The organism is Streptacidiphilus sp. EB103A (assembly GCF_041261405.1).
Taxonomy (GTDB): domain Bacteria; phylum Actinomycetota; class Actinomycetes; order Streptomycetales; family Streptomycetaceae; genus Streptacidiphilus.
In genome coordinates, this window is the sequence record NZ_JBGCAQ010000009.1 from 54,028 (window position 1) to 108,328 (window position 54,301).

The 54,301-nt window shown below is 70.6% G+C and carries 61 protein-coding genes (2 of these 61 running past the window's edge); 26 read left to right on the forward strand and 35 right to left on the reverse strand.

The genetic code is table 11. The annotated features are described in order from the left end of the window. The 3 genes from ABH941_RS16245 to ABH941_RS16255 all read right to left on the reverse strand — a co-directional run. Positions 1–1,060: the 5' portion of a glutamate synthase subunit beta gene (locus ABH941_RS16245; protein ID WP_370129903.1), read on the reverse strand. 416 nt of this gene lie to the left of the window's left edge; 1,060 of the gene's 1,476 nt are visible here — the first part of the coding sequence; it begins with the start codon at positions 1,058–1,060; the stop codon falls past the left edge of the window. A gap of 15 nt (positions 1,061–1,075) precedes the next feature. Further along, positions 1,076–1,372 carry a hypothetical protein gene (locus tag ABH941_RS16250; protein WP_133995497.1) on the reverse strand — a complete coding sequence of 99 codons (297 nt, stop codon included), beginning with the start codon at positions 1,370–1,372 and terminating at the stop codon, positions 1,076–1,078. 204 nt (positions 1,373–1,576) lie between these two features. Next, complete coding sequence (locus ABH941_RS16255; protein ID WP_370129904.1) at positions 1,577–1,855, reverse strand: dsRBD fold-containing protein; 279 nt, start codon at positions 1,853–1,855, stop codon at positions 1,577–1,579. A gap of 137 nt (positions 1,856–1,992) precedes the next feature. Here ABH941_RS16255 and ABH941_RS16260 point away from each other — a divergent pair, with 137 nt between their 5' ends. Then, a complete protein-coding gene (locus ABH941_RS16260; RefSeq protein ID WP_370129905.1) occupies positions 1,993–2,202 on the forward strand; it encodes a GNAT family N-acetyltransferase in 210 nt (69 codons plus the stop codon). Positions 2,203–2,261: 59 nt separating this feature from the next. Here the strand turns inward: ABH941_RS16260 and ABH941_RS16265 are convergent, their stop codons facing one another. From ABH941_RS16265 to ABH941_RS16280, 4 genes are all read right to left on the reverse strand, one after another. Then, complete coding sequence (locus ABH941_RS16265; protein ID WP_370129906.1) at positions 2,262–3,473, reverse strand: cytochrome P450; 1,212 nt, start codon at positions 3,471–3,473, stop codon at positions 2,262–2,264. Between the two features lie 106 nt (positions 3,474–3,579). After that, the gene (locus ABH941_RS16270; RefSeq protein ID WP_370129907.1) at positions 3,580–3,975 is read right to left on the reverse strand and encodes a VOC family protein; all 396 of its coding nucleotides are present in this window, start codon (positions 3,973–3,975) and stop codon (positions 3,580–3,582) included. 22 nt (positions 3,976–3,997) lie between these two features. Continuing rightward, positions 3,998–4,120: a hypothetical protein gene (locus ABH941_RS16275; protein ID WP_370129908.1), complete on the reverse strand. Its 123-nt coding sequence runs from the start codon at positions 4,118–4,120 to the stop codon at positions 3,998–4,000. Positions 4,121–4,258: 138 nt separating this feature from the next. After that, on the reverse strand, positions 4,259–4,465 hold the full coding sequence (locus ABH941_RS16280) for a hypothetical protein (RefSeq protein WP_370129909.1): 207 nt from the start codon (positions 4,463–4,465) through the stop codon (positions 4,259–4,261). A 129-nt stretch (positions 4,466–4,594) separates the two neighbouring features. Here ABH941_RS16280 and ABH941_RS16285 point away from each other — a divergent pair, with 129 nt between their 5' ends. From ABH941_RS16285 to ABH941_RS16305, 5 genes are all read left to right on the forward strand, one after another. Further along, entirely contained in the window at positions 4,595–5,248 is a 654-nt protein-coding gene (locus ABH941_RS16285) for a class I SAM-dependent methyltransferase (protein WP_370129910.1), read from the forward strand. A gap of 116 nt (positions 5,249–5,364) precedes the next feature. Continuing rightward, positions 5,365–6,165, forward strand: a complete 801-nt coding sequence (locus tag ABH941_RS16290) for an alpha/beta hydrolase family protein (protein ID WP_370129911.1) — start codon at positions 5,365–5,367, stop codon at positions 6,163–6,165. 111 nt (positions 6,166–6,276) lie between these two features. Then, the gene (locus ABH941_RS16295) at positions 6,277–7,308 is read left to right on the forward strand and encodes an LLM class flavin-dependent oxidoreductase (protein WP_370129912.1); all 1,032 of its coding nucleotides are present in this window, start codon (positions 6,277–6,279) and stop codon (positions 7,306–7,308) included. A gap of 4 nt (positions 7,309–7,312) precedes the next feature. Further along, positions 7,313–7,996, forward strand: coding sequence for an NADPH-dependent F420 reductase (locus tag ABH941_RS16300; RefSeq protein ID WP_370129913.1), 684 nt, complete (start codon positions 7,313–7,315; stop codon positions 7,994–7,996). A 72-nt stretch (positions 7,997–8,068) separates the two neighbouring features. After that, a complete protein-coding gene (locus ABH941_RS16305) occupies positions 8,069–8,761 on the forward strand; it encodes a TetR/AcrR family transcriptional regulator (protein ID WP_370129914.1) in 693 nt (230 codons plus the stop codon). Between the two features lie 12 nt (positions 8,762–8,773). On the opposite strand, the gene ABH941_RS16310 is transcribed toward ABH941_RS16305, so the two are convergent. After that, a complete protein-coding gene (locus tag ABH941_RS16310) occupies positions 8,774–9,589 on the reverse strand; it encodes a patatin-like phospholipase family protein (protein WP_370129916.1) in 816 nt (271 codons plus the stop codon). A gap of 530 nt (positions 9,590–10,119) precedes the next feature. Here ABH941_RS16310 and ABH941_RS16315 point away from each other — a divergent pair. The 4 genes from ABH941_RS16315 (at position 10,120) to ABH941_RS16330 (ending at position 15,070) form a co-directional block, all read left to right on the forward strand. Next, positions 10,120–10,638 (forward strand): hypothetical protein, encoded by a 519-nt coding sequence (locus ABH941_RS16315; RefSeq protein ID WP_370129917.1) that lies wholly within the window; start codon positions 10,120–10,122, stop codon positions 10,636–10,638. A 93-nt stretch (positions 10,639–10,731) separates the two neighbouring features. Continuing rightward, on the forward strand, positions 10,732–13,110 hold the full coding sequence (locus ABH941_RS16320) for an ATP-binding protein (protein ID WP_370129918.1): 2,379 nt from the start codon (positions 10,732–10,734) through the stop codon (positions 13,108–13,110). Positions 13,111–13,157: 47 nt separating this feature from the next. Next, the gene (locus tag ABH941_RS16325) at positions 13,158–14,405 is read left to right on the forward strand and encodes a hypothetical protein (RefSeq protein WP_370129919.1); all 1,248 of its coding nucleotides are present in this window, start codon (positions 13,158–13,160) and stop codon (positions 14,403–14,405) included. Further along, entirely contained in the window at positions 14,402–15,070 is a 669-nt protein-coding gene (locus ABH941_RS16330) for a LuxR C-terminal-related transcriptional regulator (RefSeq protein WP_370129920.1), read from the forward strand. Before ABH941_RS16325 ends, ABH941_RS16330 begins: the two co-directional genes overlap by 4 nt. An 85-nt stretch (positions 15,071–15,155) precedes the next feature. Here the strand turns inward: ABH941_RS16330 and ABH941_RS16335 are convergent, their stop codons facing one another. From ABH941_RS16335 to ABH941_RS16350, 4 genes are all read right to left on the reverse strand, one after another. Further along, positions 15,156–16,940 (reverse strand): CHRD domain-containing protein, encoded by a 1,785-nt coding sequence (locus tag ABH941_RS16335; protein WP_370129922.1) that lies wholly within the window; start codon positions 16,938–16,940, stop codon positions 15,156–15,158. A 209-nt stretch (positions 16,941–17,149) separates the two neighbouring features. Then, complete coding sequence (locus ABH941_RS16340; protein ID WP_370129924.1) at positions 17,150–17,971, reverse strand: SAM-dependent methyltransferase; 822 nt, start codon at positions 17,969–17,971, stop codon at positions 17,150–17,152. Positions 17,972–18,036: 65 nt separating this feature from the next. Beyond that, positions 18,037–18,282, reverse strand: coding sequence for a DUF397 domain-containing protein (locus ABH941_RS16345; RefSeq protein WP_370129925.1), 246 nt, complete (start codon positions 18,280–18,282; stop codon positions 18,037–18,039). A 1-nt stretch (position 18,283) separates the two neighbouring features. After that, positions 18,284–19,138: a DUF5753 domain-containing protein gene (locus ABH941_RS16350; protein WP_370129926.1), complete on the reverse strand. Its 855-nt coding sequence runs from the start codon at positions 19,136–19,138 to the stop codon at positions 18,284–18,286. 259 nt (positions 19,139–19,397) lie between these two features. On the opposite strand from ABH941_RS16350, the gene ABH941_RS16355 reads away from it, so the two are divergent. Next, positions 19,398–19,841 carry an ATP-binding protein gene (locus ABH941_RS16355; RefSeq protein WP_370129928.1) on the forward strand — a complete coding sequence of 148 codons (444 nt, stop codon included), beginning with the start codon at positions 19,398–19,400 and terminating at the stop codon, positions 19,839–19,841. Positions 19,842–19,916: 75 nt separating this feature from the next. Here ABH941_RS16355 and ABH941_RS16360 read toward each other — a convergent pair whose 3' ends face one another. The 8 genes from ABH941_RS16360 to ABH941_RS16395 form a co-directional block, all read right to left on the reverse strand. Next, entirely contained in the window at positions 19,917–20,579 is a 663-nt protein-coding gene (locus tag ABH941_RS16360; protein ID WP_370129929.1) for a class I SAM-dependent methyltransferase, read from the reverse strand. Positions 20,580–20,692: 113 nt separating this feature from the next. Further along, entirely contained in the window at positions 20,693–20,962 is a 270-nt protein-coding gene (locus tag ABH941_RS16365) for a WhiB family transcriptional regulator (protein ID WP_370129930.1), read from the reverse strand. Between the two features lie 26 nt (positions 20,963–20,988). Then, the gene (locus ABH941_RS16370) at positions 20,989–21,528 is read right to left on the reverse strand and encodes an HdeD family acid-resistance protein (protein WP_370129931.1); all 540 of its coding nucleotides are present in this window, start codon (positions 21,526–21,528) and stop codon (positions 20,989–20,991) included. 224 nt (positions 21,529–21,752) lie between these two features. Then, positions 21,753–24,419: a LuxR C-terminal-related transcriptional regulator gene (locus tag ABH941_RS16375; RefSeq protein ID WP_370129932.1), complete on the reverse strand. Its 2,667-nt coding sequence runs from the start codon at positions 24,417–24,419 to the stop codon at positions 21,753–21,755. Between the two features lie 89 nt (positions 24,420–24,508). Next, on the reverse strand, positions 24,509–25,072 hold the full coding sequence (locus ABH941_RS16380; protein ID WP_370129933.1) for a TetR/AcrR family transcriptional regulator: 564 nt from the start codon (positions 25,070–25,072) through the stop codon (positions 24,509–24,511). 119 nt (positions 25,073–25,191) lie between these two features. Beyond that, the gene (locus tag ABH941_RS16385; protein WP_370129934.1) at positions 25,192–25,353 is read right to left on the reverse strand and encodes a hypothetical protein; all 162 of its coding nucleotides are present in this window, start codon (positions 25,351–25,353) and stop codon (positions 25,192–25,194) included. A gap of 145 nt (positions 25,354–25,498) precedes the next feature. Then, positions 25,499–25,966, reverse strand: coding sequence for a nuclear transport factor 2 family protein (locus ABH941_RS16390; RefSeq protein ID WP_370129935.1), 468 nt, complete (start codon positions 25,964–25,966; stop codon positions 25,499–25,501). A 149-nt stretch (positions 25,967–26,115) separates the two neighbouring features. Next, a complete protein-coding gene (locus tag ABH941_RS16395) occupies positions 26,116–27,327 on the reverse strand; it encodes an FAD-dependent monooxygenase (RefSeq protein WP_370129936.1) in 1,212 nt (403 codons plus the stop codon). 238 nt (positions 27,328–27,565) lie between these two features. Between ABH941_RS16395 and ABH941_RS16400 the strand changes: the two genes are divergently transcribed. The 3 genes from ABH941_RS16400 to ABH941_RS16410 all read left to right on the forward strand — a co-directional run bounded on the left by ABH941_RS16400 (position 27,566) and on the right by ABH941_RS16410 (position 30,242). Next, the gene (locus tag ABH941_RS16400) at positions 27,566–27,970 is read left to right on the forward strand and encodes a VOC family protein (protein WP_370129937.1); all 405 of its coding nucleotides are present in this window, start codon (positions 27,566–27,568) and stop codon (positions 27,968–27,970) included. A 43-nt stretch (positions 27,971–28,013) separates the two neighbouring features. Then, positions 28,014–29,240, forward strand: a complete 1,227-nt coding sequence (locus tag ABH941_RS16405) for an MFS transporter (protein ID WP_370129938.1) — start codon at positions 28,014–28,016, stop codon at positions 29,238–29,240. A gap of 243 nt (positions 29,241–29,483) precedes the next feature. After that, complete coding sequence (locus ABH941_RS16410; RefSeq protein WP_370129939.1) at positions 29,484–30,242, forward strand: DeoR/GlpR family DNA-binding transcription regulator; 759 nt, start codon at positions 29,484–29,486, stop codon at positions 30,240–30,242. Between the two features lie 9 nt (positions 30,243–30,251). On the opposite strand, the gene ABH941_RS16415 is transcribed toward ABH941_RS16410, so the two are convergent. Then, on the reverse strand, positions 30,252–30,716 hold the full coding sequence (locus ABH941_RS16415; RefSeq protein WP_370129940.1) for a hypothetical protein: 465 nt from the start codon (positions 30,714–30,716) through the stop codon (positions 30,252–30,254). Between the two features lie 172 nt (positions 30,717–30,888). Between ABH941_RS16415 and ABH941_RS16420 the strand changes: the two genes are divergently transcribed. Then, positions 30,889–31,518, forward strand: coding sequence for a DedA family protein (locus tag ABH941_RS16420; protein WP_370129941.1), 630 nt, complete (start codon positions 30,889–30,891; stop codon positions 31,516–31,518). A 12-nt stretch (positions 31,519–31,530) separates the two neighbouring features. Here ABH941_RS16420 and ABH941_RS16425 read toward each other — a convergent pair whose 3' ends face one another. After that, positions 31,531–32,352, reverse strand: coding sequence for an alpha/beta fold hydrolase (locus ABH941_RS16425; RefSeq protein ID WP_370129942.1), 822 nt, complete (start codon positions 32,350–32,352; stop codon positions 31,531–31,533). Positions 32,353–32,470: 118 nt separating this feature from the next. Here ABH941_RS16425 and ABH941_RS16430 point away from each other — a divergent pair, with 118 nt between their 5' ends. Next, positions 32,471–33,337: an N-acetyltransferase family protein gene (locus tag ABH941_RS16430; RefSeq protein WP_370129943.1), complete on the forward strand. Its 867-nt coding sequence runs from the start codon at positions 32,471–32,473 to the stop codon at positions 33,335–33,337. Between the two features lie 125 nt (positions 33,338–33,462). Here ABH941_RS16430 and ABH941_RS16435 read toward each other — a convergent pair whose 3' ends face one another. Both ABH941_RS16435 and ABH941_RS16440 read right to left on the reverse strand, forming a co-directional pair. Further along, on the reverse strand, positions 33,463–34,434 hold the full coding sequence (locus tag ABH941_RS16435) for an aldo/keto reductase (RefSeq protein ID WP_370129944.1): 972 nt from the start codon (positions 34,432–34,434) through the stop codon (positions 33,463–33,465). Between the two features lie 45 nt (positions 34,435–34,479). Beyond that, the gene (locus ABH941_RS16440) at positions 34,480–35,514 is read right to left on the reverse strand and encodes a zinc-dependent alcohol dehydrogenase family protein (RefSeq protein ID WP_370129945.1); all 1,035 of its coding nucleotides are present in this window, start codon (positions 35,512–35,514) and stop codon (positions 34,480–34,482) included. 218 nt (positions 35,515–35,732) lie between these two features. On the opposite strand from ABH941_RS16440, the gene ABH941_RS16445 reads away from it, so the two are divergent. Beyond that, entirely contained in the window at positions 35,733–36,623 is an 891-nt protein-coding gene (locus ABH941_RS16445) for a helix-turn-helix transcriptional regulator (protein WP_370129946.1), read from the forward strand. Between the two features lie 36 nt (positions 36,624–36,659). Here ABH941_RS16445 and ABH941_RS16450 read toward each other — a convergent pair whose 3' ends face one another. Together ABH941_RS16450 and ABH941_RS16455 are read right to left on the reverse strand one after the other, a co-directional pair. Then, on the reverse strand, positions 36,660–37,367 hold the full coding sequence (locus ABH941_RS16450) for a TetR/AcrR family transcriptional regulator (RefSeq protein WP_370129947.1): 708 nt from the start codon (positions 37,365–37,367) through the stop codon (positions 36,660–36,662). Positions 37,368–37,532: 165 nt separating this feature from the next. Further along, positions 37,533–38,711: an aminotransferase class V-fold PLP-dependent enzyme gene (locus ABH941_RS16455; protein WP_370129948.1), complete on the reverse strand. Its 1,179-nt coding sequence runs from the start codon at positions 38,709–38,711 to the stop codon at positions 37,533–37,535. 86 nt (positions 38,712–38,797) lie between these two features. On the opposite strand from ABH941_RS16455, the gene ABH941_RS16460 reads away from it, so the two are divergent. Next, complete coding sequence (locus ABH941_RS16460) at positions 38,798–39,667, forward strand: LysR family transcriptional regulator (RefSeq protein ID WP_370129949.1); 870 nt, start codon at positions 38,798–38,800, stop codon at positions 39,665–39,667. A gap of 18 nt (positions 39,668–39,685) precedes the next feature. On the opposite strand, the gene ABH941_RS16465 is transcribed toward ABH941_RS16460, so the two are convergent. From ABH941_RS16465 to ABH941_RS16480, 4 genes are all read right to left on the reverse strand, one after another. Continuing rightward, positions 39,686–40,732 carry a medium chain dehydrogenase/reductase family protein gene (locus ABH941_RS16465; RefSeq protein WP_370129950.1) on the reverse strand — a complete coding sequence of 349 codons (1,047 nt, stop codon included), beginning with the start codon at positions 40,730–40,732 and terminating at the stop codon, positions 39,686–39,688. Between the two features lie 184 nt (positions 40,733–40,916). Further along, positions 40,917–41,231 (reverse strand): putative quinol monooxygenase, encoded by a 315-nt coding sequence (locus tag ABH941_RS16470; protein ID WP_370129951.1) that lies wholly within the window; start codon positions 41,229–41,231, stop codon positions 40,917–40,919. Between the two features lie 138 nt (positions 41,232–41,369). Then, entirely contained in the window at positions 41,370–42,008 is a 639-nt protein-coding gene (locus tag ABH941_RS16475) for an L-threonylcarbamoyladenylate synthase (RefSeq protein WP_370129953.1), read from the reverse strand. Positions 42,009–42,067: 59 nt separating this feature from the next. Beyond that, positions 42,068–42,454 (reverse strand): hypothetical protein, encoded by a 387-nt coding sequence (locus tag ABH941_RS16480; RefSeq protein ID WP_370129954.1) that lies wholly within the window; start codon positions 42,452–42,454, stop codon positions 42,068–42,070. A 234-nt stretch (positions 42,455–42,688) separates the two neighbouring features. Here ABH941_RS16480 and ABH941_RS16485 point away from each other — a divergent pair, with 234 nt between their 5' ends. Together ABH941_RS16485 and ABH941_RS16490 are read left to right on the forward strand one after the other, a co-directional pair. Next, positions 42,689–44,062, forward strand: coding sequence for a ferric reductase-like transmembrane domain-containing protein (locus ABH941_RS16485; protein WP_370129956.1), 1,374 nt, complete (start codon positions 42,689–42,691; stop codon positions 44,060–44,062). Positions 44,063–44,098: 36 nt separating this feature from the next. Next, a complete protein-coding gene (locus ABH941_RS16490) occupies positions 44,099–44,593 on the forward strand; it encodes an FMN-binding protein (RefSeq protein ID WP_370129958.1) in 495 nt (164 codons plus the stop codon). A 16-nt stretch (positions 44,594–44,609) separates the two neighbouring features. Here the strand turns inward: ABH941_RS16490 and ABH941_RS16495 are convergent, their stop codons facing one another. Then, positions 44,610–45,974: an ATP-binding protein gene (locus ABH941_RS16495; protein ID WP_370129960.1), complete on the reverse strand. Its 1,365-nt coding sequence runs from the start codon at positions 45,972–45,974 to the stop codon at positions 44,610–44,612. Next, positions 45,971–46,693 carry a response regulator transcription factor gene (locus ABH941_RS16500; protein WP_370129962.1) on the reverse strand — a complete coding sequence of 241 codons (723 nt, stop codon included), beginning with the start codon at positions 46,691–46,693 and terminating at the stop codon, positions 45,971–45,973. Before ABH941_RS16500 ends, ABH941_RS16495 begins: the two co-directional genes overlap by 4 nt. 114 nt (positions 46,694–46,807) lie before the next feature. On the opposite strand from ABH941_RS16500, the gene ABH941_RS16505 reads away from it, so the two are divergent. Both ABH941_RS16505 and ABH941_RS16510 read left to right on the forward strand, forming a co-directional pair. Further along, complete coding sequence (locus ABH941_RS16505) at positions 46,808–47,371, forward strand: hypothetical protein (RefSeq protein ID WP_370129964.1); 564 nt, start codon at positions 46,808–46,810, stop codon at positions 47,369–47,371. A gap of 146 nt (positions 47,372–47,517) precedes the next feature. Beyond that, positions 47,518–48,357 (forward strand): CAP domain-containing protein, encoded by an 840-nt coding sequence (locus tag ABH941_RS16510; protein WP_370129966.1) that lies wholly within the window; start codon positions 47,518–47,520, stop codon positions 48,355–48,357. A 33-nt stretch (positions 48,358–48,390) separates the two neighbouring features. Here the strand turns inward: ABH941_RS16510 and ABH941_RS16515 are convergent, their stop codons facing one another. From ABH941_RS16515 to ABH941_RS16525, 3 genes are read right to left on the reverse strand one after another with little or no spacing between them, the layout of a single operon-like run. After that, a complete protein-coding gene (locus ABH941_RS16515) occupies positions 48,391–49,326 on the reverse strand; it encodes a LysR family transcriptional regulator (RefSeq protein WP_370129968.1) in 936 nt (311 codons plus the stop codon). Between the two features lie 15 nt (positions 49,327–49,341). After that, positions 49,342–50,142, reverse strand: a complete 801-nt coding sequence (locus ABH941_RS16520) for a GntR family transcriptional regulator (RefSeq protein WP_370129970.1) — start codon at positions 50,140–50,142, stop codon at positions 49,342–49,344. A 55-nt stretch (positions 50,143–50,197) separates the two neighbouring features. Then, complete coding sequence (locus tag ABH941_RS16525) at positions 50,198–50,944, reverse strand: GntR family transcriptional regulator (protein ID WP_370129972.1); 747 nt, start codon at positions 50,942–50,944, stop codon at positions 50,198–50,200. A gap of 215 nt (positions 50,945–51,159) precedes the next feature. On the opposite strand from ABH941_RS16525, the gene iolC reads away from it, so the two are divergent. From iolC to iolD, 4 genes are all read left to right on the forward strand, one after another. Next, entirely contained in the window at positions 51,160–52,116 is a 957-nt protein-coding gene (iolC, locus tag ABH941_RS16530; protein ID WP_370129974.1) for a 5-dehydro-2-deoxygluconokinase, read from the forward strand. Then, complete coding sequence (locus ABH941_RS16535) at positions 52,106–52,981, forward strand: aldolase (RefSeq protein ID WP_370129976.1); 876 nt, start codon at positions 52,106–52,108, stop codon at positions 52,979–52,981. Before iolC ends, ABH941_RS16535 begins: the two co-directional genes overlap by 11 nt. A gap of 26 nt (positions 52,982–53,007) precedes the next feature. Beyond that, positions 53,008–53,922 (forward strand): 5-deoxy-glucuronate isomerase, encoded by a 915-nt coding sequence (gene iolB / locus ABH941_RS16540; protein WP_370129978.1) that lies wholly within the window; start codon positions 53,008–53,010, stop codon positions 53,920–53,922. A gap of 143 nt (positions 53,923–54,065) precedes the next feature. Next, positions 54,066–54,301, forward strand: partial view of a 3D-(3,5/4)-trihydroxycyclohexane-1,2-dione acylhydrolase (decyclizing) gene (iolD, locus tag ABH941_RS16545; protein ID WP_370130212.1) — the beginning only. It continues 1,606 nt past the right edge of the window; the window shows 236 of its 1,842 coding nt (coding positions 1–236); the start codon lies at positions 54,066–54,068; its stop codon lies off the right edge, out of view.

Below are 54,301 nucleotides of genomic sequence, written 5' to 3' on the forward strand. Positions count from 1 at the left end.
GCACGTCCCGGCCGCACTCGTGCTGCCGGCCCTCCTCGTGAGCAGGCGAGACCTGGTAGATCCGGGGGTGGACCGGCCAGGGCTCGTTCGGGGAGCGGTCGGCGCCCGGCTCGGGCTTGATGTCCAGTTGCACCACGGAGGCCACGTTCTGCCGCAGCGCGGTGCCCAGGCAGTCGGCGCCGGTGTCCCCGCCGCCGACGATCACGACGGCTTTGCCCTCGGCGGATAGCGGCGACCGGGAGAGGTCGCCCTGCTGGACCCGGTTGGCGTCCACCAGGTACTCCATCGCCTGGTGGATCCCCGCGAGCTCGCGTCCGGGGACCGGGAGCTCGCGCATGGCGGCGGCACCGACCGCGAGCAGCATGGCGTCGTGGCGCCCCAGCAGGTCGGCGGCGTCGACGTCGGTGCCGACCTCGACGCCGGTGTGGAAGACCGTCCCCTCGGCGCGCATCTGGTCCAGGCGCCGGTCCAGCTGGAATTTCTCCATCTTGAAGGAGGGGATGCCGTACCGCAGCAGCCCTCCTGGCCGGTCGGCGCGCTCGTACACGGACACCGTGTGGCCGGCCCGGGTGAGCTGCTGGGCGCCGGCCAGCCCGGCGGGGCCGGAGCCGATGACCGCGACGGTCCTGCCGGAATGCCGTTCGGGGGGCAGCGGTCGCACCCACCCGTGCTCCCAGGCCTGGTCCGCGATAGCCGCCTCGATGTTCTTGATGGTCACCGGGTCCGCATTGATCGCCAGGACGCAGCCGCTCTCGCAGGGGGCCGGGCACAGGTATCCGGTGAACTCCGGAAAGTTGTTGGTGGCGTGCAGGCGCTCGCTCGCCGCCTCCCAGTCCTCCAGCGCGACCAGGGTGTTCCAGTCCGGGATCAGGTTGCCGAGCGGGCAGCTGAGGTGGCAGAACGGGATCCCGCAGTCCATGCAGCGACCGGCCTGCGCGCTGACGATGGGCAGCAGTCCGCCCGGCAGGTGGACCTCGCGCCAGTCCGCGACCCGTTCCGGGACCGGGCGCAGCGGCCAGCTGCGGCGGGGAGTGTTGAGAAAACCCCACGGATCGGCCATGCCGGGCTCCAGGTGCTACATCTTCTGGTCGCGCACCACGTCCAGGTTCATGAATCTGGGGGCGCCGCTGCAGAGCTGCTGCATACGGCCGGAGATCTGCTGGGTCTCGGGGAGTTCGCTGTTGCGCATCGCCTCCGCGTAGGAGGGGAACTCGACGATGTTGACGAGGTGGGTGGGATTGTCGCGGTCCTTCGTCATCATGCCGTGGACGGCGGTGCGCTTGCCGTCCGTGGCCGCGAGCCACTCCTCCATGAGCTGGTCCATCTCGTCCGCATGGGTCGTCTCGAATTCGATGATCTGCACGAATGTCATCGCATCCCGCCTTCTTTCCACGGCCGAAGGGGTACAGGCCGCGCCCGGGACTGAGCCTGATAGCGGGCCACCTCCAGAATGGCGCGCCGGACAATACACCACAAGACGGTCACAAGTGATCGGGGCGATGCGCAGCGTCACCGAGGCCACCGGGCAACCGGGCACGGCACGGCCTACCGCACTCCCGGCTGTCCTGAAACTCCTTCACCAGCCTCCAGGTCGCTCCCCCGCGGCCGAGGAATCAACTGTTCCCGCGCGCAGAAGCTGGCGCCCCAGGTCCAGAAGGGCGCGCCCCGCCGCGAAGTCGTCCCCGATCTCCGGGTTCGGCGCGTCGTGTGGATTACGTTGGGCCACGGTATGGCTCTCCAACGTGCCGGCGTCGCCACGGAGAACGGCGTGGACCGTGGTGTCGTCGCCCTGTTCGAGTATGTCGAGATCGATGGTCCAGTGCTTGGTCCGGGTTGCTGCGATGTCACTCGTCATGGCAGGCGTCCTTCCAGGGGTGGGCGGAACCCGGTCCTGACGACCGGTCCTCTCCTCCAGGCTGTTGCTGTTCACGCCCCGGCGCACATCGAGGGCGGCTTGCGCTCGTGTCCGTGGCCGCCCGGGTCAGCGGAAGGATGTCCAGCAGCGCCGCGCGCAGACCCGCCAGGCCCGCGACGGCGAAATGTCACTGCCGCGCCGACAACCACCGCAGCGCCGCAGTCGCCGAACGCCTGGGCATGACCCTGGAGGGAGTGCGGCGCCAGGCATGGCCCTACGGGGGAACGCGGTACGACAAGCAGGTGTGGGCCGTCCTGGCCCCGGAGTGGGCATCGCCGAAGCCCTGACGCGGCCCGGCGCGAGGCCGCCTGCCACGTGGTGCCCGTGGCACGGCAATCCGTGGACCTCAGAGGCGCACAGGCAGCGAGCGCAGTCCGCGGGCGCGCATCGAGGGACGCCATTGCAGTTCCTCCGGCCGCACGTCCAGGGCCAGCCGCGGGAAGCGGGCGAGCAGCGCGGTCAGCGCGACCTCGCTCTCCAGTCGGGCCAGTGGTGCCCCGAGGCAGTAGTGGATGCCGTGGCCCAGGCCGAGTTGCCCGGTGGCGTCGCGGGCGAGGTCCAGCCGGTCGGGGTCCACGAAGCGGGCCGGGTCGCGGTTGGCCGAAGCCAGCGACAGCAGCACGGTCTCACCGGCGGGTATGGTGACGCCGCCGATGGCCACCTCGCGTGTCGGAAAGCGGCGGATCGCCAGCGGCGCGGGCCCGTCGAACCGGGTCAGTTCCTCCACCGCGCCGGGTATCAGGCCGGGATCGGCACGCAGCGCCGTGAGTTGGTCGGGGTTGGTGAGCAGCGCGACGACGGCGTTGCCGAGCAGTTGCACGGTGTTCTCGTAGCCGGCGAACAGGATCAGGAACGCGAGCGAGAGCAGTTCGTCTTCGCTGAGCCGGTCCCCTTCGTCGCGGGCGGCGGTCATCGCGGACAGCAGGTCGTCGGCAGGGTTCGCCCGCTTGTGGGCGATCAGGTCGGTGAGGTAGCTGAGCATGCCGCCGATCGCGGCCCTGGCCTGGCCCGGTCGGTCGGGGGCGGGGGCGGTCAGGGTGTCGGTCCAGGCACGGAAGTCGTGGCGGTCGCGTGCCGGGACGCCGAGGAGGTCGCAGATGACGGTGATCGGCAGCGGCCCGGTGTAGGCGGCGACCAGATCGGCCCGGCCGTCGTCGGCGATCGCGTCCAGCAGCGCCTCGGCGGTGTGCCGCACCGGTTCGCGCAGTTGCTCGATCCGGCGCGGGGTGAACGCCTGCGCCACCAGTCGCCGGATCCGGGTGTGATCCGGCGGGTCCATGTTCAGCAGGTTGGCGTCCAGCGCCGGCGGCAGCGCCAGGCCCTGGTAGTTGCCGGGAAGTGCCCGTCGCTTGTCGAGGGAGAACACCGGATCGCCGAGCACCCGCCTCACGTCCTCGTAGCGGGTGACCAGCCACGCAGGCCGACCGTCGGTGCCGACCGTCCGGTGCACCGGACCCGAGGCGCGCAACCGTGCGTACTCGGCGTGCGGATCGCGCGCCAGCGCGTCCGAGTCGACGTCAGAAGTCGGCGATGGCACGCCTGGCAGGGAGGTCGGCATAGCAGCGACCCTACGGGCTGTCCGGCAGGGTTCCAAAGCCGGCAGCCCTGGGCGGCCCGTGCTCCCGGATCGCCGACCCGCACCGCCCCGGGTGTCCGTTCGCGGCCTAGTTCTGCGGTGCCAGGGTGCGCAGGACGCAGAACTCGTTGCCCTCGGGGTCTGCCATGACCACCCAGCTTCGGTCCGAGCCCTGACCCACATCCGCCCTGGCAGCGCCGAGGTCCAGCAATCTGGTCACCTCGTCCTCAGTGCTGCCGTCGATCGGGCTGACGTCGAGGTGCAGCCGGTTCTTCACGGCCTTGCCCTCGGGCACCGGGATGAACAGCAGGGTGGGCGGCATCTGGCGGGCCCGGACCTCCTCAGCGGTCGGCACCCAGGAGCCGATCTCGACCATGCCCTTGCTCCGGTCGATCACCTTGAAGTCCAGGACCTCGCACCAGAACGCCGCGAGCCGCTCCGGATCGTGGCAGTCAACGACCAGCTCGGTGAACCTGCTTGCCATGACTCTCCCGGATAGTGAGCCCTCACTGGTCGAGGTACTCGTACAGGGTCACGATCGAGTCGCCGAAGTACGGCGAGAGGATGCCGTTGTGGTCCTTCGGACTGGGCCACGTGCTGATCACCCCGTCGACCCAGCCCTTGGGCACGGACCGACTGTACTCGTCGAACCATGGGCCGCCGCTGGACCCCTTGATGTAGCCCCGGCAGTCCATGCGGATGCGGTCGTCGGGCGGCGGGAGGAAGAGCCGGGTGTCGCCGACGCATTCGTCCGGACCGTTGAGGCCCTAGTAGCCCCACACGGTTCGCGGGTTGACGTAGCCCTGGTTGGCCTCCATGCCGTACTCCCCCACGACGTTGCCGACCTGATGTCCGTGCGCGTCGGGGTCCAGCGCCACGAACCCGAAGTCGTCCCGGTAGTCCCCGTTCTCCCCCCAGCCGTGATTGACCCAGGCGTCGCCCGTCCGGGCAGGTGGAACATCGACATCGTTCAACACAAGCAGTCCGTCGTGTCCGGGGCCCACCCGGACTCGACATGTCGACCGAGCCCCACCCGCACGGCGCAACGAACGTGTCACACGGCGGGATGATGTCAGGAATCTGCAGGTCGGTACTCTTCGGCCATGAGTGATCGATTCAGCGCCGACGGGGGCAGCACAGGCCAGGCCAGGGGAACCGCTGGGTATGCGCGGGCAGCGGACATACTGGCAGTCCAGTACGAGGAGGTCACTTTCGGCGAAGTCCACCGTGACGTGCTGAGCCTGTTGCCCGCCGGGCCGGCCCGGATCCTCGACATCGGCGCAGGAACAGGGCGCGATGCCGCCGCGTTGGCAGCCCTGGGGCACACCGTCGTGGCTGTCGAGCCGACGGCGGAGCTGCGGGTGCACGGACAGCGAATCCATGCAGGCGGCGCAGTCGAGTGGGTTGACGATGTTCTTCCCGCCCTTGCGCTTCGCCAGTGCCCGGGGCAGTTCGATGCGGTCTTCGCCACTGCGGTGTGGATGCATCTGAACGCCGAGGAACGCGGGCAGGCAATGGCCAGGATCGCCGCCTTGTTGACCCCTGGCGGCCGGTTCTTCGTCAGCCTCCGCCACGGTCCCGTGCCCGACGGTCGTCACATGTTCGACGTGTCTGCTGCTGAGACGGTCGAGCTGGGTGCAGCACACGGCCTGCGGACGGTCCTGAGCAGCGAGCGTTCCGATCTCCACGGCAGGGACAGTGTCCGGTGGAGTTCTCTCGTGCTCCAGGCCCAGGACGCCCGCAACGCACTCGACTGAGCGCGAAGTATCCGAAGCCGGCCAGGTCACCGCACTGCTCGCCGCCGCCGACCCGACCCGTTGGCACACCAGGTCCGCCCCCGACCCACCGACAGTTCCGCCGGAGTGATCACAACATGCCTGAAGAAGTGAGATTCAAGAGCGTCGTCGGCCCCGAACTGGCCGGTTCGATCGACCTGCCGGAAGGCGAGGTCCGGGGCTGGGGCGTCTTCGTGCACGGATTCACGCTCGGCAGGAACTCGCCGGCCGCCTCGCGCGTCAGCAAGCAGCTGGCCCGCGAGGGGATCGGCATGCTGCGCTACGACAACCTCGGGATCGGGGACTCCGACGGCGACTGGGGTGACGGGTCCTTCACCGTCAAGGTCCAGGACACCGTCCGTGCGGCGGCTCTGATGGCGGAGCGAGGAACGCCTGCGGACCTGCTGGTGGGGCACTCCTGGGGCGGCGCCGCCGCCATCGCCGCGGCCGCCGAGGCGGTCGGCGTACGCGCGGTCGCGACGATCGGGGCGCCCGCAGACCCCAGCCACGTCGAGCGACAGTACGACGCGGTCGTGGACCGCGTTCTCAGCGAGGGGTCACACGAGTGGTTCGTCGGCGGCAGGACCCTGGTTCTCAAGCGTGACTTCGTCCACGACGTCCGCCAGGCCCATCTTCGCGACCGGATCCGCGAGCTGGACCTGCCGCTGATCGTCCTGCACTCGCCGACCGACGACACGGTCGACATCGCCAACGCCGGCGAGATCTTCCGCGAGGCACGCCACCCGCGGAGCTTCGTCTCGCTCGAAGGGGCCGACCACCTTCTGACCGCGCGAGGACAGGCACAACGGGCCGCCCACATCATCAGCGCCTGGGCCGACCAGTACATCCACACCTCGGCACGGTCCGGCTTGGCCCGGGCCGATCCAGCGGGAGGCTGAACGCACGCCCGGTGCGCAGATGTTCAGCAGCCGGCATAACAGCGCACCCTCCTGTGTTTGACACGTCAACTACAGGTTTGATTGACACGTCAACCATTGGAGCGCAGGGTCATGACCGATCTCGTACTGGGCCTCGACACCTTCGGCGACGTGCCGAAGGACGACTCCGGGGTACCCGTCTCCCATGCCGCCTCGATCCGGCAGGTCATCGAGGAGGCCGTGCTCGCCGACGAGCTCGGCGTCGACGTCATCGCGCTCGGCGAGCACCACCGACCGGAGTACTCGATCTCCACCCCGGAGACCGTTCTCGCCGCGATCGCGGCCCGTACCTCCCGCATCAAGCTCGCCTCCGGCGTGACCGTGCTGAGCTCCGACGACCCGGTCCGTGTCTTCCAGCGCTTCGCGACAGTGGACGCGATCTCGCGGGGCCGTGCCGAGGTGATCCTGGGACGCGGCTCGTTCACCGAGTCCTTCCCCCTGTTCGGGTACGACATGAGCGACTACGACGTGCTGTTCGAGGAGAAGGTCGAACTCTTCGTGAAGCTGCTCGACGAGAAGCCGGTCACCTGGAACGGCACCACCCGCGCCGCGCTGGACCATGCCGACGTGTTCCCCAAGACCGAGTCCGGGCGCCTGGACACCTGGATCGGCGTCGGCGGCTCCCCGCAGTCGGTAGTGCGCACCGCACGGTACGGGCTGCCGCTCATGCTCGCCATCATCGGCGGCTCCCCGGAGCGTTTCGCCCCGTACATCGACCTCTACCGCCGGGCCGCCGACCAGCTGGGCACGGTCGCGCACCCGGTCGGCATGCACTCGCCGGGCTTCATCGCCGACACCGACGAGGAGGCCAAGGAGCTGTACTACCCCACCTACAAGGTGATGCGGGACCGGATCGGCGCGCAGCGCGGCTGGCCCCCGCTGCGCCGGGGGGACTTCGACTCCGAGGTCGCGCACGGTTCGCTCTACATCGGCTCACCGGAGACCGTCGCCCGCAAGATCGCCCGTGCCGCCACTGCACTGGGCGTGGGCCGGTTCGACCTCATCTACACCGCCGGAGCCCAGCCGGTCAGCGCCAGGATGCGCACCGTCGAACTCTTCGGCTCCAGGGTGATGCCCATGGTCCGCGACATTCTGGCGGGCTGAGGCGATGACCACCACTATCGGCATACTCGGCGCCGGCAAGGTCGGCACCGTGCTGGCCCGACTCGCTGTGGCAGCCGGCTACCGCGTCCTCATCGCCGGCTCCGGCGATCCGTCGAAGATCGCGCTCATCGTCGAGGTGATCACACCGGGCGCGGTCGCGGCGACCCCGGCCGAGGCCGCCGAGCAGGCAGACATCGTCGTCCTTGCCCTCCCTCTGGGCAAGTACCGGGCCATCCCTGCGGAGGCGCTACGCGGCAAGCTCGTCGTCGACGCCATGAACTACTGGTGGGAGGTCGACGGCATCCGCGACGACCTCACCGACCCGCGGACCTCCTCCAGCGAGATCGTCCAGGCATTCCTTCCGGAATCCCGCGTCGTCAAGGCGTTCAACCACATGGGCTACCACGACCTCGAGGACGGCCCCCGGCCCGCCGGCACACCCGGGCGCAAGGCGATCGCGGTCGCCGGTGACGATCCCGGCGACGTCGATGCGGTCGCAGCCCTCGTCGACGCCCTCGGCTATGACCCCGTCATTGCCGGACCACTCGCCGAAGGCGCGCGTCTGGAGCCCGGAACCGAGTTGTTCGGCGCGAACGTCGACGCCATCGAGGTCCAGACGATGCTCGACCGCTTCCCCGCCTCGGAACGGGGCCGCGCCCTCGCCGAGGCCCGCGCCGTGCCCCGCTGAGCCGTCGGACACGGTCGGGGGTGCGGTGGACGGAATCGGACAGCGCTCTCCGCATATTGCTACTCTGGGGTCATGGCAGGTGCGCAGGGCAGTCGGACGAGCGGGCGGGTACTGCGGGCCGACGCTGTGCAGAACCGGCAGCGCATCGCCCGAGCCGCTCGCGAGGTTTTCGAGGAGCGGGGCCTGGACGCCCCGCTCGATGAGATCGCAGGGCGGGCCGGCGTGGGCGCCGGCACGCTGTACCGCCGCTTCCCCACCCGCGAGGACCTGGTGGAGGCTGCCTTCGAGGACGAGCTGGAGACGTGGGCGGCAGTCGCCGAAGAGGCACTGCAGTGCGAGGACCCGTGGGTCGGCTTCACCACGTTCGTCGAGCGGATCTGCGGTGCCATGGCCACGGACCGTGGCTTCAGCGACCTGATGATCAGCAGGCTTCCCACATCCGAGACGGCTGAGTCGTTCTGTCGACGCTGGACGGACGTCCTGGGTTCGGTCGTCCGGCGGGCCCAGGACGCCGGCGCGTTGCGGGAGGACTTCGTCGTCGAGGACGTCCTGCTGTTCCTCATGGCCAACGCCGGAGTCGTACAGGTCACCCACTGCGCGGCCCCCCATGCCTGGCGCCGTCTGGTCGCCCTCCTGCTGGAAGCATGCCGGGCCGGGAACACCGGACCGCTCCCGGCTGCGCCGACTCCGTTGCAGACGGAACGCGCGATGCGCGGACACGCCACGGTGATGGGCGTCTGCCCCCGTCGGCAGACCGGCGGCTGATATTCCGCAGCGTCAGGCGGCCGCGGGTACCACGGCCTTGTCGTCGAGCCAGGTCCGCGCGTCGTCGTAGCCGAGCCGGATGAGTTCGGCACTGTGCCGGAAGTTCAGCGGGTTCAGTCCCCGCATCCTGGGCGCCGGCAGTACGCGCACCTCTCCGCGTGCCGTGGCGAGGTCGCGTTGGGTGGCGCGGTCGAGCACCAGGGTCAACGTCCGCGCGAGGATCGGCAGGACGCCGCTGGCATGGTCCTGCAGCGTCCCCACAGGCACGGACGGAAGCACATAGCTGGTGGTCGCCCCCAACTCCTCCGCCTGCAGGATCGGGATGTCCGCCGACACACTGCCGTCGACCAACTGCCTGCCCTGCCAGACGACAGGCGGGAGGATGCCCGGGATCGACGTGCTTGCGAGCAGCGCTCCGGCGGCCGGCCCGTCGGAGAGGACCACCGGGGCTCCGGTTGCGGCGTCCGTGGCGATCACGTGAACCGGGATGGCGGCCTCGCTCAGTTCCTCGGTGCGCAGCGCGCGCTCGATGAGTGCGAGCAGCCGGTGCGGGGTGGCGAGGCCGCTGCCGTGGCCGGTGACGCCGGCCAGGAGGGAGCTGAGCCTCAGCGGGAACACGTCACTGCGACGGGTCCCCGTCCAGAGGCGCTCCATGGCGTCGAGTCCGCGCTCTGTGGGGTCCTGTGCGTAGGCCACGGCGTTGAGGGCCCCTGCGGAGGAGCCCACGAGGAGGTCGGGCCGGATACCGGCTTCACTGAGCGCGCGCACCATGCCGACCTGCGCTGCCGACAGGCTCGCACCGCCCTGGAAGACGAAGGCGACAGCCATGGTTCGCCCTTTCCGTGCAGGAGTGGCAACCACCCACTGAACCGTATAAACGGAGTATGCTCTCCACTCTTTCCGGTTGGCAATGCGACACAGGTCCAGCGGATCAGCCGGAACTGTGCTCTTCCTCACCCGTGGACTCCGGAATATCTGGAGATGCTGTTCCGGTTGGCTTCGGCATCGGACGGGATTCTCCGGAGGCCTACATGCACGACCATGATGCGGGACACGGGCAGGGACGGCACCTTCGGCGTATGGGCCCTGGTGTGCAGAGGCGGCTTCGATGAGCCTCCTGTCAGGCGGATCCTCATGGGGGCGCTTCGAGGCTCCCCCCGTGATGCGTCCCGGACGGCAGGCTTGGCGGCGCCTGCCGGGAGTGGTCCTCGCGGTGTCCCTGAATGCGGGTGCCGTGCTGCTGCTTGTGAGCCAGGGCCTGGCAGGGGCGTGGGTGGGTGTCGCCCTGGCGACCCTGGGTTGGGTGGCGACGGGACGTCTTGCCGCCCGGAATCCGCGGGAGCGTTCGAGGGGTCGCCATGGGCCCGGTCACTGAGTCGCCGGACTCCCTTGCCACCGCACGCGCGCACACGGCGCCGCCGGCCCGTTCGGCTGTCTCGCGCACAGGGGCTGAAGGGCGGCACACCGTCGAGCTCCTGGCCGTCTCCGCGCTCGGTCTGGTCCCTTGGACGGTCGTGCTGGGGCTGACTCTGCCGACCGACTACCGTGTGCACGACTGGAGCACCACCTGGGTCGGCTTCGACGCGATGCTGCTGGCGGCCATGGCGGCGACCGCCGTGCTGGGCCGGCGCCGCCGCCCCAGTGTCGTGATTCCGGCCCTGGTGACCGCTGTGCTGCTGGTCTGTGACGCATGGTTCGACGTCTCCCTCGATCTCGGCACCTCGGGCGTGTGGACGTCCGTCGCCCTGGCGGTGTTCGTCGAACTGCCGATGGCCGCGTTCCTCTTTCACCGGGCGCACGGGCTGCTCCGCTTGCAGTGGACGTCGTCCGCGGTCCGGATGGCGGGCGAGGACGAACCCGGTGTGGTCCACCGCTGAACCGCCACCGGCCTCGATGATGTCTCCAACCCCGAGTGATGGTGCACACGACCGTGTCGTGCGCCGCGGAGGCGCCGAAAGGGGGGAACCGCCTTGAGCTACCCCGACCTGGTCGGCCCGCTTGCCGGCACAGCCGCCGGCCGGGGTCTGCGCATCGATCGGCGCGCGCTGTCCCGGGCAGCGCTGTGGACAGCCGCTGCCGCTTACCTCTGCGGGGTGCTGCTGTGGCTGGTCCTGGGCCTGCTGCCGTTCCTGGTCGAGGCGATTCCCGCCGCGCGGGAACTGGCCACCGGCCTCGCCCGGGGCCACGGAGCGCTGGCTGCGGATGCGCGGCGCATCCTCGGCGCCGGCAGCATGGGCCTGAACATGGCAGGCATGACCGGCACCTCCAGCACGCCGAGCATCGCGAGCGTCGCCTTCCAGTACCTGTTCAGCCTGGTCAACCTCGCCATGGGTGCGCTGCTGCTGGCCCGGCGCTTCGACGACCTGGTGGCCCGGCTCATGGCCCTGGCCCTGCTCGGCACCGCCGCCACCTTCAACGGCCCCAGCCACGCCGTGTTCCACGAGATCAGCGCCAACGGCCTGGTGACGGTGGCTCACTTCACCTTCCACATCGTCAGCGGTACGGCCTACCTCTGGGCGGTCGTCCTGTTCCCCGACGGCGAGTTCCCCCGGCCACTGCGCTCCATGCCCCTGCGCAGGGCCTTCGTCACCGTCGTCACCGGCGCCGTCACCGTGGTCTGCTGGCAGAGCAGTTTCGTCGCGCACCCGCCGTTCTTCGTCGTGTTCTTCGGCGTCCTCGTCCCCCTTGCCGGGATGGCCGCCCAGACCCACCGGCTGCATCGCCCCGGCACCCCCGAGCAACAGCAGCAGGCACGCCTGCTGCGCTCCGCACTGCTCCCCGCCCTGCTCACCGCCGCCCTCTGGCTGGCGGTACGGACCGCGGTGCTCGCCGGAGGAACGACCGCGGCCACGGCACGCGACTGGGACCTGCGCATCGAAGGCTGGTTCCCCGCCGTGTTCGTCCTCGTCCCGGTGGTGCTGTTCGCCGGCATCCTGCGGTACCGGCTCTGGGACCTGGACGTGCTTCTGGGCCGTACCCTCGTGTACGGCGCGCTGACGGCCGCGGTCAGCGCCGCCTACGTGGCCGGGATCGTCCTGGCCGGGCGGACGGCGGGCGCCGGGACGGTCGGAGTCGTCCTGGTCATGGCGGCGGTCGGCCTGGCCGTCGCACCTGTGCGGTCCGTCCTGCTGGTCCTCGCCAACCGCGTCGTGTTCGGCCAGGCCCTGAGCCCGACCGAGGCGATGCGGCGACTGGCCGAAGGGCTGTCGCAGCTCTCCCCGGCACAGGAAATGCAGGAGCTCGCCCGCGTCGTCGTCGAAGCGACCCGCGCGGTCACCTCGGCCCGGATCTGGCTCGTCGTCGACGACCGCCTGCTCGCGGTCACCCACTGGCCACCGGACACCCAGGACCTGCGACTGGAACTGCCCCTGCACGGTGCGGAGCGTGACGAGGACGTCCTGGCGGCCGTAGAGGCAGCCGAGGGGCACCGGGCCATCGCCCTGCGCCACCAGGACCGGCTGCTGGCGCTGCTCGACACCACCGTCCGCAAGGACGTTCCGCTGAGCCCCGACGAGGAGCGCCTCCTGCGCGACCTCGCCGGGCACGCCGGGCTGCTGGTGCACAACGCCCGGCTGACCGCAGAGTTGGCCCGCCATGTGGAGCGGCTCTCCGAGCAGGCGGCCGAACTCCGCCTGTCCCGCAGCCGGGTGGTGGCCGCCCAGGACGCGGAGCGGCGCAGCCTGGAGCGCGACCTTCACGACGGGGCGCAACAGGACCTGCTCAGCCTGATCGTCGCACTGAGCACCATGCGCACCCTGCGCGCCGCGGACACTGCCCCGGACCGGGCCGACCGCCTCGAACTCGCCCGGCGGCTGGCCGAGTTGAGCACCGGACTGCGATCGACCGGACAGATCCTGGGAGACCTGTGCGGCACCGGCCTCCCCCAGGCTCTGCTGGACGGCGGCCTGCTCGGCGCGCTGGAGGCGGCGGCGACAGCAACTCGACGCAATGGTCTCGACGTTGACGTCTCCGTGCAGGCGCCCGCCTGGATACCTCCCCGACTTGAGGCGGCCGTGTACTTCTGCTGCGCCGAAGCCCTGCAGAACGCGACCAAGCACGCCCGTGCGAGGCGCGTCGTCGTGAGCGTCTCCGTCGACGGCCCGGCGGCGGAGCCCGGAGCCGCAGCGACCCTGGAGTTCGCGGTGATCGACGACGGAGTGGGGTTTGATCCGCAGCAGGCCGCCCGCAGCAGTGGACTGGCCAATATGGAGGACCGGCTGTCCCCGTTCGAAGGGAGCCTGACCGTGCTCACCGGTCCGGGGCGGGGCACGTGTGTGCGGGGCAGCGTTCCGCTCGGCCCGCCGAGCGGGTCCGCCGGGTCCGGACTTCCGCGGCAGGCAGTGCAGTGACCCGCGCGGCCTGTCTGCGAGCCGCTGTCGTGGGTGCGGCGCTTGCTGTGACCGCGCTGGCAGTCGACTCCGCAGCCGCCCTGGCCTGGCGGGCCTTCGCCGGCGGCCACCGGACGCCACCGGTGTGGGTGCTGCTGCTCGCCACCGTCGCCGTCGCCGTCGCGCTCCCCGCGGTCCAGCGCCTGACCTGGCGGTTCGCCAGTCGGCTGGTGTACGGCGACCGGGCCGACGGCTATGCCGTGATGAGCGAGTTCGTCGGCAGACTGGCCGGCAGCATGTCCGTCGACGACGTACTGCCCCGCCTCGCCGAGACGGCCGCCAGGTCCGCGCACAGCCGCCGCGGCGAGGTCCGCCTCTGGCTGGCCGACGGAAGCGAGCAGCGCCAGGTGTGGCCGCCCGAGGCCGCGCAGGGCGCGGCCGAGGTGACCGTGGCGGTCCGCCACGGCGGGTCCTCGGTCGGGGAACTCGCCGTGGAGAGCACACCGGACGGTTCCCCAGGCCGGGACGACTCCCGAGCTCCCGGGCTGGCGAAGATCGCGGGACCGGCCGGCCTGGCGTTGTCCACCGTGCGGCTCACCCATGACCTGCGCCGACGGCTCGCCGAGGTCACCGATCTCCATGCGCAGCTGGAAGCGTCGCACCACCGCGTCCTCGACGCCAGGAGGGCGCAGCGCCGGCAGGTACGACACGAGGTGGGACGCACGGTCACCCCGCTGCTCGTTCAGGCCGGGACCGCGCTCGAACGCGCCGGGACCGCACTGGCCGAGCCGGTGGCCTGGGACCGCTGCCGCGAGGAACTGGCCGGGGCGGACGAGGCGGCCCGTGCCGCGTTGGAGGCGCTGCGCGGGCTGTCGCACGGCATCTTCCCTCCGCTGCTGGGACAGGCCGGGCCAGGGTCGGCGATACGGGCCTGGGTGGAGCGCGCGCAGCCGGCCGTCCAGCTGCGCGACGAGGAACCGACGGGCGGGATACTCGACGGCGCCCGCTTCTCCGCCGAGACGGAGGCGTGTCTCTACTTCTGCTGCGTCACCGCCTTGGCCGGGCTGCGGGCGGAGCCGGCGGCCCCGGTCACACTGTCCTTCGGCCTCGCCGACGACGGGCCGCGGTTCCGGCTGAGCTGGTCCAGGACTGGAGGGGCGCTGCCCCGGAGCGTGGTCCTCGACCTGCAGGACCGGCTGGAGTCCATGGGCGGCGGACTGTCCCTGCCTTCCGGGCAGGCCGGGCAGGCCGGGCGGTTCCAGGTCCAGGGCCGGCTGCCGGCCCGGTGTGCCTCGAAGGGAGAAGGATCCGGTTGACCATCCGCATCGTCCTCGCCGAGGACCACTTCCTGCTGCGCGAAGGCATGGTCCAGCTGCTGCGCACCGCGCCCGGCCTGGAGCTGGTCCAGGCGTGCTCGGATCTGCCGGAGTTGCTCGCGGCCCTCGACCGGCACCGCCCGGACGCCGTGCTCACCGACATCCGGATGCCGCCCGGCCACAACGACGAGGGCATCAGGGCCGCCGAGTACTGCCGCAAGCACCTGCCGGCGACCGGGGTCGTCCTGCTGAGCCAGTACGTCGAGCCGGCTTACGTGCGCCTGCTGCTCTCCCACGGCGGTGAGGGGCGGGGCTATCTGCTGAAGGAGCGGGTCACGGAGGTCGACGATCTGGCCGACGCCCTGCACAGCGTGGCGACGGGCGGCTCGGCGATCGACCCGAAGGTCGTGGAGGCGCTGGTCCGCCGTCGCGGGGGCACCGGCGGCGGCGACCTGTCGGCGCTCACCCCCCGCGAGCGGGAGGTGCTGCAGGTCATGGCCCAGGGCCGCACCAACGCGGGCGTGGCCGCGACTCTGGTACTGAGCCAGAAGGCGGTGGAGAAACACATCAACTCGATCTTCTCCAAGCTGGGACTGACCAGCAGCCAGGACGGCCACCCGCGGGTGCGCGCGGTGCTGCGCTACCTCGCCGAGGACTCCGTCTGACGTCCCGTCGGGTACCGTCGCACGGGCACGGCCGAGGCCCTGGCCGATGGGGGATCCGGTGGCCAGGGCCTCGCTCAGGGGCGGTTCAGATGTTCGCGCAGAGCAGCGGACGGAAGGCGAGGGTCGGGCTGCCGTTCGCCAGGATGGTGTTGCTGTCGCCCTGGTGGAGGTTCAGGTACCAGCCGCTCGCCGGGGGCCTGGAGGTGACACCGGTGATCACGCGGGTCTGGTCGACGATGTTCCCCTGGGCGTCCGCCTGCAGGTCCGTCAGCATGTACTGCACCGGCCCCTGGACCTGGCAGCTGCCCAGGTGGATGTGGGCGGCGTGGGCGCCGGGCGTGAGGCCGGTCGCGTTGACGGTGACCGTGAGTGTCTTCGCCGAGGCGTTGTAGGCGACGGTGGCCCGCCCGCTGAGCATGCCCGCGCTCGCACCGTCGGGGGCGACGTCCACGGCGGAGAGGCCGAAGTCGTCCCCGTGGGGCCAGGTGGGCAGGGTCTGCGTGCGAGCGATCGGCTCGGCCGCGACCTGACTGCCGTTGGAGCCCCCGCCAGTGGTGCCGAGGCGCACGACGAGGCGGCTCCCCCAGGGCAGGCCGCCGCTGAGACCGGTGGCGGTGAGGGTGGCGTCGGCCTGACCGGTGGTGTCGGCGGTGAGCACCCCGAAGGAGGCGACGACGCTCGATCCGGGACCGTCGATCTCGACCTGGTGCGCGGAGCCGGGGGTCAGCCCGTAGACATGCAGCCGGGCCCGGAGGGAACCCTGGCTGTCGCGGCTGAAGGACACCGATCCGGCGGGCATGGGGTGCAGGGTGACGTGGTGTACGGCCACGCCGCCGACCTGCGGGGTGGCCAGCATCCCGTCGGTGTTGCCGGCGGCGTCGGTGTAGAAGCCGACCAGGTCGCCGGCGTCGTTCACACCGTTGACCGTGGTGGCCCCGACACCGGAGGGGTCGTCGACGGTGCTGAAGCCGTCCCGGGAGGTCCAGGTGAAGCCGTGCGTCTGGGCGTTGCTGCCGGTGCCGGTCTGGTAGACGCCGACGACCTCGTCGCTGTCGTTGACGCCGAGCGCCTGGGTCGTCGACGCGCCGGGGAAGGCGAGGGTGGTTCGGTCGCCGTGGCGCAGCAGGAACCCGTCCGTGGCCCCGGTCGCATCGGTGCTGAAACCGGCGATGTCGGCGTGGCTGTTGATCGCTGTTGCCGTGGTGCTGGTCGCGCCGGTGAGCCTCACCCGGTGGAAGACGTGGTCGTCGATGCTGTAGGTGTAGCCGTGGTTGTTGCCGGCGGCGTCGGTGTAGAAGCCGACGGCGGTGCCGTCGTTGTTCACCCCCAGCAACTGGTTGACGGGCGGGTTCGCGTTGTCGGCGGTCGGGAACGCCACGGAGTGGAAGCGTCCGTCGACGGCGTAGAAGCCGGTGTTGTCGTTGACCTGGCCGGCGTTGTTCATGGTCGACGAGAAGCCGACGGTGACACCGCGGTCGTTCAACCCGGTGACCTGGGTCTGTACGGTGCCCGGGACGTTGTCGGCCTGGAAGGTCCAGCTGCCCGGGGACAGCAGGTAACCCTGGTTGGGGTGGCCCTGCGCGCCGGAGCCGAAGTAACCGGCGACTGTGCCACGGGAGTTGATGCCCAGCAGCTGGTTGAAGGTGGGGTCGGCCGGGTCGTCGTGGGTGCTGAACGCGTATCCGGTCGGCTGCCGGGACGCGGACGTCGCCGCGTCGGCGGGCAGAACCTTCCCGGTGGTGCCGTCCGCGACACCGTGGCCGCCCCCCGAGGCGCTGACAGACGCGGTCCTTGCGGTGGGCGCACAGCCGCTCGCTGCCGCGCCCACGACTGCCAGCACCGCCATCGCACCGACGAGTGTCTTGTTCATGGTCTGGTTCCTCCCCGATTTCGCTGTCGTCCCCGGTCCGCTCCCGGAGCCCCCCGACAGGGTCGGCCTGCGCCGACACACACAGGTTCTCCGCTCCGCGACGCGCGAACGAGGGCACGGGCACCCCGGTACCGACGGGGGTGCAGGCACCCCCTTGAGGGCGTGGTGAACAGCGCCAGGAAGAAGACTGCCCCGAGGGAGTGGCGGGGTCAGGGCTTGCGGGCCACCGCGGCGTACAGGGGAATCGGCACGTCGGGGGCGGCGTCGTAGCTGGGCTGGTCGGGTTCGGGCCGCCAATCCGTTGCCACCACGACACCGGGGTCCACGAGTTCGAGACCGCTGAAGAAGGGGAGGATCTCCTTGACGGAGCGCGCCTGCGCGGGGATACCGCTGGTGCGGTAGAACGCCACGATCTTCCCCCAGGTGTCCGCGTCGAAGTCCCCGGTGACGTGCGACAGCACGAGGTAGCTGCCCGAGGGCAGTTCTGCGACCAGCTGCCGGACGAGGTCGTGGGGTCCGAACTCGTCGGGAACGAAGTGCAGGAGCGCGTTCAGGCTCAGAGCGACGGGTCGGCTGAGGTCCAGCGTGTCGCGCAGCTGGGGAGCGGCGAAGATCTTCCCGGGTTCCCTGACGTCGGCCTGGATGTAGGCGGTGCGCCCCTGGGGGGTGCTGCGCAGCAGGGCTTGGGCGTGGGCCAGGACGATGGGGTCGTTGTCGGTGTAGACGATGCGGGCGTCCGGGGCGACGGCTTGGGCGACCTGGTGGAGGTTGGGCTGGGTGGGGATGCCGGCGCCGATGTCGAGGAACTGTCGGATGCCGGCCTGGTCCGCGAGCCAGCGGGTGGCCCGGTGCATGAAGGCGCGGTTGACCTGGGCGCCGGACTTCATGGTGGGGAAGATCGCGAGGACCTGCTCGGCGAGTGCCCAGTCGACCGGGTAGTTGTCCTTGCCGCCGAGGTAGAAGTCGTAGACGCGGGCCGGGTGGGGTCGGCTGGTGTCTATCTGGTCCGCCGGGACGCCGTGCTCGGTCATTCCGCTCTCCTGGGCTGGGTTGTACGTGTGCGGGGGGGTCGCGGGGCGGTGCCCCGGTAGTGCGGTCAGGTGAGCAGGAAGTCGGCTTCGCCGGCTTTCGCGCCCTGGATGAACGCGGCGATCTCGGGGGTGGTGTAGATCAGGGCGGGGCCGTCCGGGTCGGTGGACTGGCGCAGCGCGACCCGGCCGTCGTGAAGCTTCTTGGCCTCGACGCAGGCGCCGCCGTTGGAGCCGCTCCACGGCTTGTGCCAGCCTTCGTCGCCGAGCTGGGCTGCGGGCATGCCGTTGAATACGGTGGATATGCGGTCCATGTCAGATCTCCTTGCGAATGCCGCCGAGGAATGCTGCGGTGGCGTCTGCGGGTACTGCTTGTGCTCCCAACCGGTCCAGTGCCTCGCGGTGGGCCGCGACGTCGACGGGATCGTCGAGGTAGACGGCGCCGGTGAGGTTCTCCCCGTAGACGATGTCCGGCAGTTCCGGCTCCTGGAAGCGGAAGAGGTGGAAGGGGCCGAACGCGGCGGAGTGGAGTCCGGCGGCGAACGGCATGACCTGGAGGGTGACGTTGGGGATCCGGGTCGCCTCGATGAGACGGTCGACCTGGGAGCGCATCACCTCCGCGGTTCCGGCGGGCCGGCGCAGTGCGGTCTCGTCCATCACCACCCACACGTGCGGGGCGTTGGGGCGGGTGAGCAGGGACTGGCGTTCCAGGCGCAGGGCGACGTGGCGTTCGAGTTCGTCGGGGACGTGGGCGAAGCCGAGGCGGAGCACGGCGCGGGCGTAGTCCTCGGTCTGCAGCAGGCCGGGGACGTGGTGCGGCTCGTAGGCGCGGATCACCGTGGCCGCGCCCTCGAGGCTCACGTAGAGGCTGAACCACTCGGGCAGGACGTCGCGGAACTGGTGCCACCAGCCGGGCTGGTTGGCGTCCTTGGCGAGTTCGATGAAGGCGTGGCTCTCGTCCGCGCCGACTCCGTAGGTCTGCAGGAGGGTTCGGACGTACAGGAGTTTGAAGCCGACCTCGGCCTTCTCCATCCGCCGGACGGTGGCCGCGTTGACGTCGAGTGCCGCGGCTGCCTGATTGAGCGTCAGTCCTGCGGTTTCGCGGAGGTGCTGGAGCCGTCGGCCCAGCACAATCTGGCCCACGGTGGGGCCTGACCGAGGTTCCCTCACATCCTGCCTCCCTGACGGACTGCCATGCCAGCAGTGTGCCATGGTGCCGGTGGAGTAGACACACTGCGGCTTCAATTCTGCAATCTGCAGATTGGCCCTTGCCATCTGGTGGTTACAGTGAGCATAGTGAAGTGGTGATCCAGACCCCGAAGCTGCAGCGCGCGAGGAAGTCTGCGCCTGCGCTCCCCGGGTCCGTCCGTGCCGACCCGACCCCGCGCAGGCCGATGGAAGGCGAACGACGGTGGCCCTTATGCATGACATGACCACGCCTAGCCCTGCACAGTGGGGCTACGCCAAGGGAGCGCCGTCCCACGCGGTGGAGTTCCGGCTTCCCGCGCACGCCTCCTCGGTCGCCGTCGCCCGCCGCCGCCTTCGGCAGTGGCTCGGGACGCGTCAGTGCGACGTCGAGGTCCTGGACATGGCGGTGCTGGTGATGTCAGAGCTGTTCACCAACGCCGTCACCCACACCGACAGCACGGAGATCACCTGCGTCCTGCGCGCCGACGAGGACTCGGTGCGTGTCGAGGTGCGCGACCAGGGCTGCAAGCCGGGGCAGCCTCGTGTGCGCCAGGCCACGGCCGACGAGGAGAACGGGCGCGGCCTGCAGATCGTCTCGAGCGTGACCAACCGGTGGGGCGTGGTCCGCGACGAGCACGGCCCCGGCCGGATCATCTGGGCGGCCCTCCCCACCGCCGCCGTCTGACCAGCCGCCACAGGCCCGGCCCCCACTCCTCGTTCCCACTGGGATCCATGCGTTCCCCTTGACTGGACTGCTTCCTCAGGACCCAACGGTCCCAGTGTCAGGCGGTCCAGAGCCGTTCGCGGTACAGACCCCCTGTCTCCGGGGTCGGCGGGCATGCATGACGAAGGCCGGAGGTGCATTGCGCCAGATCGTTCGGCTGGGCACAACCTCCTCAAACAGTTCGTCCAGCAGGTTGCGGAAGCGCTTGGCGAGCGGCAGAGGAACGGCGTGCAGATAGGTGAACGCGGTGAAGACGCCGTGCGGTCCCAGCCTGGCAGCCGCCACGTCCATGAGCTGCTGCTGGCGAGATGACGGAAAGAGCGCCCAGGGAAGGCCGCTGACCATGACGTCGGCGCGGTCTATGCCGCGTTCATCGAGCAGAAAGGGCAAGAGGGCGGCATCCTGCCGGATGACCTCGGCGCCCGGGCACCGTCGCTGCAGGCGGTCGGCCAGGTGCGGGTTGACCTCGATGGCCAGGTGACGGCCGCGGCCGGCGAGCTTGCGCTGGATCTCCACGGTGAAGGGGCCAGTGCCCGCACCCAGCTCCACCACAACGGGCTCGCCGCGCTCTGACACCGGTGCGCAGACCAGTCGGGCCAGGTGCTGTGAGCTGGGTGCGATCGCACCCAGCTGGGCCGGTGAATGCAGCAACTGCCCCAGGAACAAGGTCAGATCGGTTTGCTTGGGCGGACTGGTCATGATGATGCTTCCCTCAGTCGTCGGGCCTGAAGGGTCTCGGCCGCCCCGGTGAGGTGTCGTCACTGGATTCGGGTGATGTCCTGGGATTGCTTACTCGCTGTCCTGCTCCGGCGTCAGCTGATGCGTCTCGACTGGCGATCGGACTCCGTGAGTCCGCCCCAGACTCCGAACTCCTGTCGTGTTGACAGCGCGAAATCAGCGCACTTCTCCCGCACCGGGCACTCGGAGCAGATGGCCGTCGCTGTCTGTTCCCGCGCTTGGCGGTCCAGGCCCCGTTCACCGGATGGGGAATAGAAGAAAGAACTTCCCATCCCTCGACATGCGGCCTTCATTTGCCAGTCCCAGAAGTCTATGCGAGGCGCAAGGTGCCTGCTCAGGCTCATTTCCCCCTCCAGGGAAGTCGATGTGCCTACCGTGCGCTCGGGCTCAGGTCGGCGCGGGACCTCAGTTGGAGGGAAAGGACGAGAGTGGAGACCCCGTGAACGAGGCTGAACAGACCGAAGACCGTGGCGAGCGAGACCGCCCCGATGTCGGGGCGCGCAAAGAGCACGAATGCCAGCATGATCGAGATCAGGCCGGTCAGGGTCGTGAAGGCGCGATAGCCGGCCCTCATACCGGGGAGGAGGCCCAGTGCGATCTCGCCGGCGCCGGCCATCAGTGCCCATGCGCCGATGCACACGGTGAGGGCGAGTGCTGTGATGCCGGGCCAGGTCAGCGCGACACATCCTGCTCCGAGGGCGATGAGTGCCAGGGACAGCCGGCCGAGGACAGAGCCGACGCGATCACTGCTGAATGCGCGCAGTGACTCCACCGCGCTGAGAAGGAGGGCGAAGACAGCGAAGACAACGACGAACGCGCCGATGGTGATGCCGGGCCAGAGGACCGAGGTGGCCCCGAGACCGATGCTGAGCAGGCCACGCCACAGGAGCGTTGTGGTGGATTTCGGCATGTGTTCTCCTCTTTGGTGGGTCCGGGCTCTCGCCTTCGAGGGCAAAGCAGCTCGACAGGCGGATACGCCGGTTATGAGCAGGTGTTCGGTGCAGCCGCGATGGCGGTCGGCCTGATGGTGTGCAGTTGCCAGGATCGCGGGTGGGCGTGTGACGGGTCATCACCCGAATCCGGCGATTCGCATCGTTGGCGTCGGCGAGGCGTTTCCTGGTGTCCCGTTGTCCTTCAGGCGCGGTTTCGGGCCAGCAGTCGCAGTTCACGGCTGCGCTGTACGGCCGAGGAGCGGTCGGTGGCGCCGAGCTTGGCGTAGATGCGGCGCATGTGGGTGTTGATGGTATTGAGGGAGACCGACAGCTCGTTGGCGATCTCGGGCCTGGTGAGGTTCGTCGGCAGGAAGCGCAGGACCCTCAGCTCGCTCGGGCTGAGCGCCTCGGCCGGACCGCCGGGCGCCCAGGCAGCTGCTGCCAGGGTGCCGTCGTGGACCATGTCGAGGATGTCGGCGATCAATGCGGCGTGTGCTGCTCCCCGTGGCCCCAGGGTGTCTAGCAACCGCCACGCACCCGTCATCGCGAACGGGAAGATCAACCGGTCCGGCTCCGCGATGGTCAGTGCCCGTTCGATGCTGGCCCGTGCGGCGCGCTCGTCCCCCAGGTCACGGCAGGCGAGCGCGTCGAGGAGGTTGGCTTCGACCCGCGTGAGGTACGGGTTGACGGGGGCCGTGCCGTCCAGGACCGGCCGGAGTTCGTGGCGGGCTCGTTCAGGGTCCTTCTCGGCCAGGCTGATGACCGCTGCGGCGTTGCAGGCTTCACCGCTCGACGCCTGGCGTTCGTCCAGGTCGGAGAGGGTCTCGCGGGCCAGGTCGACCATGCCGAGTCGGGCCTGGCATGCGGCGGTCCAGCCGATCACTCGGATCGCCAGCGCGTGTTCGCCGACCATGCGGGCCTGGACCCGCCGGGCGGCGGCCAGTTCCTCCAGTGCTTCGTGGTGGCGGCCGTGCGCTGCGGGGACGCATGCGGCGAGCAGATGGGCCAGCACCCGCAGTCCGGGTTCGCCCGACCTTTCGGTTGCCGTACGGGCGCGCTTCAGCCAGTGTGTGCCGCCGTCGAACTCGCCGGTCCAGATCAGTGTCCCGGCCAGTGTCACCTGCGCCGGCGCGATCACCGAGTTGCTGTCCCAGCCATGGCGTGCGGCGAGAGCGATGGCTTCCTCGCAGCGCCGACGGGCCTGCGAGAAGGAACGGGGGCAAGAAGCGAGTCCGTAGTAGGAGAGGCACGCCACCTCCAGGTAGGGGCGGCCGATGTCCCTCGCCAGGGCGGCGCCCTCCAGCAGGTCCTGCTCGCTGTCGGCCAGCCGTAGCAGCCAGGCTTTGACGACACCGTGGTTGAGGAGGGCGAAGGCGCGCAGGTCACTGCTGAGCGCCGCCTCGGCACCCGACTGGCCGGCGGCGCTGGTGGGCAGAGCTTCAACCAGTTCGGACACACCGTCGAAGTGACCGCGCAGGCGAGCCAGCACCAGTTCCAGGGATGCGATGGCCATGCGGAGTCGGGACCGGCGGTTCACCGGCGTGGTTGCGGCATAGAGCCGGGCGACATCCAGGTGTGCGGCGGCCTCGTCGAGACACATCCTGTCGAGGTCGGTGATGGCTTGGACCAACGACAGACCGGGGTGGTCTTTGGCGGCTTGCGCGGGAAAGGCGCGCAGCAGCGCGGACACGGTTTCGGTCTGCCCGTCGAGAGTGAGGCTGACGGCATGGTCGGTGAGCAGGTCGGCCGCCTGACTCCAGTCCCCCGCGGCTTGGAGATGGTGGACGGCATCGGCGATGTGCGAGTGGTCTGTGAACCAGTGCGCGGCGATCCGGTGCAGGTCCGGGATGTCTCCTGGGAAGGCGCGGCGCAGTTCGAGCCGGAGCAGGTCACCGAACATGTGGTGGTAGCGGAACCACGTGCGGTCGGCATCGAGTGAGACGACGAACGCGTTGGCGTCCTCCAGGTCCAGCAGGTTCCGCTCTGCCCCGGCGGAGCCGCTCAGCAGATCGGCCAGCTCACCGTTGACCTGGTCCAGGAACGAAGTCCGCAGAAGCATTCGCTGAACGTCCGGCGGCTGCCGGTCGAGCATCTCCGCCATCAGGTATTCGGCGACCGTACGGTCGCTGCCGGAGAACTCGGTGACGAACTGGGCCGCGTCCGCTCGCCCTTCGAGTGAGAGCACCGCCAGCCGTAGCCCGGCCGCCCAGCCTTCAGTCCGCTGATGAAGCATCGCCGCAGCCGCTTCGGGCAGCGCAATTCCCGCGGCGGCCAGGAGGTCACACGTCTCCTCCTGGCTGAAGCGCAGTTGTGCGTCGCGGATCTCGGCCAGCTGCCCTGCAAGGCGCAGCCGATGAAGGCGCAGTGAACGGTCCTGTCGAGTGGCCACGATCGCGTGGACGTTCAGTGGGAGGCTCATCAGGAGCCTCGTGAACTGCTCGACCGCATCGGCAGAACTGAGCTCGTGCAGGTCGTCGACGACCAGGAAGAAGGGCCTGCCCCAGTCCACGAGTTCGGAGAGAACCCGGTCCACCATGGCGTTGCCGTCGAAGCCACGAGCGACCGGCTGCTCCACCTCGCCCGTGCCGGTGGCAGACCGGACCGCGGCCAGGAGAGCGAGCCAGAACTGCTGGGCATCGTGCTGGCCCGGCCGTACGGACAGGAAGGCGATGTGATGGCTCTGACCAGGCCGGTTGGCCCAGACCCGCAGCAGTGACGTCTTCCCGCTGCCGGCGGGAGCGGAAACGATCGTCACTGGCATGTGGGCGGCCCGGTCCAGCAGGCTGACGAGACCATGACGGTCGATCAGCCCCTGCCGCCCCTGGCTCGTCGGGCGACCGGAAGTCGTCGTTGCTGACCGTTTGGCCATCGCACCTCTCCCTTCCCGCGCCTGAACTCCGTCACCGGTCGCTGTGTGTCGAGAGCGCACGATTCGATCAGGCAGACGCACCGTCCGGCCTAGGGCCGCAACACCACGCCGACGGCCAAGGAGAGCTTGTCGACGAATTCCGGGCGGTCGGCCACGCGGTGCTTCCACCCTTCACCAGCGGCGGCCAGGACCTCGGCGATGTGCTCCGGCACGACACTCCCGGTAGGCCACCCGGAGGTGGTGATGGCCTCGGTGAGTGCGTCGTGGAAAGCGGACCGGTAGTCGTCGTACATGCTGTCGAGCTTTGCTGCCCCGTGCTCCAGGAGGGCATCGACACCCTCGCCGAGGTGGGTACCGACATACCGGCCCAGATGAGCGTCGAGCGCGGCCACCAGGCGCGCGCCAAGGTCCATGTCGGGTTCGGCCAACACCGTACGGACCTGCCCCAGGGCCCGCTCCAACTCCCGCTGCATGGTCGCACGGAACAGTTCCTCCTTGCTGGAGAAGAGGAAGTACAGGCCGGGGCGGGAAACATCCGCGGCCTGGGCCACCGCGTCCATCGATGTCTTGCGGTATCCGAAGGTCGCGAAAACGGTCAGCGCGGACGCGAGCACCTGCTCGCGGCGTTGGGGGTCTCCTCGGGTAACTGACATATACGCACTGTATCGAGTGGACATTCTATACCGCTTCTGATTTCTTGTTTAGCGGCCAACTCCTTTGGGACCGTCCCTCGGCGCCTGAGTGGAAAGCTGAGCTGTTCAGGCCGGTCAAGTCATCGCCGACGGTCTCGCTGAGCCAAGCGCGGGGTTGGCGACCCGTCGACGACGCCGAGCACCGTCCCGCCGAGCACGATGATGGTGAACAGGCCGAACCGCTCGATGAGCGCGGGCGGGATGGTGAGGCCGGGGGACGCCGTCCCGATCACGACGCTCAAGCCGGCGAGATGGCGGCGGTACTCCGCACTCGTGCCGCGCTCTGCGGACAGCCAGACCAGGGCGCGGACCGCGAGCCCGCACCACGACAGGTGCGCGCCCAGCGTTCGAATGCCTCAGGCATGATGCGTGCGCGTCCGGATCAGATCAGAGCTCAAGGGGCCGCATGTCGGTCCAGTTGACCAGGAGGCGGCGCTCGGCGAACAGCCACTGCCCCTCCCGCTTGACCATCGTGTCAAGGTAGCGAATCGAGGCGACCATCATCGTCCGCGACCCGTCGTCGGACTCCGTCAGATGGTGGGCCAGGCAGTAGGTCTCCCCACGCGCGCGGTCGCCCTCCAGCTCGATCGTGCTCTGCCCGTTGAAGTGCATGGTGACGGCGTAGGCGTTGAGCGCGTCGAAGACCGGCGCCAGCGACTCGCGGTCATGCAGCTCCTGGGTGGGCTCGGGGTCCCTCGCGTCCATGTACACCACGAAGTGGGTGTCCTCGGTGAACAGGGCCATCTGGCCCTTGGCCTCGCGCCGGTCGGCGCAGTGCGCGTAGGCGTCGACCAGTTCGCGCAGGGCGAGCCGGTCGGCGGCCTCCGCCTCGGTGACGGACGTATGGATACTCACGGTGACATCTCCTTTGCGGGCCTCGGCGCCTTCACTGCACGCCCCTGTTCAGGGTTGCCGCCGGGCAGGTGAAAGGTCCTCACCGGATTCTGGTGATTCCCACTGACCGTCCTGCCGGTCCACGATCACATGAACGGCCGAGGTGGGGCTCACAGAGGACCGGGGCGGCGTGCCTGCAGGGTCCGGACGACCAGGGGACCCAGCCACTTCCGGAACTTCCGCAGGGCTGCGAACTCCTCAACGGCCTGGTTGGCCACGTAGTACATCTGGGGCGGCACGTACGGGAGAAGCGGCGAGTGCCGCTGGCCGAGCAGCGCGAAGAGGCGTGCGGGCTTCAGGTGGATGTAGCGCGGGATGTTCTCGTACCACTGGGCGCTGTAGCGTGCCGCGGCCTGAGTGGAGAGGAGGGCGCGTTTCCGCTCCTGTTCGTAGGCAGCCAGGGCCGGCTGGAGCCCGCGGTGCCGATGCAGCGCTCCAGCAAGGCCGATGGCGTCCTCGAGCGCCAACGTGGTCCCGGCGCCGATGGAGTAGTGCGTCGTGTGAGCGGCGTCTCCCAGCAGCACGATGTTGTCGTGGCGCCACGTTCCGTTCGTCATGGTCCTGAAGTTGAGCCAGGCGGGGCGGCCTCCCCCGTCCGCCCTGTTGACCAGCGGTTGACCGTCGAGCTGCTTCGCGAAGATCCTCTCGAGCAGCGCCAGCGTCGCGCTCTCATCCAGCTTGTCGAAGCCGAGCCCGGCCCAGGTCTCGGGCGAGCACTCGACGATGCAGGTACTGAGATCGCTCGTGAACCGGTAGGCGTAGAACCAGATCCAGCCGCTTGGGGTCTCGATGAAGGCGAACGTGAAGGACTCGAACTCCCTTGTGGTTCCGAGCCAGATGAACTTGTTCCGCCCAGCCGTCACCTTCGTCCCGAAATGATCTGAATGAAGCTGGCGCAGGCGGCTGTTGACACCGTCACCGGCGACGATCAGCTCTGCGTCGGGGAGTTGGGAGGGACTCTCGATCTCGCGACCGAACTCGACGCGCACCCCGAGGTCGGTCGCCCGCTCGGCCAGGAGGTCGAGCAGGCGCTGCCGGCCGATGCCGAACCCCTCGTCGCCGGAGTGGGTCGTCACCTCGTCCCGGATGTGCGCCACGCCGCCTCCCCAGCGGACGGAGTGCTCGCTGATGGCTCGCGCGGTCGGGGCGTCGCCCTCCCGCAGTTTGTCGAGCAGGTCACCCCAGTAGGTCACCCCCCAGCCATAGGTGGATCCAACGGGGTTGCGTTCGAGGACCGTGATGCTGTGGTCCTGGTCGTACTTCTTCATCAAGATCGAAAAGTAGAGGCTGGCGGGCCCTCCGCCAACGCACACGATGCGCATGTGTCCCCATGATCAAAGCAGCTCACAGTAGTTGTGTCGTGCCACACCGTAGCATTCGGGCCACCGCAGGGACGGCGAGCCGTTCCGGGACGCGCAGCAGCGGTGGCGGGGCCGCGCTCCCACTACGAGCACTGACCTGCACCCCGGGTGCAGATCGTCCGGCGGGGTGGTTGTGCCGATGAGTTCACCGTTCTCGAACGGTCTGCCCAGCGACACGACCGTTCTCGACAGGAGTGCCATGTCCACCATCCAGCCAGTGATCGTGACCGCCGACCACGACGTTCTGCTCGGCTTCTACACGAAATTGTTCGGTGCCGAGGAGATCTTCCGGGTACCGGCGGAGGGCCCGGTCTTCTACCTCGGCCTGCGCATCGGCGACACCGACCTCGGACTGGTGGCCAGGGCGGACCCCGAGACCGGGACGGCGTCGCGGATCCTCCTCAGCATCGGTGTCGACGACGTCGACGAGACGCTCGGCCGGGTGGAGTCACTGGGCGGCTCGGTCCGCGGCGGCCCCAACGACATGCCGTGGGGACAGCGCGTCGCCCACATCCAGGACCCCGACGGCAACCCGCTCAACCTCACTCAGCCGACGCCCAGTACCCCGACGCCGACGGATATTGAACAAAATACCTGTTCGTAAATCCACATTGCGAACAACGATTATGGTCTGTATGTTCGCACGCATGGAAAGATCTCTGCGTGCAGGTCGGACGGCGACGTTCGCGTACTTCGTCCTCGACGGCTTCCTGATGGGGACGTGGGTCGTCCACATCCCCTCGATCGAGCAGCGCGTCGGGATCAGCCACGCGACGCTGGGCTGGCTCCTGCTGCTTCTGGGCGGGGGCGCCTTCGCGGGCATGCGGCTGGTGGGGCCGCTGACCGACCGTTTCGGGGCGCGCAGGACCGTCCCGGCGAGCGCCGTCGCGTGCAGCGCGGCGCTGGTGCTGCCGGGCCTGGCGGCCGGCGCGTGGGCGCTGGGGGCGGCGCTGGTACTGCTCGGGTTCGCCAACGGCTGCCTGGACGTGAGCATGAACACCCATGCCGTGCAGGTCGAGCGCGGCTACCAACGCCCCATCATGTCCGCCTTCCACGCCCTGTTCTCCGTCGGCGGGGTGGCCGCCTCGCTGGTCGGGGCGGCCACCCTGGGCTGGGGCTGGAGCACGGCCGCCACCCTGGGCGGGACCGCGGCGGTCGGCGTGGCCGCCGCACTGCTCGCCGCACCCGCGCTCCTGCCTGCCCAGGCCGCCCCCGGCCCCGTCGGCGACAGCGGGGCCGCCTCGGCCTCGCGCGGCCGGGCGCCTCGGGCGACGCCGCGGATGATCTGGATGCTGGCGGTGCTCGCGTTCATGCTCATGCTGTGCGAGGGAGTCGCCAACGACTGGAGCACGCTGCAGCTGAAGGTCGTCCTGGGCGCGCCGGCCGCCACCGCCGCGCTGGCCTACGGCGCCTTCGCCACGACCATGACGGTGGGCCGCCTGCTCACCGACCGGGTCGCCGCGCGGATCGGGGCGGTCGCGGTCCTGCGCTACGGCGCGGCCGTGGCCGCGGCCGGCCTGGCACTGGCCGCGCTCTCTCCCGTGGTGCCGCTGGCGCTCCTCGGCTGGGCCGTGTTCGGCGCGGGCATGTCCGGCTGCATCCCGCAGCTCTTCAGCGCCGCGGGCCACGCCGATCCCGACAGCGCGGGGGCGAACGTCTCCCGCGTGGCCGGTCTCGGCTACGTGGGCATGCTCGCCGGACCCGCGGTGATCGGGCCGATGACCCGCCTCATGCCGCTCAACATCGCCTTCCTCCTGCCCGTCGCACTGTGCGTCGTCGCGAGCCTCACCTCCCGGATCCTCAAGGACGGGAGCGCGGCACCCGCCGGGCACGAGGCGGACCCGGAGCCCGCTGCCGCCGCCCAGGCCGGATGACCGACCGCACCGGCCCGGCCGGTCCCACCCCCGGCCGCCCATGACGGCCGGGGGACGTGTGGTCACGAGCCGTCAGCCCACCGCGTGCCGGGAGCGGCTCATGGGCAGCGGCGAGTACAGGTGACAAGACGGGTCCCCCGGAAGATCAGGCGCAAGAGGTCACACACCGTAGCTTCGAACAAAAGGAACATCAATGGTGTTTGCAAAGTTGCCTTTGGATCAGAACTGGTGTTTAGTTCGACCATGGCCGGTACCGACCGCATGAGACAGATCACCGACGCGCTGCGCGAAGGCGCCGAACGGAGCGTCTCCGAGCTGGCCGCCCTGACCGGCGCCTCGGAGATGACGATCCGCCGCGACCTGGAGGCCCTGGCCGACCAGGGAGTCCTGGAGCGTTATCGCGGCGGCGCCAGGGGCCTGCTCCTGCGCGGCCAGGAACCCCCCTTCGCCCTGCGGGCCCAGGATGCGCTGGAGGCCAAGCGCCGCATCGCCGCGGAGGTCAGCGCCCTGATCGCCGACGGCGAGTCCGTCGTCCTCGACAGCGGCACCACCTGCCTGGAAGTGGCCCGAGCGCTCCGCGACCGCCGTCTGACCGTGATGCCCCTGTCCCTGCACGCCGCCAACGAGCTCACCGGTGCGCCGCAGCTCACCCTGCTGCTGCCCGGCGGCCAGCCACGCCCGGGCGAACTGGCCCTGACCGGCCCCCTGACCGAGGTCTCACTGGCCGCACTGCGCTTCGACACGGCCGTCATCGGCTGCTGCGGCCTGACCGCCGCCGACGGCCTGACCGCCTACGACCTCGCCGACGCCGCCGTGAAACGCGCGGCCATCGCTTCCTCCCGCCGCGTCATCGCCGTCGCCGACGCCAGCAAGCTCACCGGCAGCGCCCTCGCCCTGGTCGCCCCCGCGACCGCCCTGCACTGCGTGGTGACCGACCAGGACGCACCCGAGGGCCCCGTCCGCCAACTGATCGCAGCCGGCGTCACCGTCCGCAGGGCCTGAGCCACCAGGTCAGTGGCCCAGGGTCGAGCCGGGGCGAACAATCATGATGACGGTGACCGCGGCCCAGAGCAGGTTGAAGATCCCGACGACCATCGCCAGCTGCTTGGTGTCCTTCACCGACGCCGCCGCACCGTCGCGGCCGCCCTCGATCAGCTGGGCCTGGCGCGGCAGCACCAGCGCGCCCAGCACCACGGCCGCGAGCAGGGTGAGCACGATGGAGACGATCACCCAGGTCTGGCCGGTCACCTTCATCACCCCGGCCGCGGCGAAGCCGAACAGCGGCACGGCGACCCCGACCAGCGCGTAGATCCTGCAGATGCGGTACAGCACGCCCATGGTCGCCTCGGCGTCACCGGTGCCCGGGGAGGCCAGCGCCCGCCGGGCGACCGGCGGGAACATGCTGGCCGCCACGGCGACCGGACCGATGGCGACAATGGCGGCGAGGATGTGCAGCGCCAGGAAGAATTTAGTCACCCGGCGAGTGTAGGAAACCGGTGCCGGCAGTCCTCCAGCGGCCCGGACATGCCCTTGAGTTGACTTCGTGTGCGGTGGCTGCCGTACGGATGGCGCCGGGCGGGTCGATGGGTACCGGTGAGCCCCGGGGCCCGGACTGTTGTTAACGTTGTCGCGTGATGGGGAACCTGCCGTGAGCGCGGCTCTGCTCGCGGTGGACCCAACGAGCGGGTCCTCACTGCTGTCGTCCTTCGGGGCACTGGCTGTGCTGGTCGTGACCTTCGCGGAGGCCGGACTGCTGGTCGTCGGCTTCTTCGTGCCCGGGGACACCCTGTTGTTCCCGGCCGGGGTGCTCTGCGCCACCGGGGCCGGCAGCGGGCCGCATCTGACGCTCTGGCAGGTCCTGCTGGGAGCCGCGGCGGGCTCGATCGCCGGTACCCAGCTCGGCTACTACCTCGGCCGCCACGGCGGCCGTCCCGCCCTGGAACGGATCGGCAGCCGCCGGCTGAAGTCGGTGCTGGAGCGCAGCGAGGCCCTGCTGTCGCACTACGGCCGGCGCAAGGCCATCGTCATCGGCCGCTTCGTGCCCATGGTGCGCACCGTGCTCGGACCCGCCGCCGGAATGCTTGAGGTCCCGGTGCGCACCTTCACCCTGTGGCAGATCATCGGCGGCCTGGCCTGGACCCAGAGCATGGTGCTGCTGGGCTTCTGGCTCGGGGCCGAGGTGCCCGGCATCGAGAACTACCTGCTGCCGCTGGTCGCCCTGGTGGTGGCGGTCTCCCTCCTCCCGCTCCTGCTGCAACGCCGACGCCCGCGTCCCTGAGATCCGACGCCGTCAGTCGATGGCCTTGCGCAGTCGGTCGGCGAACGCGGCCGGGTCTTCCATGAAGCCGCCGTGCCCGCCCGGGAACATCATGGGCTCGACCTTGAGCTCACTGGCCAGCGCACGGGAGGTGCGGTCGCAGAACTGGCCCGCCGAGGTCTCGCCGATGCCGATGACCAGGCGGGCTGTCGTAGCGCGCAGAGCGTCCAGGTCCGGAGCCCAGTTGGCGGTGGAGCGAAGCTCGTGCAGGTAGAAGAACCGTTCGCTGGCAGCCTCGTCCGGGGACTTCTCTCCCCCGAACACCTGCAGGAACACCTCCTCGGGCATCACCAGGCCGGCGCCGGCCAGGAACTTGCGCACCGCGCCGAGAGTGTCCCCGCCCACGTAGGTGGCGATCGTGTCCTCGGTCGCGACCGACTGCTGCTCACGGTCGTCCAGCAGCTGCGCCAACGGAGGCTCGTGGGCGATCACGGTGCGTACGAGCCCCTGATGGTCCTGGAGCAGCGCCAGCGCCGTGACGGCCCCGCCGGAAGAGCCGAGCACCGCCGCGGGTCCGGCGTCCACATGGCGGATCACCCGGGCCAGATCGTCGGCCCGCAGCCGCGGGCTGGAGTCGGCGTCCGGATCGTCGAGGACGCTGCCGAAGTGCCCGCGTGGGTCCATGGTCAGCACGCGGTGGTCCGCGGCCAGCAGGTCGGCCAGCGGCGCGAACGGCGCGGAGTGCATCGGCGCACCGACGATCGCCACCAGCGGACCCTTACCGCGCAGCTCGTAGTACAGCCGGGCGCCCGGCACGGCCAGCGTGCCGGATGTGACGTCAACAGACGCGCTCATCGAATCCTCCAGTGGTCAGCGGAACTACGTCACAGCCTTGGACGCCTGCAGCCCCCGAAACTCATCGGTCCCGGTAATCCAGGTGCGGGCGGTCGGCGTGGTGGTGTGTGATCGGGGGATGACGATTGTGCTGGGCAGGCCGGGAGTCGACGGGCTGGGCGAGGCTGTGGGCGCGCTGCGGGAGTGGCAGGACGACGGGGCGCCGATGCAACTGCATCCGGGAGACCTGGGCTGGTTCTGGCGGTTCGGTGCGGCGGCGACGGCCGCGGCGGTCCGGACCTGGAGCCGGGACGGACGGATTCTCGCCGTCGGACTGCTGGACGGCCCCGAACTGCTGCGGTTGACCATCGCGCCGGACGCTCAGCGGGACGAGGCGCTGGCCCGGCAGCTGGCTGAGGACGTGATCGATCCGGAGCGCGGCGTGCTGCCACAGGGGAAGGTCCACCTGGAGGCACCGATGACCGCGCTGCTCCAGAACCTGCTGCCCGAGGACGGCTGGAAAGCAGACGAGCCGTGGACACCGCTGCGCCGTGACCTAGCGGAGCCGGTGGAGGACCCGGGCGTGCGGATCGAGGTGATCGGACCGCAGCAGGCTCACGTCCGGGCCGCCGTGCAGCAGGCGGCATTCGACAACTCGTCGTTCACGGACGAGCGTTGGCGCGCGATGGCGGCCGGACTGCCTTACGCCGAAGCACGGTGCCTGGTCGCGTACGACGACCGGGGAGACGCCGTGGCGGCGGTGACGGTGTGGTCGGCCGGCCCCGGGAAGCCCGGGTTGATCGAGCCGTTGGGCGTGCATCGGGACCACCTCGGTCACGGCCACGGCAAGGCGATCACCATCGCTGCCGCAGCCGCGCTCAGGGAGTTGGGCTCCTCGAGCGCGATCGTCTGCACCCCGACATCCAATGCCGGCGCCGTCGCCACCTACAGGTCGGCCGGCTTCCGGCAACTCCCCGAGACCCGGGACCTGTACCGGGAGGCCTAGGACGGCACTGGACGCCGTCGCCCGCGTTCTGCACCTGGGCGGGCATCCGGATGCCGTTGTTCAGGGTCAGGTTCATGGTGGTGCCTCCCGGCATGGATGGTGATCGCTACGTGCGGCGGCCGGGGTCAGCGTTCCATCAGGCGCATCTGGGCCTCGTTGTGGGTGTCACCGGCGGCCGGAGGGAGGCCGGTGAGCTTGGCGAGCTGCTCCTCGGTGAGGCGGACGGTGTCCGCGGCGGCGTTCTCCTCGACCCGGGCCACGCGCCGGGTGCCGGGGATGGGCGCGATGTCGTCGCCCTGGGCGAGCAACCAGGCGAGGGCGACCTGGGCCGGGGTGGCGCCGGTCTGCGCGGCGACGGCGGCCACCTCGTCGGCCAGGCGCAGGTTGTGCTGGAAGTTCTCGCCGCTGAACCGCGGGTTGTCGGCCCGGAAGTCCGAGGAGTCGAACTGCTCGGTGGAACGGATCTTGCCGGTCAGGAATCCGCGCCCGAGCGGCGAGAAGGGCACGAAGCCGATGCCCAGCTCGCGCAGCACCGGCAGCACCCGCGCCTCGGGGTCACGGGTGAACAGGGAGTACTCGGACTGGACCGCGGTGACCGGGTGGACGGCGTGGGCTCGGCGGATGGTGTCGGGTCCTGCTTCGGAGAGCCCGATGTGCACGATCTTGCCCTCGGCGACCAGCTCGGACAGTGCCCCGACCGTCTCCTCGATCGGTGTGGCGGCGTCCACGCGGTGCTGGTAGTACAGGTCGATGCGGTCGGTGCCCAACCGCTTGAGGGAGCCCTCGACAGCGGTGCGGACACTGTCCCGGCTGCTGTCCGCGCCCTGTCGGCCGGTGTGGGAGATCAGGCCGAACTTCGTCGCCAGCACCACCTGGTCCCGGCGGCCCTTCAGCGCGCGGCCGACGAGCTCCTCGTTGGTGTAGGGGCCGTAGACTTCGGCCGTGTCGATGAAGGTGACGCCCAGTTCCAGGGCCCGGTGGATGGTGCGCACGGACTCGGCGTCGTCGGTTCCGGCGCCGGTGTAGGCGGCGGACATGCCCATCGCGCCCAGGCCGATCCGGGCCACGTCCAGGTCACGCAGTTTGATGTGCTGCATCGCTTCTTCTCTCATCGTGGGTCGTCGAGGGGGGCCTGCGGGCGGTCAGGGGCGCACCGCCACCTTGAGGTTGGTGCGCTCGTTCATCGCCCGGTAGCCGTCGGCGATGGACTCCAGGGACAGGGTGCGGTCGAAGACTCGTCCGGGGTGGATCGAGCCGTCGAGGATATGCGGCATCAGCTCCTCGATGTAGGCGCGGGCCGGGGCGACGCCGCCGGTGAGGGTGATGTTGCGCAGGAAGTCGCCGAAGCCGAAGGGAACCTCGGGATACTGCGGGGCGCCGACACGGCTGATGGTGCCGCCGGCCCGGACCACGCCGAAGCTCTGCACGATCGCGTCCTTCAGGCCCACGCATTCCAGGACCCTGCGGGTGCCCTCCCCGCCGGTCAGCTCCCTGACGCGGGCGATGCCCTCCTCCCCGCGGTCGGCTACCACGTCGGTGGCGCCGAAGTCGCGGCCGAGGTCGGTGCGCACCTGGTGGCGTCCCATCAGGATGATCTGTTCGGCGCCCAGCAGCTTCGCGGAGATCACCGCGCCCAGCCCCACGGCGCCGTCGCCGATGACGGTGACGCTGTCGCCGGGCCGGACCCCGGCGGTGAGGGCCGCGTGGTAGCCGGTGCACAGGACGTCGGAGAGGGTCAGCAGGTCCGGCAGCAGCTCGGAGTCCTCGCCGACCGGCAGCTTCACCAGCGTGCCGTCGGCGTGGGGAACGCGGGTGGCCTGCCCCTGGCCGCCGTCGACACCGTTCAGGCCCCACTGGCCGCCGTGCACACAGGAGGTCTGCAGACCTTCGCGGCAGTACGCGCAGGTGTTGTCGGAGTAGACGAACGGGGCCACCACCACATCGCCGGGCCTGAGGCTGCGCACCTCGGAGCCGGTCTCCTCCACGACGCCCAGGAACTCGTGCCCCATCTGGCGGGGCCGGTCCGTGGGCGCGAGGGACTTGTAGGGCCACAGGTCACTGCCGCAGATGCAGGACAGCACGATCCGCACGACCGCGTCGGTGGGCTGGTGGATCTTCGGGTCTGCGACGTCCTCGACACGCACGTCGTCGGCCCCGTACATCAGTGTTGCTCGCACGAGCAGTATTCCTTTCCGGTCCGGTGTGGGGCGCGCCATCCGGTCCACCGTCGCCCGCCTTCGGCGAGGCCGCCAGTCGGACTCGCCCCTGCACAGTCGAGACTGCCCCAGTGCGGCCGTACCAGGCAGGCCGAGATCTGCCGGGGAGCCGCCAGCGGGGGTATGACAGGGCCCCCCTCGCGGGCGTGTCGCAGTGGCGGCGGCGGGACACTGGGTCCATGGCACCCGAGCAGCACAGCAGCGGCGAGGAACTGGGACGCTTCCTGCGCGCCCGCCGCACCCAGACCAGCCCCCAGTCCGCCGGCCTCACCCCCGGCCCCGGCGTGCGCCGCACCCCCGGGCTGCGGCGCGAGGAGCTGGCCACGCTCTCCGGGGTCAGCATCGACTACTACACGCGGCTGGAACGCGGCAAGGAGACCCGGCCCAGCCCCGCCGTGGTCGACGCCCTCGCCCGCGCCCTGCAGCTGGACGACGCCGAGCACCAGCACCTGCACGACCTGGCCGTGCGCGCCGCCCGGTACGCACCCCAGCCCGCCCCGGCTCCCAGCCGCACCGTGCGCCCCCACCTGAAGCTGCTGCTGGAGGCGGTGCGCCCCAACCCCGCGTACATCGTCAGCCGCAGCATGGACGTCCTCGCCCACAACCCCGGTGGCCTCGCCCTGTACGCCGGCATCGAGGACTGGCCCACCACCCAGCGCAACATCGCCCGCTACCTGTTCCTGCACCCCGCCGCCCGCCGGACTTTCCCCAACTGGGAGAACCAGATCCGCGGCTGCGTCGCCCGCCTGCGCGCCCTGGCCGGCACCGACCCCGACGCCCCGGACCTCACCCGCCTGGTCGGCGAACTGCTCCTGAAGAGCCCCGACTTCGCCGGCCTGTGGGAGCGCTACGAGGTCACCGGCCGCAAGAACACCACCAAGACCTTTCAGCACCCCCAGGTCGGCACCATCACCCTCGTCTTCCAGGGCATGGCCCTGGAAGGCACCCCCGGGCACCGCCTCGGCGTCTACACCGCCGAACCCGGCACCCCCGACCACGACGCCGTGCTCCTCCTCGACATGACCGCACCGCAGGCGTCCGCCCAGCCCCAGGCGCACCACACCGGCTGACCGGCGCGCCTCGGCCCGACCTGCGCCGACTGGGGATCAGGTGAGTTGGAAGGCGTCGGCGAGGATGTCGAGCTGGACGGCGAGCAGGGTGGCCGGCCGGTGTCCCATGCCGGCGAACTGACCGGCCGTCTCCAGGCTCACGGTGCCGTGGATCTGCGGCCAAGCCGTGATGGCGCCGGTCAGCGCGACGGTCGCGGCGGAGTCGTCGGGGGCCAGGCCGGTCCACTGCTCCACCCATGCCGCCACCTCGGCATCCTCGTTGAGCCAGCGTTCGAACTCGCCCATGAGCGGGTCCAGCGTGCGCAGTGGCCGCCCCTTGGCGAAGACGGCGAGGAAGGGCCCGATGACTGCTCGCGCCCGCGTCACGGTCTCGGCCGGCGCGGTGAAGCCCGGTACCGGAGTGCCTTGGACGAGCAGGTACAGATGCGGATGGCTGACGGCCCAGTCGCGGAACGCCGCCCCCAGGACATGGAGCGCCGACCGTCCCCCGGCCGAGGTGTCGACGGCATGGATCGCCTCGGCGGCGTCCTGGTAGGCGTCGATGACCATCTCCGCCAGCAGCTCGTCACGGCTGGCGAAGTACCGGTACAGGGCCGGACCCGACATGCCGATGTCCTTGGCGATACGCAGCAGGGCCACACTCCCGACGCCGCCCTCAGCGAGTTGGCGTACGGCGATCTCCTTGATCTCGGCGCGGGTCTGCTCGCGGTAGCGCTCTCGCGGGCTGCGGGTCTGAGCCGCCATGGGCGTGTTCCTCCTCTGCGGCCGTTCCACGAAGGCCCGGGTGGGCTGTAGCAAACGCTTGAGTCTATAGCGATTGCGATACCAGTGCCACGCCAGCATTGCCGAACGCCAGCATTGCCGACCTGCGCCGCCGATGAGTTTCAGGCGGCTGTACCGTCTACCCGACTACTGTGCTGCGGCGACTTCGGTGAGGAGCTCGACGGCGCGGTCGATCTCGGCCTCGGTGTTGTAGTAGTGCGGGGAGAGTCGCACCAGCGGGTGGACGTCCCGTTCCTCGGTGTCGAACTGGGTCTGCACCGGGTCGGTGGTGCTGACGTTGATGCCGTGGGCGGCGAGGGCAGCCGCGACATCGGCCGTGGCCATGCCGTCGACCTTGCAGGTCACGATCGCGCACCGCTGCCGGCCGAGGTCGTAGGTGGTGATGCCGGGGACGGCGTCCAGCCGGTCGCGCAGCCGCGCGCCGAGGGCGAGGGTGCGTCGGCCGATCCCGTCCATGCCGAGGTCCAGGGCCTGCTGGACGGCGACGCTCAGCCCCAGGACGTTGGCGTAGTTCACCTCCCAGGTCTCAAAACGCTGCGCGCCGTGGTGCCAGCTGAAGCCGCGCATTCCGTCCCAGGTGGCGGCGGCGATCTCGGCAACGTGCGGCTCCAGGTAGGCGAGTGCCTCGGGGCGTACCCACAGGAAGCCGGTGCCGCGTGGGCCGCGCAGGAACTTGCGGCCGGTGGCCGAGAGCATGTCGCAGCCGAGCTCGGCGACGTCCACGGGGAACTGGCCGACGGACTGGGTGGCGTCGAGGAGGAAGGGAACGCCGGCGGCGCGGGTGATGCGTCCGATCTCGGCGGCCGGGTTGACCAGGCCGCCGCCGGTGGGGACGTGGGTGATGCCCACCAGCCTGGTGCGGTCGTCGATCAGGTTCGCCAGGGCGGCGGTGTCCAGTTGGCCGGACTCGTCGTTGGGGACGACCACGACCTCGGCCCCGGTGCGGCGGGCTGTCTGCAGGTAGGCGAGGACGCTGCTGCCGTACTCGGCGCGGCCGGTGAGGATGCGATCGCCCGGCTTGAACGTCATGGAGTAGAACGCGGCGTTCCAGGCGTGGGTGGAGTTGTCGAACAGCGCGATCTCGTCGGCCTGGCCGCCCACCAGTCGGGCGATATGCGTGTGGGTGGCGTCGATGCGGTCCCGTTCCTGGCCGGCGGCCTCGTAGCCGCCGATCGCGGCCTCCAGTTCCAGGTGGGAGGTCACGGCCTGGAGTGTCTGCCGTGACAGCAGGCCCGCACCCGCGTTGTTGAGGTGAATCCGGTTCGCGGTGCCCGGGGTGTCCTGGCGGAGCGCTTCGATGTCCATACTTCACGGTCCCAAAGGAGATCTCTTCAGTAAAGTGAATGTTTATGGAGAAGACAGGTCAAGAAATCTGATGAATGGAGGCGGGCGTGTACAACCTGCGTCGCCTGGAGATCCTGCGGGAGCTGAAGCACCGCGGCACCCTGGTCGCTGTCGCGTCGGCCATGTCCTACAGCCCCTCGGCCGTCTCCCAGCAGCTGACGCTGCTGGAGTCCGAGGTCGGGGCACCGCTGCTGGAGCGTGAGGGCCGTGGGGTCCGGCTGACTCCGCAGGCGGAGATCCTGGTCGCCCGCACAGAGAAGGCGCTGCGGGAACTGGAGCGCGCCGAGACGGAGATCGCGGCCTCGCTGCAGGAGGTGTCCGGGACGATCAGGGTGGCAGCCTTCCAGACCGCGATGCTCGCGCTGCTGCCCGCCGCGCTGACCTGGCTGCGGGAGCACCATCCTCGGATCCGGGTGGAGGCCACGCAGGCCGAGCCCAACACGTCACTGCCAGGTCTGCTCACCCGGGACTTCGACCTCGTGATCGACGAGACGTTCCCCGGGCAGGCCAGGCCGGCCCGCGCCGCCGAGTACGAGCACCACCTGCTGTTCGAGGATCCCATGCGGCTGGCGACTCCCGCGCCCGTGGCGTCGCTCGCCGAACTGGCCCAGCGCCCCTGGGTGATGGAACCTGCCGACACGCCCGCCCGGGCATGGGCGACGGCCGTCTGCCACGTCGCCGGCTTCGAACCGGACGTCGCCTATGTGTCAGCGGACATGCTGGTCCACGTACGGCTGGTCGAGCAGGGCCACGCCGTGGCCTTCCTGCCCGACATGCTGCGCTTCGACCGGCCCCCTGGCCTCGTCCTCGACGGCTCCGCCGGCCACACCCGCACCGTGCTCGCGACCGTACGCGCGGGAGCCGGGGAGCACCCCCGGATCCAGGCGTTCCTCACCGCGATCCGCCGACCTTTCTGAGTCCGGGTCACGCGGCGCTCAGCGTGCCGGGGTCGGCACGATGAGCACCTTGCCGACGGCCTGGCCCGATTCGGCGAAGCGCAATGCCGCCGCTGCCTCGGCCAACGGATAGGTGTTCGCGATGCTCACGCTGAGCTTGCCGTCGCGCAGCAGCGCGAAAGCCCGCTCCATGTCCTCGCGCAGCTGCTTGCGCCAGCGGTCGAGGTGGCGCTTCTTGCCCGCCCAGAGGTTGAAGAAGTACGCGTGCCGGCCATTGGGCAGCGCGTTCCACAGCATCAGCCGTCCGACCAGCATGAGCACCGTGACGAAGCCGCTGCCCGGCTTGTCGCGTGTGGACGCGCTGCCGTAGGAGACGAGTGTTCCGCCCCGCGCGAGCATCCGCCAGGAGTCCTTGATCCCGGGCCCGCCCACGTGGTCGAACACGGCGTCCACGCCCTGCGGCGCGATCCGCCGCACCTCGGCGGGGACGTCTCCGCGGTAGTCGACAGGGACGGCCCCCATCCCGCGCACGGCCTCCAGGTTCCGGTCCGAAGCGGTGCCGATGACTTCGATTTCCGCCGCCCTGGCCATCTGGACGAGCACCGAGCCGACGCCGCCGGTGGCCCCGTGCACCACGATGGTCCCGCCGGGGCGCACCTTGGCGGTGCGGTGCAGCATGCGCCAGGCGGTGACACCGTTGACCACCAGGGTCTCGGCGTCCACCGCGCTGACCCCGTCGGGTACGGGGACCAGGTCGGCAACGTCCAGCACGACGCGATCCGCCCAGCCGCCCACTTTGGTCAGCGCCGCGACCCGGTCGCCGACCTTGAGCCCCGCCTGCCCCCGCACCGACCCGGAACCGCCGAACTCCTCGACGACGCCGACCAGGTCGTAGCCGGGCACGAAGGGGAACTGCGGCATGTCGTAGTACTTGCCGCGCCGCATCTGCTGCTCCGCGAAGGACACCCCGCTCGCCTCGACTCGCACCAGGGCCTGGCCGGACCCGAGCGGAGGCAGCTCCCGGCTGCGCAGCTGGAGGGACTCCGGCTCACCCACGGCAGGAAGAACGATCTCTGTAGCTTGCACGGCACTCTCCTTAGTTCCCGTAGCTTCTGTTATATATCGTAGCTTAAATTACAGAGAAGCGCACCGTCTGGTGGCAGGCGAGGGCGCCGCGCGGTGGGGTGGGGATGCACGTGGACGCGCGCCCCAGGAGTGCCAGAGGCGCTGGATCAGGTGTTTGAGGAGCGCCGGCAACAGCGAGAGGCTCTCAACGCGCTGCGATGCCCTGGCCCTGGTAGATCTCGTCGTAGTAGTGGATCACCAAGGGGCGGGTGAGCATGGCCTCGAAGGTGGCGGTGAAGCCGTGTGCGGTGCGCCAGGCGAGGTAGTCGGTGTAGTTGTGCGCCTCGGTCCACTGGGTCAGGCCTGCGACATGGTCGGCGTCGTTCTGGTCGCGCAGGATGCGGATCTCTTCGCAGCCCTCGTGTTTGAGGCTCTCGCCCAGGATGTCCAGCAGCAGCTTCGCGACGTCGTCGCCGCGGCCCGGCCGGGCGAAGAGCTCGGCGGTGACGAGTGTGCTCATGGGGGCTCTCCCTCGATGTCCTGGGCGCCGTGCGGCGCCTTCTCCAAGGACGTTGCGCCCTGCCACAACGGGAGAGTCAAACGGGGGTGTTCTGCTGAACCCTCCGGCAGGGGGAGGGTTGATGCTGTCGGACTACGATCAACTGCGGGACAGCCCTTGGTCGAACCGCGCGGTGTCGCCCGCCCCGTGCCGTACGATCTCGGCGTCGCCGCTGGAGAAGTCGATGACCGTGGTGGGCTCGGTGCCGCAGTCGCCCGAGTCCAGCACCGCGTCCAGCACATGGTCGAGCCGTTCCTTGATCTCCCAGCCCTGCGTCATCGGCTCCTCCTCACCGGGGAGCAGCAGGGTGCTGGAGACCAGCGGCTCACCGAGCTCGGCGAGCAGAGCCTGGGCGACCACATGGTCGGGGATCCTCACCCCCACTGTCCGCTTCTTCGGGTGCAGCAGTTGCCGCGGCACCTCGGAGGTCGCGGGAAGGATGAAGGTGTAACTGCCGGGCGTGGCCGCCTTGATCGCGCGGAACACCTTGTTGTCGATGTGCACGAACTGCCCCAGCTGCGCGAAGTTCCGGCACACCAGGGTGAAGTGGTGACGGTCGTCGAGTTCCCGGATCGACCGGATGCGGCCGATGCCGTCACGATTGCCCAGCCGGCACCCCAGCGCGAAACACGAGTCCGTCGGGTAGGCGACGAGCGCACCGGACCGGATCAGATCCGCCACGCCGCTGATGGTGCGCGGCTGCGGATTCTCGGGGTGCACATCGAAATACTTGGCCATCCGCCGAGCCTACGGGATCGCCTGCCGGTTCCCCCGCCGCCACGATCACCGACCGTGGGTCACTGGCCCTTGCGGAGAGCGATGTAGGCGGTGCCGAGCTTGGCGCAGGAGGTCTTCGGGGCGCCGGCGGGGATGGTCACGGTGGCGGCCAGGTGCTGCATGAGGGTCAGCCGCGTCTCGTCGTTGATCTTCGCCTTCTGCAGCGCCGCCAGCACCGAATCGACCGTGTTCACCAGGGCGGTGCCCTGCTCCGTGCAGTCGCCGGTCAGCGCTTTGAACGCCTTGGTGTAGCTGGCCTGGGCATGGGCGGTGCCGTGGACCTTCATGTCCTCGTCGCGCAGTTGCGCCGCGGGGCTCAGGATGCTTGCCGTGGCCTGGTAGGCGCATCCCGCCAGGGACAGCAGGGTCGCGACGACGGTGAGCGCACGGGCGCAAGATCGAAACATGCCGGGCAGCATGCCATAGGCGGGTGACCGCCTGTCACCTGTTCGACGAGGGCGGCGCGACCTTTTGAGGGGCGTGCTACTCCGCGACGGGGAGCGATCAAGGGCGTGACAGTGTCGACAATCCAGGCAGCCCCGGGGCGCTTCTCCTTACGAAATCATGTCCTCTCCCCCGTGCGGCTGTAAGCACCCTGCGGGCACGGGCTATGGTCCCGATGGCAGGAAGCAGGTGCGCTCATGACGACTATTCAGAACAGCCGCGCCGGTAGGCGGCAGGCAATGCGACGCATTCGGCCGCGGAGAAATCCCGCCCGGCCACTCCTCTTTCTGACCTGGGTCGGGGCCGGCCTCGTGGTCTGGCAGTGGTGGCGGGACACCCCCGCCGTCATGCAGACCAGCTCCGACTGGCTGCAGGGCGCGGGCCGGATCACCGGACTCCTGGCCGGGTACCTGATCGCGCTGGTGGTCCTGCAGATGGCCCGGGTCCCGGCGCTGGAGCGCCGCGTCGGCTCCGACCGCGTCGCCCGCTGGCACGCGATGACCGGCCGCTACTCGCTGTCGCTGCTGGCCGCGCACATCGTGCTGATCCTCCTGGGCTACGCGGCGGAGGCGCACACCGGGGTCATCAAACAGACCCTGGACGTGGTGCTGCACGACCCCGACATGCTCAAGGCGACGTTCGGCACCACGGCGCTGGTCCTGGTCGGCGTCGTCTCGGCCGGGGCCCTGCGCCGCAGGATGCGCTACGAGACCTGGTACTACCTGCACCTGCTCACCTACGTGGGGGTCTACCTCACCTTCTGGCACCAGCTGAGCAACGGCTCCGACTTCGCCGCGAGCCCGGTGGCCCGCTCGGCCTGGTACGTGCTCTACGGCTCGGCCGCGGCGCTGCTGGTGTGGTACCGGCTGCTGGTGCCGCTGCGGCTGAACCTACGGCACCGGATGCGGGTCGAGCGGACCGTGGAGGAGGCGCCCGGTGTGGTCTCCGTGCTGATCAGCGGACGACGGCTGCACCGCCTGGGCGCGGAGTCCGGACAGTTCTTCCGCTGGCGCTTCCTCACCGGCGGCCTGCGGTGGAGCGCCAACCCCTACTCGCTGTCCGCCCCGCCCCGCCCGGACCTGGTCCGGATCACCGTCAAGGCGGTCGGCGGCCACAGCAGCGCGCTCGCCGGGCTCCGGCCCGGCACCCGGGTCTGGGCCGAGGGCCCGTACGGCGCGATGACGGCCGCCCGCCGCAGCCGCGGCAAGGTGCTGCTGCTGGCCGGCGGCGTGGGGATCACACCGATGCGGTCGCTGTTCGAGACGCTGCCTGCGGCGCCGGGCGACCTGACCCTGCTCTACCGGGCCAGGGCCAGGGAGGACCTGGCCTTCTGGGACGAACTGACCGGGATCGCCAGCGAGCGCGGAGCCAGACTGGTCCATGCCGTCAACGGCCCCGGCGGCGCCCGTCCCGAGATCACCCCTGAGACGCTGCGCGCGATGCTGCCGGACGTGGCCCTGCACGACGTCTACCTGTGCGGGCCTCCGGGCCTGGCGGAGGAGATGTACAGCGCGCTGCGCGGAGCCGGGGTCCCGGACCGCCGCATCCACCACGAGTCCTTCCAGTTCTGACGGAGTCGTACCCGACCGCGACAGATCGAGCTGACCATGAAGAAGAAGCACCCACTCCGCCGCGTGCTGATGGCGACGGTGTCCACGGTCTCCGGCGTCATCCTGCTGCTGGCGCTCAAGCCGACCTCGGCCCCGGCGAGCGCGGCGGCGGGGATGCCCGCGGCCTCCGCCGCGACCTCCGCCCCGGCGAAGGGCGCGGCGTCACCGCCCTCCACCTCCGCGGGCTCCAAGCAGACCACGGCCGCCGCGGCGCAGGCCCGGACGATCACCGGCACCACGGTCCAGACGCAGTACGGTCCGGTCCAGGTGCAGATCACGGTCAGCGGCAAGCGCCTCACCGGAACCACCCTGGTGCAGTACCCCAACAGCAGCGGCAGGAGCATCCAGCTAGCGGCGAGCTCTCTGCCGGTGCTCACCAAGGAGGCCGTGGCGGCACAGAGCGCGAAGATCGACGCCGTGTCGGGCGCCAGCTACACCAGCGCGGGCTACAAGAAGTCCCTGCAGAGTGCCTTGGACATGGCCGGGATCTGATCCGTACCGGGTCCGGTCAGTCGCGCGAGCGGCGGGCGCGGCCGCGCCGTCGCTCCAGCGCACCGCGGACCGGCGGCAGCGCGAGACCGAAAGCGACCGCGACCCGCGCGCCGCCCATCGGGCTCCGACCGATCTCGACCGTCCCGCGCGTCGCCGCGGCGGCCCGGCGGGCGATGTCCAGGCCGAGGCCGGTGGACGCCGCGCTCGCGCCGCGTACCAGCGCGTCGTCCGGGTCCGGGATGCCGGGACCGGCGTCCTCGACGGTGAGCAGCACCAGCTGGGCCGCGCGGACCAGCCGTACCACGAAGTCCGTGCCCGGAGCCGTGTGCCGGAAGACGTTGCCGACCAGCGCGTCCACCACGGCCGCGAATTCGTCCTCGGGCAGGTCGACCGGGGCCTGCTCGGCGGTCACCTCGACCAGGCAGCGCCGGTCCTGCTGCTCGGCCAGGGTCGCCCAGAAGCCGCCCCGGCGCCGGACCACCTCCGGGGTCGGGCAGGGGACCGCCGTGCCGTCCGCGGGCCGGCCGGCGCCCATCCGGGCGACCGCGAGCGGGGTCCGCGCGGTGGTGATGACGACGTGCAGTTCCGACTCCAGCTGGGCGACGGCCGAGGTGATCCTGGCCGAGTCGGGCGTGGGGGCCATCCGCTCGGTCGCCAGGTGCAGGGCGGTCAGCGGCGTGCGCATCCGGTGCGACAGGTCGGCGACCAGCTCGCGCTCCACCGCCAGCAGTTCGCCCATCCGCTCGACCATGGCGTTGAACGCCTGGCCGGCCTCGTACAGTTCGGGCGGTCCCATCGGGTCCACCCGCGTCTCCAGGTCGCCCTGGCCCAGGGCGTGGGCGGCGCGGGACAGCCCGCGCGAGGAGCGGACCACCCGGGACGCGAGCCGGTCGGAGACCACGACCGAGCCCAGGACCAGTCCCAGCGCGAGCAGCGCCATCACCGACAGCGAGGCCGTGACGCCCCGGTCGAGCGCGTCCTTGGGGACGAATTCCTGGACCACCGCCACCCGTCGCTGTCCCAGCAGCACCGGCTGGAGGTAGACCCAGCCGCCGTCGGGGAGGTTCTGCGCCAGCGTCTCGCCCTGCTGCTGCGCCCGCTGCAGCAGCGCGGCGGGCGCGTGCGCGGTGCCGATCGCCTGGCCGCCGGGCAGTTGGACGCTCAGCCGTCCGGTCGGGTCGATGCCCTGGACGACCTGGCGCAGCTGGGCCGGGTCGGCGGTCAGGGTCAGCACCGGAGCGATGGCGGCGGCGCGCTGTTCGGCCGCGGTGACCGCCCGGTTCCGTGCTTCCGAGCGCACCAGCAGCGCGAGCGGTATCAGGAAGGACAGGGCCACCATCGAGGTGACGGCCAGGGCCACCCCGGCGAGCGTGCGCCTCACCGGGGCGTCACCAGCTTGATGCCGACCCCGCGCATGGTGCGCAGCAGGCCCGGGGCTGCGGCGCTCTCGCCGAGCTTGCGCCGCAGCGAGGACAGGTGCACGTCGATGGTCTGGTCCTCGACGTAGGGTTCGCGCCACACCTCGGCCAGGATGCGCCGCTTGGACACCACCAGGTCGGCGTTGGCGGCGAGGAACGACAGCAGGTCGAACTCGCGCCGGGTCAGCGGGACTTCGCGTCCGTGCAGGTGGACCGCGCGGGAGCCGGGGTCGATGTGCAGCGGGCCGATCGAGACGGGTGCGCGGAGCAGCCCGGGGGCGTCCTGGAGGCCGCCGGAACGCGCTTCCGGGTCGGGGCTGCGGCTGGAGCGGCGGAGCACTGCGGTCAGCCGGGCCACGAGCTGGCCGGCCGAGAAGGGCTTGACCAGGTAGTCGTCGGCGCCCGCGTCGAGCAGTCGGATGATCTCCGCGTCGTCGTCCCTCGCTGTCACGATCAGCACCGGCACCTGGGAGATACCGCGGATCATGCGCAGCGCGTCACTGCCGTCGAGGTCGGGCAGGCCCAGGTCGAGGATCACCGCGTCCAGCGGGTCGCGGGTCACCTCGCGCAGGCCGCCGAAGCCGTCGGCGGCGCTGCGCACCGCGTGCCCGCTGCCGGTCAGCACGTCGATCAGCTCGGCACGTATACCCGGATCGTCTTCCACGACGAGGACGCTGGCCATGGCGCACACCGTAGCCGATCGACAGGGACCGGACAGGGAGCGGTCAGGGACGACGACGGGACTGCGGCGGGGCCGGCTCTGCCACGCGGGGGGCGGGCCCGCCATGATGGGGCGGTGTCCCGGTTCCTTCGCTTCTTCGTCGTCTGGCTGTGCTGCACCGCGCTCACCGCCACCGCCGTCTTCCTGACGGTGCGTTTTGTGCTCGGTTCCACGGCGCCGCTGCCGCCCAGCACGGCGGGGGTGACGACCGTGCTCGCGCTGGCCACGGCGAGTCCGGGGGCCTCCGCCTCCATCGGGATCGGCACCCCGGCGTCGACGCCGGACGCCTCGCCCTCGGCCTCACGGCCCAAACCTTCCCCGTCGGCGACCCCCTCGCCGTCGGCCCCGCAGCCACGGCAGTCGTCGGCGCCCGCCGCGAGGCGGGCGCCGAGCGCCGACTGCACCGGCGGCGCCGGGGTGCACAGTTTCAGCTCCACCGGGGGGCAGGTGGTGGTCCGGTTCGGGTCGGACGCCGTCTGCCTGGTATCCGCCGTGCCGGCTCTGGGTTTCACCACCAGCACCACGCAGTCCTCCCCCGGCACCCTGACCGTCACCTTCAGCGGCGCGCACCACCGTTCGGAGCTCACAGCGAGCCTGCAGCCCCAGGCACAGGAGGTGACCCGCGAGGTCTCGTGGTAACAACGGGGACAGGGTTGAGGGCAGTGTGGAGCCTTCCTTAGCGCAACATGAAGTTGCCTCTGACCACTGCTTCTGGCGCTGTGAGCCGCCTAGGGTCGTGCCGCCGGACCGCTCCGGCGAACGATCCCGACGACGAGGTGCCGCTGATGAGTCCGTCCCGCCGTTCCCCCTCCCGCCACGCCTCCTCGGGGCAGCACCGGGCCGAGCGCGGTCCACGGCTGCGCTTCGCGGTGACGGGTGCCGCGGCTCTCGCCGTACTCGGCGGCGGCACCGCGTTCGCCTGCCTGGGCGTGCCGCACGCCTCGCCCGCCGCGAGCGCCACGACGCCCGCGCTGGACCACCTCGGCGCCACGGGCGTGTCGGCCCGGGCCACCGCCGCGCCGGTGCCGACCACCGTCGCCCGCTCCACCCTCGTCCCAGCGGCCCGCCGGAGCCAGCCCGTGCACCGGCGCAGTGCAACGCCGACGCCTGCGTCCACGCCCTCGCCCTCGCCGACCACGGACGCGCACCAGACCGCTCCGGCGTCGGCACCCACGCCGGTGGCGACTACGGCCGCGACTACGGGGACCGCCGTCCAGCAGGTGCTCGCCCTGATCAACAAGGCCCGGGCGGCCCAGGGCCTCGCCCCGTACACCCTGGACTCCGGTCTGAACGCGAGCGCCGCCGCGCACAACTCGGTGATGGCCTCCGGCTGCGGCCTCTCCCACCAGTGCCCCGGCGAGGCGGCTTTCGGCGACCGCGAGATCGCGGCGGGGGTGCACTGGACCTCGGCCGGCGAGAACATCGGCGAGGGTGGCGGCGTTGCCGACACCGACGCGGCGAAGGCCGCGAGCGCGGTCGGCCTCACCCAGATGATGCTGGACGAGAAGGCCCCGGACGACGGCCACCGCAGAAACATCCTGAGCAGCGGCTTCAGCCGCGTAGGGATAGCCGTCCTGCGGGACGCGAACGGCACGGTCTGGCTCACCCAGGACTTCGCGAACTGACCCCGGGCGTGGTGGCGTTCAGTGCGCCGGCGCTCAGCGTTGGAGCACCCAGTTCGGCGTCCAGGTCCCGGTGGTGGCGTGGTCGGCCGCTGTGCTGGCGAGGTGGGTGCGGAGAGTGGCCAGGGCTGGGTGGGGGTTGGCGCGGTGCCAGAGGAGTGAGTGGGGGTAGACGGGGGTGGGGTCGGTTACCGGGATGCGGCGCAGGGCGTGGCCGGTGGGCCAGACCAGTCGGGACTGGCCGCCTATGAGGGTGGCCAGGGCCGGAGTGTCGGCGATGGTGTCGAGGAGCGCGTCGGAGCCGAAGTTCGGGCCGGTCGCCTCGATGGTGAGGCCGAACTCGGCGACGAGGTCGTCGTAGTAGGCGGCCCACTCGGTTCCGGGGACGACGCCGGGCATCCAGATCCGGTGGCCGACGAGTTGGGTGAGGGTCACCGAGCGGGCGCCCGCCAGTGCGTGGGCGGGGCCGGTCAGGAGTTCGAGCGTCTCGTCGAGCACCCGGAGGGACTTGATGTCCTCGGGGAGGGGCCGGCCAGGTGCGGCGACGGCGCGGAAGGACGCGTCGATCTCGCCGGAGCGGATGGCGGCGACGGCCGCCTCGATGTCGTGCAGCATCAGCACGTCGAGTTCGACGTCGGGGTGGGCCCGGTAAAAGCCGCGCAGCAGGCCCGACGCCGCGCCGCGCGAGTTGATCACGTCGACCCGCAGCGGACGTCGGCCGGTGCGCACGGACGCGGCCGCGCGTTCGGCGACGCGCAGCAGTTCGCGGGCGTGGGGCAGGAACGCCTGCCCGTCGATGGTGAGCTCGGCGCCGCGCGAGGTGCGGGTGAACAGCCGTACGCCGAGGCTGCGCTCCAGCGCGGCGATGCGCTTGGAGACGGCCTGCTGGGTGACTCCCAGCTCGGCGGCGGCCTCCTGGAACTGCCCCGCGTCGGCGGCGGCGAGGAAGGTCCGGACGGTGTCGAGGTCCATGCCGACACCCTAGGGTCAGCGGGCGAGCAGGGTGAGCTCGAAGGAGTACAGCGACGCGCGGTAGACGTGGGTGCCGTACTCGACCGGCTGGCCGAAGTGGTCGTAGGCCGTGCGCGTCATGGTGAGCAGTGCCGCGCTCCGCGTCTCGTGCAGCAGCCGGGCCTCGGTGCTGGTGGCCTTGCGCGCCCCGATCGTCTGGTCGGCCACCCGCAGTTGTACCCCGGAGTCGCGCAGCAGGTGGTAGAGCCCCTGCTCGGCCAGCCGCTCGGCGGTGATTTCGCCCATGCCGACGGGCAGGTGGTTGCGCATCAGCGCGAGCGGCTCGTCGTCCGCGTACCTGAGCCGTTCCAGGAAGATCACGTCCGCGCCGGGGGCCACCCGGAGCGCGGCGGCCACATCCTCGGCCGCGGGTCTGGTCTCCAGCGTCAGGACCTCGGTGTGCGGGTTGCGGTGGGCGTGGTCCAGGTCCTCGTAGAGGCTGGTGAGCTCGACCCGGCGGCGGATCCTGCTGTGCACCACCTGGGTGCCGACGCCGCGCTTGCGCACCAGCAGACCCTTTTCCACGAGGTGCTGCATGGCCTGGCGCATGGTCGGCCGGGAGAGCCCCAGCTGGTCCGCGAGGGCGACCTCGTTGTCGAGGCGCGCGCCGGCGGCCAGGCCGCCGGACTCGATCAGCGCCTCGATGCTCTGGGCGACCTGGTAGTAGAGCGGCACCGGACTGGACCGGTCGATGGTGATCATCTGGGCGAGGGAAGGCACGTCCGGCTCCACATGCGGCTGGGTGTCGAGTCGCCACGAGGGCGCGGCATGACGCATTCTCCTATGGTCGGGATGTCAGGACCAGCGAGGTCCCCGGACTGCGGTCGGCCGGTCACTGCGCCGGCAGGCTGAGCTGGAAAGAGTAGCGGGAGGCCCGGTAGACGTGGCTGCCGAACTCGACGGCGCGGCCCTGCTGGTCGTAGGCCGTGCGCTCCATGGTGAGCAGGGTCGCGCCCCTGGTCTCGTTCAGCATGCGGGCCTCCGGAGCGGTGCCGGCGCGGGCGCCGATGGTCTGGGTGGCCGCGTGCAGGTCGACCCCGGCCCCGCGCAGCAGTTCGTACAGGCCGTGCTGTTCCAGGGCCTCGTCGCCGAGCAGCTCGGCGTGTTCGGCGGCGAGGTGGTTGCGCAGGCGGGCGATGGGCTCGTCCCTCGCGTAGCGCAACCGGTCGACGACCAGCACCGGCGCGCCCTCGGGCAGCCCAAGCGCGCGAGCCGTCGCACCGTCGGCCGGCTGGACGCCGTTGTGCAGCACCGAAGTGGTCGGATGCTGTCCACCGGCGGCCAGATCCTCGTAGAGGCTGCTGAGAGCGACCTTGCGACGCACCAGCGGTCGGACGACCTGGGTGCCGACGCCGCGTCTGCGCACCAGCAGCCCTTTGTCCGCCAGGGACTGCATGGCGCGGCGCATGGTCGCCCTGGACAGCCGGAACTGGCCGGCGAGTTGGATCTCGTTGTCCAGCATGGTCCCGGCCGGGAGCCGGCCCGACTCGATGGCCCGCTCCAGTTCTGCGGCGACCTGGAAGTACAGCGGTACGGGGCTCGCCCGGTCGATGCGCACAAGGCCTGGCGGCAGCGCCATCAGGCACCTCCCCTCACCTGTCCGCTCTCCGGTTCACCGCCTGCTGCGGCCCGACGCCCATCAGTATGTCAGTACTTATGGACATAGTCTATTGCATGTTTGTCAGGACAAACCGTTGACACGCTGTTCACCTGGGAGTTACATGGTGGCCCAGAGCCGGGTCACCCCGGTTTCCCACCGCAAGTCACCAGGTCACAGGCACTGAGGGAGTTCCGATGCCGGAGATGTTCGACGTGTTGACCATGGGTCGGATCGGGGTCGACATCTACCCGCTGCAGACCGGGGTCGGCCTGGAGGACGTCGAGACGTTCGGCAAGTACCTCGGCGGCAGCGCCACCAACGTCGCGGTCGCCGCCGCCCGCTACGGGCGGAGCACGGCGGTGGTCACCCGGACCGGGGCGGACCCCTTCGGCCGCTTCCTGCACCGGGCGCTGCTCGGCTACGGCGTCGACGACCGCTATGTGTCGGACGTCCCCGGGCTGCCGACACCGGTCACCTTCTGCGAGGTCTTCCCGCCCGACGACTTCCCCATCTACTTCTACCGCTACCCCAAGGCCCCGGACCTGGAGATCCGGCCGGAGGAGCTCGACCTCGACGCGGTCCGCTCCGCCGGCGTGTTCTGGGTGACGGTGACCGGCCTGTGCCAGGAGCCGAGCCGATCGGCCACCCTCGCCGCGCTGGAGGCCCGGGGCAAGGCCGGGATCACCGTGCTGGACCTGGACTACCGCCCGATGTTCTGGGAGTCCCGGGAGGAGGCGCGCCGCTGGGTGCAGACAGCCCTGCCGCACGTCACCGTGGCGGTGGGAAACCTCGACGAGTGCGACACCGCCGTCGCCGAGCGGGATCCGGTGGCCGCCGCCAAGGCGCTGCGCGACCGGGGAGTGGACCTCGCCGTCGTCAAGCAGGGCCCGCGCGGCGTGCTCGCCGTCGACTCGAGCGGCAGCGTCGAGGTCCCGCCGGTCCCCGTGCAGGTGGTGAACGGCCTCGGCGCCGGCGACGCCTTCGGCGGCGCGCTCTGCCACGGGCTGCTCGCCGGCTGGGACACCGTCAGGACCATGCGGTTCGCCAATGCCGCGGGCGCCATCGTCGCCTCCCGCCTCGCCTGTTCCGATGCCATGCCGACCTCCGCCGAGGTCGAGGCCAAGCTCATGGAGAACGCACATGTTCGCTGACCGGTTCGCTGAGATCGTGCAGGCCCGGGTGGAACGGCCGGAGGCCGTCGCCGAGGCGGCCGCCCGCCGCGTCAGAGCCACCACCCGGGCGGGCGGGAGCAGCCGCCTGGTCCTGGTGGCCGCGGACCACCCGGCCCGCGGCGCACTGCGCGCCGGGGACCGGCCGCTGGCCATGGCGGACCGCTCCGACCTGCTGGAACGGCTCTGCGCGGCGCTCGCCCGGCCCGGCGTCGACGGCGTGCTCGGAACCCCGGACATCATCGAGGACCTGCTGCTGCTCGGCGCCCTGGAAGGCAAGATCGTCATCGGCTCGATGAACCGTGGCGGACTCGCCGGCACGGTCTTCGAGATCGACGACCGGTTCACCGCCTACGACGCGAACGCGATCGCCTCCTCCGGCCTGGACGGCGGCAAGATGCTGCTCCGCATCGACCCGGAGGACCCCGCGACCGCGCCGACCATGCAGGCCTGCGCCAACGCGGTGTCCGACCTGGCCGGCCGGCGACTGATGGCCATGGTCGAGCCGTTCATCTCGCACCGGGTGGACGGCCGGGTGCGCAACGACCTGACCCCGGACGCGATGACCCGCGCCATCACGGTCGCCTCCGGACTGGGCGCCACCTCCGCCTACACCTGGCTGAAGGTCCCCGTGGTGGACGAGATGGAGCGGGTGATGGCGGCCTCCTCACTGCCGGCCCTGCTGCTGGGCGGCGAGGTGCCGGAGGACCCGGACGCCGCCTTCGAGAGCTGGCAGAAGGCCCTGGCCCTGCCCACCGTGAAGGGCATCGTGGCCGGCCGCTCGCTGCTCTACCCGTCCGACGACGACGTGGCCGGTGCCGTGGACACCGCCGTCGGCCTGCTCTGAGCCCGAATCCGAGAGGAGGACCACCTGTGAACGGCAAACTTCACCTCGCCGCCGGGAGCACGGCCGAGGGCCCGTACCGGCTCTCGGTCACCCCCGAGCTGGCGGGCTGGACCTACTCCGGGCTGCGGGTCCTCACCCTGGCGCCGGGTCAGCGGCACCTGCTCTCCACCGGCGAGGACGAACTGCTGGTGCTGCCGCTCGAGGGCGGCTGCACGGTGACCTACGAGCCGGGCACCGCCGACGCCGAGGTGTTCCGACTCGCCGGCCGGCGCGGCGTCTTCGACCGCGTCACCGACTTCGCCTACCTGCCCCGGGACGCGCGGGCGGAGGTGGTCAGTGAGCGCGGCGGCCGGTTCGCGCTCCCCTCGGCGCGCTGCGGACGCAAACTGACGGCCCGTTACGGCCCGGCCGAGCATGTGCCCGTCGAACTGCGCGGCGCCGGAGCCTGCAGCCGCCAGGTCAACAACTTCTGCACCCCGCAGAGCTTCGAGGCCGACCGGCTGATCGCCTGCGAGGTGCTGACTCCCGGGGGCAACTGGTCCTCCTATCCCCCGCACAAGCACGACGAGGAGCGCGAGGGGGAGACCGAGCTGGAGGAGATCTACTACTTCGAGGTCCAGCCAGGCCCCGGCGGCCCCGGCCTCGCCTACCAGCGGGTCCACGGCACCGCAGACCGGCCGATCGACGTGCTCGCCGAGGTGCGCAGCGAGGACGTCGTGCTCATCCCGCACGGCTGGCACGGCCCGTCCATCGCCGCCCCCGGCAACGACCTGTACTACCTGAACGTGATGGCCGGTCCCGGTGCCGAACGTGCCTGGCTGATCTGCGACGACCCGGAGCAGGCCTGGATCCGGGACAGCTGGCGCGACCAGCGGACCGACCCGCGCCTCCCGCTGACCTCGGCGACGCAGCCGACCGAGCCGACCCACAAGAGAGGGTGACCGCTGTGACGGATCGTCAGGACAGCGTTCTTCAGGACGCCGTTCTTCAGGACGCCGTTCTTCAGGACGCCGTTCTTCAGGACGCCGTTCTTCAGGACGCCGTTCTTCAGGACGCCGTTCGTCTCACTACTGCGCAGGCGCTGGTGCGCTTCCTCGCCAACCAGTGGACCGAACGCGACGGTGTGGAGCAGCGACTGATCGAGGGCTGCTTCGGCATCTTCGGCCACGGCAACGTGGCCGGTATCGGCCAGGCGCTGCTCCAGTCGCACCAGGACGGCAGTGCGGACCTGCCCTACTTCCTCGCCCGCAACGAGCAGGGCATGGTGCACGCCGCCGTGGGCTTCGCCCGGATGCGCAACCGGCTGTCCACCTTCGCCTG

Coding starts and splice junctions, on each gene's coding strand:
- ABH941_RS16250 (WP_133995497.1), bottom strand. CDS start 1,372: ATGACATTCGTGCAGATCATCGAATTCGAGACGACCCATGCGGACGAG.
- ABH941_RS16255 (WP_370129904.1), bottom strand. CDS start 1,855: ATGACGAGTGACATCGCAGCAACCCGGACCAAGCACTGGACCATCGAT.
- ABH941_RS16260 (WP_370129905.1), top strand. CDS start 1,993: ATGTCCAGCAGCGCCGCGCGCAGACCCGCCAGGCCCGCGACGGCGAAA.
- ABH941_RS16265 (WP_370129906.1), bottom strand. CDS start 3,473: ATGCCGACCTCCCTGCCAGGCGTGCCATCGCCGACTTCTGACGTCGAC.
- ABH941_RS16270 (WP_370129907.1), bottom strand. CDS start 3,975: ATGGCAAGCAGGTTCACCGAGCTGGTCGTTGACTGCCACGATCCGGAG.
- ABH941_RS16285 (WP_370129910.1), top strand. CDS start 4,595: ATGAGTGATCGATTCAGCGCCGACGGGGGCAGCACAGGCCAGGCCAGG.
- ABH941_RS16290 (WP_370129911.1), top strand. CDS start 5,365: ATGCCTGAAGAAGTGAGATTCAAGAGCGTCGTCGGCCCCGAACTGGCC.
- ABH941_RS16295 (WP_370129912.1), top strand. CDS start 6,277: ATGACCGATCTCGTACTGGGCCTCGACACCTTCGGCGACGTGCCGAAG.
- ABH941_RS16300 (WP_370129913.1), top strand. CDS start 7,313: ATGACCACCACTATCGGCATACTCGGCGCCGGCAAGGTCGGCACCGTG.
- ABH941_RS16305 (WP_370129914.1), top strand. CDS start 8,069: ATGGCAGGTGCGCAGGGCAGTCGGACGAGCGGGCGGGTACTGCGGGCC.
- ABH941_RS16310 (WP_370129916.1), bottom strand. CDS start 9,589: ATGGCTGTCGCCTTCGTCTTCCAGGGCGGTGCGAGCCTGTCGGCAGCG.
- ABH941_RS16315 (WP_370129917.1), top strand. CDS start 10,120: ATGGGCCCGGTCACTGAGTCGCCGGACTCCCTTGCCACCGCACGCGCG.
- ABH941_RS16335 (WP_370129922.1), bottom strand. CDS start 16,940: ATGAACAAGACACTCGTCGGTGCGATGGCGGTGCTGGCAGTCGTGGGC.
- ABH941_RS16340 (WP_370129924.1), bottom strand. CDS start 17,971: ATGACCGAGCACGGCGTCCCGGCGGACCAGATAGACACCAGCCGACCC.
- ABH941_RS16345 (WP_370129925.1), bottom strand. CDS start 18,282: ATGGACCGCATATCCACCGTATTCAACGGCATGCCCGCAGCCCAGCTC.
- ABH941_RS16355 (WP_370129928.1), top strand. CDS start 19,398: ATGACCACGCCTAGCCCTGCACAGTGGGGCTACGCCAAGGGAGCGCCG.
- ABH941_RS16360 (WP_370129929.1), bottom strand. CDS start 20,579: ATGACCAGTCCGCCCAAGCAAACCGATCTGACCTTGTTCCTGGGGCAG.
- ABH941_RS16365 (WP_370129930.1), bottom strand. CDS start 20,962: ATGAGCCTGAGCAGGCACCTTGCGCCTCGCATAGACTTCTGGGACTGG.
- ABH941_RS16370 (WP_370129931.1), bottom strand. CDS start 21,528: ATGCCGAAATCCACCACAACGCTCCTGTGGCGTGGCCTGCTCAGCATC.
- ABH941_RS16375 (WP_370129932.1), bottom strand. CDS start 24,419: ATGGCCAAACGGTCAGCAACGACGACTTCCGGTCGCCCGACGAGCCAG.
- ABH941_RS16380 (WP_370129933.1), bottom strand. CDS start 25,072: ATGTCAGTTACCCGAGGAGACCCCCAACGCCGCGAGCAGGTGCTCGCG.
- ABH941_RS16395 (WP_370129936.1), bottom strand. CDS start 27,327: ATGCGCATCGTGTGCGTTGGCGGAGGGCCCGCCAGCCTCTACTTTTCG.
- ABH941_RS16400 (WP_370129937.1), top strand. CDS start 27,566: ATGTCCACCATCCAGCCAGTGATCGTGACCGCCGACCACGACGTTCTG.
- ABH941_RS16405 (WP_370129938.1), top strand. CDS start 28,014: ATGGAAAGATCTCTGCGTGCAGGTCGGACGGCGACGTTCGCGTACTTC.
- ABH941_RS16410 (WP_370129939.1), top strand. CDS start 29,484: ATGGCCGGTACCGACCGCATGAGACAGATCACCGACGCGCTGCGCGAA.
- ABH941_RS16425 (WP_370129942.1), bottom strand. CDS start 32,352: ATGAGCGCGTCTGTTGACGTCACATCCGGCACGCTGGCCGTGCCGGGC.
- ABH941_RS16430 (WP_370129943.1), top strand. CDS start 32,471: ATGACGATTGTGCTGGGCAGGCCGGGAGTCGACGGGCTGGGCGAGGCT.
- ABH941_RS16435 (WP_370129944.1), bottom strand. CDS start 34,434: ATGCAGCACATCAAACTGCGTGACCTGGACGTGGCCCGGATCGGCCTG.
- ABH941_RS16445 (WP_370129946.1), top strand. CDS start 35,733: ATGGCACCCGAGCAGCACAGCAGCGGCGAGGAACTGGGACGCTTCCTG.
- ABH941_RS16450 (WP_370129947.1), bottom strand. CDS start 37,367: ATGGCGGCTCAGACCCGCAGCCCGCGAGAGCGCTACCGCGAGCAGACC.
- ABH941_RS16455 (WP_370129948.1), bottom strand. CDS start 38,711: ATGGACATCGAAGCGCTCCGCCAGGACACCCCGGGCACCGCGAACCGG.
- ABH941_RS16470 (WP_370129951.1), bottom strand. CDS start 41,231: ATGAGCACACTCGTCACCGCCGAGCTCTTCGCCCGGCCGGGCCGCGGC.
- ABH941_RS16475 (WP_370129953.1), bottom strand. CDS start 42,008: ATGGCCAAGTATTTCGATGTGCACCCCGAGAATCCGCAGCCGCGCACC.
- ABH941_RS16480 (WP_370129954.1), bottom strand. CDS start 42,454: ATGTTTCGATCTTGCGCCCGTGCGCTCACCGTCGTCGCGACCCTGCTG.
- ABH941_RS16485 (WP_370129956.1), top strand. CDS start 42,689: ATGACGACTATTCAGAACAGCCGCGCCGGTAGGCGGCAGGCAATGCGA.
- ABH941_RS16490 (WP_370129958.1), top strand. CDS start 44,099: ATGAAGAAGAAGCACCCACTCCGCCGCGTGCTGATGGCGACGGTGTCC.
- ABH941_RS16500 (WP_370129962.1), bottom strand. CDS start 46,693: ATGGCCAGCGTCCTCGTCGTGGAAGACGATCCGGGTATACGTGCCGAG.
- ABH941_RS16510 (WP_370129966.1), top strand. CDS start 47,518: ATGAGTCCGTCCCGCCGTTCCCCCTCCCGCCACGCCTCCTCGGGGCAG.
- ABH941_RS16515 (WP_370129968.1), bottom strand. CDS start 49,326: ATGGACCTCGACACCGTCCGGACCTTCCTCGCCGCCGCCGACGCGGGG.
- ABH941_RS16520 (WP_370129970.1), bottom strand. CDS start 50,142: ATGCGTCATGCCGCGCCCTCGTGGCGACTCGACACCCAGCCGCATGTG.
- ABH941_RS16525 (WP_370129972.1), bottom strand. CDS start 50,944: ATGGCGCTGCCGCCAGGCCTTGTGCGCATCGACCGGGCGAGCCCCGTA.
- iolC (WP_370129974.1), top strand. CDS start 51,160: ATGCCGGAGATGTTCGACGTGTTGACCATGGGTCGGATCGGGGTCGAC.
- ABH941_RS16535 (WP_370129976.1), top strand. CDS start 52,106: ATGTTCGCTGACCGGTTCGCTGAGATCGTGCAGGCCCGGGTGGAACGG.